56 protein-coding genes, 1 other RNA gene and 1 pseudogene (1 of these 58 running past the window's edge) are annotated in these 57,671 nt (G+C 41.8%); 25 read left to right on the top strand and 33 right to left on the bottom strand.

All coding sequences use genetic code 11. From position 1 onward, the window contains the following. From H6G97_RS16750 to H6G97_RS16730, 5 genes are all read right to left on the bottom strand, one after another. A protein-coding gene (locus H6G97_RS16750) for a dihydrolipoyl dehydrogenase family protein (RefSeq protein WP_190941866.1) crosses the window boundary here: on the bottom strand, window positions 1-693 show its beginning. It extends 762 nt beyond the left edge of the window; 693 of the gene's 1,455 nt are visible here — the first part of the coding sequence; it begins with the start codon at window positions 691-693; its stop codon lies off the left edge, out of view. 136 nt (window positions 694-829) lie between these two features. Next, on the bottom strand, window positions 830-1,933 hold the full coding sequence (gene cobD, locus H6G97_RS16745; protein WP_190941865.1) for a threonine-phosphate decarboxylase CobD: 1,104 nt from the start codon (window positions 1,931-1,933) through the stop codon (window positions 830-832). A 26-nt stretch (window positions 1,934-1,959) separates the two neighbouring features. Beyond that, window positions 1,960-2,244, bottom strand: coding sequence for an HU family DNA-binding protein (locus H6G97_RS16740; RefSeq protein ID WP_010998076.1), 285 nt, complete (start codon window positions 2,242-2,244; stop codon window positions 1,960-1,962). A 554-nt stretch (window positions 2,245-2,798) separates the two neighbouring features. Beyond that, a complete protein-coding gene (locus tag H6G97_RS16735; RefSeq protein ID WP_190941864.1) occupies window positions 2,799-3,029 on the bottom strand; it encodes a DUF433 domain-containing protein in 231 nt (76 codons plus the stop codon). Window positions 3,030-3,033: 4 nt separating this feature from the next. After that, window positions 3,034-3,678, bottom strand: a complete 645-nt coding sequence (locus H6G97_RS16730) for a Uma2 family endonuclease (RefSeq protein WP_190941863.1) — start codon at window positions 3,676-3,678, stop codon at window positions 3,034-3,036. Window positions 3,679-3,956: 278 nt separating this feature from the next. On the opposite strand from H6G97_RS16730, the gene H6G97_RS16725 reads away from it, so the two are divergent. The 3 genes from H6G97_RS16725 to H6G97_RS16715 all read left to right on the top strand — a co-directional run bounded on the left by H6G97_RS16725 (window position 3,957) and on the right by H6G97_RS16715 (window position 5,581). Beyond that, window positions 3,957-4,577 carry a Uma2 family endonuclease gene (locus tag H6G97_RS16725; protein ID WP_190941862.1) on the top strand — a complete coding sequence of 207 codons (621 nt, stop codon included), beginning with the start codon at window positions 3,957-3,959 and terminating at the stop codon, window positions 4,575-4,577. A 58-nt stretch (window positions 4,578-4,635) separates the two neighbouring features. Then, entirely contained in the window at window positions 4,636-4,926 is a 291-nt protein-coding gene (locus tag H6G97_RS16720; protein WP_190941861.1) for a DUF2281 domain-containing protein, read from the top strand. Between the two features lie 322 nt (window positions 4,927-5,248). Then, complete coding sequence (locus H6G97_RS16715; RefSeq protein WP_242054957.1) at window positions 5,249-5,581, top strand: PIN domain-containing protein; 333 nt, start codon at window positions 5,249-5,251, stop codon at window positions 5,579-5,581. A 138-nt stretch (window positions 5,582-5,719) separates the two neighbouring features. On the opposite strand, the gene H6G97_RS16710 is transcribed toward H6G97_RS16715, so the two are convergent. From H6G97_RS16710 to pilM, 4 genes are all read right to left on the bottom strand, one after another. Then, window positions 5,720-8,014: an AMIN domain-containing protein gene (locus H6G97_RS16710; protein WP_190941860.1), complete on the bottom strand. Its 2,295-nt coding sequence runs from the start codon at window positions 8,012-8,014 to the stop codon at window positions 5,720-5,722. Window positions 8,015-8,297: 283 nt separating this feature from the next. After that, window positions 8,298-9,068, bottom strand: a complete 771-nt coding sequence (locus H6G97_RS16705) for a pilus assembly protein PilO (protein ID WP_190941859.1) — start codon at window positions 9,066-9,068, stop codon at window positions 8,298-8,300. Beyond that, complete coding sequence (locus tag H6G97_RS16700) at window positions 9,065-9,841, bottom strand: PilN domain-containing protein (RefSeq protein ID WP_190941858.1); 777 nt, start codon at window positions 9,839-9,841, stop codon at window positions 9,065-9,067. Before H6G97_RS16700 ends, H6G97_RS16705 begins: the two co-directional genes overlap by 4 nt. Before the next feature lie 4 nt (window positions 9,842-9,845). Beyond that, a complete protein-coding gene (gene pilM / locus H6G97_RS16695) occupies window positions 9,846-10,952 on the bottom strand; it encodes a type IV pilus assembly protein PilM (protein ID WP_190941857.1) in 1,107 nt (368 codons plus the stop codon). 152 nt (window positions 10,953-11,104) lie between these two features. On the opposite strand from pilM, the gene H6G97_RS16690 reads away from it, so the two are divergent. From H6G97_RS16690 to H6G97_RS16680, 3 genes are all read left to right on the top strand, one after another. Next, on the top strand, window positions 11,105-12,409 hold the full coding sequence (locus H6G97_RS16690; protein ID WP_190941856.1) for an ABC transporter substrate-binding protein: 1,305 nt from the start codon (window positions 11,105-11,107) through the stop codon (window positions 12,407-12,409). Window positions 12,410-12,558: 149 nt separating this feature from the next. Next, the gene (locus tag H6G97_RS16685; RefSeq protein WP_190941855.1) at window positions 12,559-13,347 is read left to right on the top strand and encodes a hypothetical protein; all 789 of its coding nucleotides are present in this window, start codon (window positions 12,559-12,561) and stop codon (window positions 13,345-13,347) included. 7 nt (window positions 13,348-13,354) lie between these two features. Then, window positions 13,355-13,570, top strand: coding sequence for a hypothetical protein (locus H6G97_RS16680; RefSeq protein ID WP_190941854.1), 216 nt, complete (start codon window positions 13,355-13,357; stop codon window positions 13,568-13,570). A 578-nt stretch (window positions 13,571-14,148) separates the two neighbouring features. On the opposite strand, the gene H6G97_RS16675 is transcribed toward H6G97_RS16680, so the two are convergent. From H6G97_RS16675 to H6G97_RS16665, 3 genes are all read right to left on the bottom strand, one after another. Further along, window positions 14,149-15,528: a bifunctional folylpolyglutamate synthase/dihydrofolate synthase gene (locus tag H6G97_RS16675; protein WP_190941890.1), complete on the bottom strand. Its 1,380-nt coding sequence runs from the start codon at window positions 15,526-15,528 to the stop codon at window positions 14,149-14,151. A 173-nt stretch (window positions 15,529-15,701) separates the two neighbouring features. After that, a complete protein-coding gene (locus tag H6G97_RS16670) occupies window positions 15,702-15,827 on the bottom strand; it encodes a photosystem II protein Y (protein WP_012411301.1) in 126 nt (41 codons plus the stop codon). A 218-nt stretch (window positions 15,828-16,045) separates the two neighbouring features. Continuing rightward, window positions 16,046-16,573, bottom strand: a complete 528-nt coding sequence (locus tag H6G97_RS16665; RefSeq protein WP_190941853.1) for a gamma carbonic anhydrase family protein — start codon at window positions 16,571-16,573, stop codon at window positions 16,046-16,048. A 248-nt stretch (window positions 16,574-16,821) separates the two neighbouring features. Between H6G97_RS16665 and H6G97_RS16660 the strand changes: the two genes are divergently transcribed. The 5 genes from H6G97_RS16660 (at window position 16,822) to map (ending at window position 23,082) form a co-directional block, all read left to right on the top strand. Beyond that, window positions 16,822-17,331, top strand: coding sequence for a TIGR02652 family protein (locus H6G97_RS16660; protein WP_479684968.1), 510 nt, complete (start codon window positions 16,822-16,824; stop codon window positions 17,329-17,331). Between the two features lie 80 nt (window positions 17,332-17,411). Further along, complete coding sequence (locus H6G97_RS16655; RefSeq protein ID WP_190941851.1) at window positions 17,412-17,855, top strand: VOC family protein; 444 nt, start codon at window positions 17,412-17,414, stop codon at window positions 17,853-17,855. 142 nt (window positions 17,856-17,997) lie between these two features. Continuing rightward, a complete protein-coding gene (locus H6G97_RS16650; protein ID WP_190941850.1) occupies window positions 17,998-20,892 on the top strand; it encodes a M16 family metallopeptidase in 2,895 nt (964 codons plus the stop codon). Between the two features lie 557 nt (window positions 20,893-21,449). Next, window positions 21,450-21,974, top strand: a complete 525-nt coding sequence (locus tag H6G97_RS16645) for a plastocyanin/azurin family copper-binding protein (RefSeq protein ID WP_190941849.1) — start codon at window positions 21,450-21,452, stop codon at window positions 21,972-21,974. A 280-nt stretch (window positions 21,975-22,254) separates the two neighbouring features. Continuing rightward, window positions 22,255-23,082, top strand: coding sequence for a type I methionyl aminopeptidase (gene map, locus H6G97_RS16640; protein ID WP_190941848.1), 828 nt, complete (start codon window positions 22,255-22,257; stop codon window positions 23,080-23,082). A 287-nt stretch (window positions 23,083-23,369) separates the two neighbouring features. On the opposite strand, the gene H6G97_RS16635 is transcribed toward map, so the two are convergent. Beyond that, on the bottom strand, window positions 23,370-24,707 hold the full coding sequence (locus H6G97_RS16635; protein ID WP_190941847.1) for a hypothetical protein: 1,338 nt from the start codon (window positions 24,705-24,707) through the stop codon (window positions 23,370-23,372). A 208-nt stretch (window positions 24,708-24,915) separates the two neighbouring features. Here H6G97_RS16635 and H6G97_RS16630 point away from each other — a divergent pair, with 208 nt between their 5' ends. Next, entirely contained in the window at window positions 24,916-26,313 is a 1,398-nt protein-coding gene (locus tag H6G97_RS16630) for an amidase (protein WP_190941846.1), read from the top strand. A gap of 8 nt (window positions 26,314-26,321) precedes the next feature. Further along, a complete protein-coding gene (locus H6G97_RS16625; RefSeq protein WP_190941845.1) occupies window positions 26,322-27,023 on the top strand; it encodes a Crp/Fnr family transcriptional regulator in 702 nt (233 codons plus the stop codon). 72 nt (window positions 27,024-27,095) lie between these two features. On the opposite strand, the gene H6G97_RS16620 is transcribed toward H6G97_RS16625, so the two are convergent. The 5 genes from H6G97_RS16620 to H6G97_RS16600 form a co-directional block, all read right to left on the bottom strand. Further along, complete coding sequence (locus tag H6G97_RS16620) at window positions 27,096-27,587, bottom strand: hypothetical protein (protein WP_190941889.1); 492 nt, start codon at window positions 27,585-27,587, stop codon at window positions 27,096-27,098. Between the two features lie 21 nt (window positions 27,588-27,608). Continuing rightward, a complete protein-coding gene (locus H6G97_RS16615; RefSeq protein WP_190941844.1) occupies window positions 27,609-27,956 on the bottom strand; it encodes a cupin domain-containing protein in 348 nt (115 codons plus the stop codon). 92 nt (window positions 27,957-28,048) lie between these two features. Beyond that, entirely contained in the window at window positions 28,049-28,825 is a 777-nt protein-coding gene (locus tag H6G97_RS16610) for an SAM-dependent methyltransferase (protein WP_190941843.1), read from the bottom strand. A gap of 83 nt (window positions 28,826-28,908) precedes the next feature. Continuing rightward, window positions 28,909-29,448 carry a GNAT family N-acetyltransferase gene (locus tag H6G97_RS16605; RefSeq protein ID WP_190941842.1) on the bottom strand — a complete coding sequence of 180 codons (540 nt, stop codon included), beginning with the start codon at window positions 29,446-29,448 and terminating at the stop codon, window positions 28,909-28,911. A 107-nt stretch (window positions 29,449-29,555) separates the two neighbouring features. Then, a complete protein-coding gene (locus tag H6G97_RS16600) occupies window positions 29,556-30,422 on the bottom strand; it encodes an aldo/keto reductase (protein WP_190941841.1) in 867 nt (288 codons plus the stop codon). 454 nt (window positions 30,423-30,876) lie between these two features. Between H6G97_RS16600 and H6G97_RS16595 the strand changes: the two genes are divergently transcribed. Beyond that, window positions 30,877-31,140 carry a DUF3146 family protein gene (locus H6G97_RS16595; protein ID WP_190941840.1) on the top strand — a complete coding sequence of 88 codons (264 nt, stop codon included), beginning with the start codon at window positions 30,877-30,879 and terminating at the stop codon, window positions 31,138-31,140. Window positions 31,141-31,173: 33 nt separating this feature from the next. Here H6G97_RS16595 and H6G97_RS16590 read toward each other — a convergent pair whose 3' ends face one another. The 3 genes from H6G97_RS16590 to ntcA form a co-directional block, all read right to left on the bottom strand. Continuing rightward, a complete protein-coding gene (locus H6G97_RS16590) occupies window positions 31,174-31,629 on the bottom strand; it encodes a pre-16S rRNA-processing nuclease YqgF (RefSeq protein ID WP_190941839.1) in 456 nt (151 codons plus the stop codon). Window positions 31,630-31,757: 128 nt separating this feature from the next. After that, window positions 31,758-33,248, bottom strand: coding sequence for a DUF3084 domain-containing protein (locus tag H6G97_RS16585; RefSeq protein ID WP_190941838.1), 1,491 nt, complete (start codon window positions 33,246-33,248; stop codon window positions 31,758-31,760). A gap of 168 nt (window positions 33,249-33,416) precedes the next feature. Continuing rightward, window positions 33,417-34,088, bottom strand: a complete 672-nt coding sequence (ntcA, locus tag H6G97_RS16580) for a global nitrogen regulator NtcA (RefSeq protein ID WP_190941837.1) — start codon at window positions 34,086-34,088, stop codon at window positions 33,417-33,419. Window positions 34,089-34,467: 379 nt separating this feature from the next. Here ntcA and fabI point away from each other — a divergent pair, with 379 nt between their 5' ends. The 4 genes from fabI (at window position 34,468) to H6G97_RS16560 (ending at window position 38,138) form a co-directional block, all read left to right on the top strand. Then, on the top strand, window positions 34,468-35,244 hold the full coding sequence (gene fabI, locus H6G97_RS16575) for an enoyl-ACP reductase FabI (RefSeq protein WP_190941836.1): 777 nt from the start codon (window positions 34,468-34,470) through the stop codon (window positions 35,242-35,244). Between the two features lie 104 nt (window positions 35,245-35,348). Continuing rightward, on the top strand, window positions 35,349-35,990 hold the full coding sequence (gene hisB, locus H6G97_RS16570; RefSeq protein WP_190941835.1) for an imidazoleglycerol-phosphate dehydratase HisB: 642 nt from the start codon (window positions 35,349-35,351) through the stop codon (window positions 35,988-35,990). A 133-nt stretch (window positions 35,991-36,123) separates the two neighbouring features. Beyond that, window positions 36,124-37,107, top strand: a complete 984-nt coding sequence (locus H6G97_RS16565) for an ABC transporter ATP-binding protein (RefSeq protein WP_190941834.1) — start codon at window positions 36,124-36,126, stop codon at window positions 37,105-37,107. A 629-nt stretch (window positions 37,108-37,736) separates the two neighbouring features. Further along, window positions 37,737-38,138 carry a fasciclin domain-containing protein gene (locus tag H6G97_RS16560; RefSeq protein ID WP_190941833.1) on the top strand — a complete coding sequence of 134 codons (402 nt, stop codon included), beginning with the start codon at window positions 37,737-37,739 and terminating at the stop codon, window positions 38,136-38,138. A gap of 200 nt (window positions 38,139-38,338) precedes the next feature. On the opposite strand, the gene sfsA is transcribed toward H6G97_RS16560, so the two are convergent. After that, the gene (sfsA, locus tag H6G97_RS16555; RefSeq protein ID WP_190941888.1) at window positions 38,339-39,064 is read right to left on the bottom strand and encodes a DNA/RNA nuclease SfsA; all 726 of its coding nucleotides are present in this window, start codon (window positions 39,062-39,064) and stop codon (window positions 38,339-38,341) included. Window positions 39,065-39,276: 212 nt separating this feature from the next. On the opposite strand from sfsA, the gene H6G97_RS16550 reads away from it, so the two are divergent. Beyond that, window positions 39,277-39,945: a 2OG-Fe dioxygenase family protein gene (locus H6G97_RS16550; RefSeq protein ID WP_190941832.1), complete on the top strand. Its 669-nt coding sequence runs from the start codon at window positions 39,277-39,279 to the stop codon at window positions 39,943-39,945. A 2-nt stretch (window positions 39,946-39,947) separates the two neighbouring features. On the opposite strand, the pseudogene H6G97_RS16545 reads toward H6G97_RS16550, so the two are convergent. After that, window positions 39,948-40,150 (bottom strand): annotated as a pseudogene (locus H6G97_RS16545) (DUF711 family protein); the annotation flags it as partial. Between the two features lie 336 nt (window positions 40,151-40,486). Between H6G97_RS16545 and H6G97_RS16540 the strand changes: the two are divergent. Next, window positions 40,487-41,755 (top strand): tetratricopeptide repeat protein, encoded by a 1,269-nt coding sequence (locus H6G97_RS16540; RefSeq protein ID WP_190941831.1) that lies wholly within the window; start codon window positions 40,487-40,489, stop codon window positions 41,753-41,755. A gap of 123 nt (window positions 41,756-41,878) precedes the next feature. Here H6G97_RS16540 and H6G97_RS52500 read toward each other — a convergent pair whose 3' ends face one another. Then, complete coding sequence (locus H6G97_RS52500; protein ID WP_338421732.1) at window positions 41,879-42,274, bottom strand: DUF4114 domain-containing protein; 396 nt, start codon at window positions 42,272-42,274, stop codon at window positions 41,879-41,881. 803 nt (window positions 42,275-43,077) lie between these two features. Here H6G97_RS52500 and H6G97_RS16530 point away from each other — a divergent pair. From H6G97_RS16530 to H6G97_RS16510, 5 genes are all read left to right on the top strand, one after another. Next, on the top strand, window positions 43,078-43,590 hold the full coding sequence (locus tag H6G97_RS16530; protein WP_190941830.1) for a helix-turn-helix domain-containing protein: 513 nt from the start codon (window positions 43,078-43,080) through the stop codon (window positions 43,588-43,590). 150 nt (window positions 43,591-43,740) lie between these two features. Next, a complete protein-coding gene (locus H6G97_RS16525) occupies window positions 43,741-44,157 on the top strand; it encodes a transposase (protein ID WP_190941887.1) in 417 nt (138 codons plus the stop codon). 466 nt (window positions 44,158-44,623) lie between these two features. After that, entirely contained in the window at window positions 44,624-46,387 is a 1,764-nt protein-coding gene (gene argS / locus H6G97_RS16520) for an arginine--tRNA ligase (RefSeq protein WP_190941829.1), read from the top strand. Window positions 46,388-46,489: 102 nt separating this feature from the next. Beyond that, window positions 46,490-47,050 (top strand): Uma2 family endonuclease, encoded by a 561-nt coding sequence (locus H6G97_RS16515; protein ID WP_190941828.1) that lies wholly within the window; start codon window positions 46,490-46,492, stop codon window positions 47,048-47,050. A gap of 8 nt (window positions 47,051-47,058) precedes the next feature. Next, entirely contained in the window at window positions 47,059-47,565 is a 507-nt protein-coding gene (locus H6G97_RS16510) for a cobalamin biosynthesis protein (RefSeq protein WP_190941827.1), read from the top strand. 5 nt (window positions 47,566-47,570) lie between these two features. Here H6G97_RS16510 and H6G97_RS16505 read toward each other — a convergent pair whose 3' ends face one another. From H6G97_RS16505 to H6G97_RS16465, 9 genes are all read right to left on the bottom strand, one after another. Continuing rightward, window positions 47,571-47,924 carry a phage holin family protein gene (locus tag H6G97_RS16505; RefSeq protein WP_190941826.1) on the bottom strand — a complete coding sequence of 118 codons (354 nt, stop codon included), beginning with the start codon at window positions 47,922-47,924 and terminating at the stop codon, window positions 47,571-47,573. Between the two features lie 364 nt (window positions 47,925-48,288). Continuing rightward, complete coding sequence (locus H6G97_RS16500; RefSeq protein ID WP_190941825.1) at window positions 48,289-49,320, bottom strand: peptidoglycan-binding domain-containing protein; 1,032 nt, start codon at window positions 49,318-49,320, stop codon at window positions 48,289-48,291. A gap of 300 nt (window positions 49,321-49,620) precedes the next feature. Then, window positions 49,621-51,582, bottom strand: coding sequence for a bluetail domain-containing putative surface protein (locus H6G97_RS16495; RefSeq protein ID WP_190941824.1), 1,962 nt, complete (start codon window positions 51,580-51,582; stop codon window positions 49,621-49,623). 166 nt (window positions 51,583-51,748) lie between these two features. After that, window positions 51,749-53,026 carry a M16 family metallopeptidase gene (locus tag H6G97_RS16490; protein ID WP_190941886.1) on the bottom strand — a complete coding sequence of 426 codons (1,278 nt, stop codon included), beginning with the start codon at window positions 53,024-53,026 and terminating at the stop codon, window positions 51,749-51,751. Between the two features lie 70 nt (window positions 53,027-53,096). Next, the gene (locus H6G97_RS16485; protein WP_190941823.1) at window positions 53,097-54,362 is read right to left on the bottom strand and encodes a M16 family metallopeptidase; all 1,266 of its coding nucleotides are present in this window, start codon (window positions 54,360-54,362) and stop codon (window positions 53,097-53,099) included. A gap of 356 nt (window positions 54,363-54,718) precedes the next feature. Then, window positions 54,719-54,902: non-coding RNA, 6S RNA (gene ssrS / locus H6G97_RS16480), on the bottom strand. Window positions 54,903-54,962: 60 nt separating this feature from the next. Next, window positions 54,963-56,129 (bottom strand): 5-(carboxyamino)imidazole ribonucleotide synthase, encoded by a 1,167-nt coding sequence (locus H6G97_RS16475; protein ID WP_190941884.1) that lies wholly within the window; start codon window positions 56,127-56,129, stop codon window positions 54,963-54,965. After that, window positions 56,126-56,617, bottom strand: a complete 492-nt coding sequence (locus H6G97_RS16470; RefSeq protein ID WP_190941885.1) for a pentapeptide repeat-containing protein — start codon at window positions 56,615-56,617, stop codon at window positions 56,126-56,128. Before H6G97_RS16470 ends, H6G97_RS16475 begins: the two co-directional genes overlap by 4 nt. 233 nt (window positions 56,618-56,850) lie before the next feature. Then, window positions 56,851-57,186: an alpha/beta hydrolase gene (locus H6G97_RS16465; RefSeq protein ID WP_190941822.1), complete on the bottom strand. Its 336-nt coding sequence runs from the start codon at window positions 57,184-57,186 to the stop codon at window positions 56,851-56,853. Window positions 57,187-57,671 lie beyond the last annotated feature (485 nt).

Raw genomic sequence — 57,671 nt, 5'->3', positions numbered from 1 at the left:
ACCTTCGACTTCCAACTGTGCCTGAAGCAGTATGGCTATTTCAGGGTCAAGATGGGGTAGAAGATATGGATGCTTAACTACTAGCGTTACACTGCAACCAAACCGCGCTAAAGTTTGAGCGATTTCAATGCTTTGGGGAATTCCACCGATAATTACCCAATTTTTGGCTAATGTCTCTCTCTTTAAGGATTGCCAAATATTAGAAAGGGTTAAATAGCCAGTGGCTTGCAATCCTTCAATCTCTGGCATTTCTGAACGCGAACCACTAGCTAGCAAATAAGTACGGGCGCGTAGTAGGCGATTGTTAACGGCAAAAGCCAGTTGGGGTGAAGATTGAAATTGACCGCTGCCAACGATGACATCGACTCCCTGCGCGGCTAGCATGGCCGGGGAATGCTGTTCTTTAAGATTTGAGGCGACGCATTGAGCATACAGCATCGCTTCTTGCCATGCCATAGATATGTGGCATTCTTCTGAGGTATCAGTGTGTCTGGCATGAATACCAAAACCAGAGGCATCATTCAACTTCTGCGCCAGTTTACCGATTTCGGCAAGAGCATGGTGATGAGTAAACCCATAGTCTACTTTAGGTTCCACCAGGGCGACTGTAGCATGTAGTTGGGTTGCAGCAAGAGCAGCGTGGTATCCAGCGAGACTGCCGCCAATAATTACGACATCGTAGTCAATAGTCATTTGTCATTTGTCATTTGTCATTGGGCATAGGGTATTGGGCATGGGGCATGGGGCATTGGGCATGGCTGAAGAATCAATAGTTCTTCTTCCCCTGCTCCCTCTGCCTCCCCTGCCTCCTCTGCTCCCCCTGCCTCCCCTACTCCCCACTCAGCGCTGTTAGTAAGCGTTGGTTATCAGACTCTTCACGTACAGCAACCCGGAAAAAGCGATCGCCTAGTTCTTGAAAGCTGAGGCAATCGCGGATTAAAATCTGGTGATGCTTGAGTAATTGTTGCTGTAACTGCGAAGTTGATTTTTGAGACTTAACCAGTAAAAAGTTAGCAGCACTTGCATGGGGTTGCAATCCTGGTATTTCAGCCAAACCCTGAAAGAGTTGGTTTCGTGCGGGTGGTAGCCATGCCCAGGTTTGCTGTTGAAACTCTGTATCTTGGAGTGCAGCAATTGCCGCCGCTGCCGCGAGGGTGTTTACAGGCCAGGGGTCACGCCATAACTGCCATTTAGCTAGACAATCCGGGTGGGCGATCGCATATCCTAATCGCAGTCCTGGGAGACTGTAAAATTTGGTTAGCGATCGCAATATTACTAAATTCCCATATTCCTGTACCACCGGAATCAGGCTTTGTTCCTCATTGGGTGGCACAAAATCCATAAATGCTTCATCCACCACCACCAAAGCATATTGCTCCAGGTAGGGCAAAATAGACTCCCGCGAAAATAGTTTTCCGGTTGGGTTATGGGGATTATTCAGCAATAGTCCTTTGTCCTTTGTCCTATGTCCTTTGTCGTTTACTAATACTTCTCTACCAGAGGCTGTGCCAACGGCTTGGCTCAGTACAAGTGACCAATGACCAGTGACTAATGACAAAGGACACTCCAGTACTTTAGCGTTGTACGCTGCCAAGGTTCGGTAGTAGTCGCCAAAGGCTGGAGTGATTAAAATTGTCGCGGCTAATTGAGCTAATTCCCTACCTATCAAAGTGAGTAATTCTGCGGAGCCGTTACCCGGCAGAATCCACTCAGAAGGCAATTGATGGAAGTGACTGAGAGCTAGTCTCAGTTCACTATAATTTGGGTCTGGATAGTGCTTAAGATTACCGATTTGGGACTTAATAGCAGCGATCGCACTATTTGGAGGCCCCAATGGACTGATGCTAGCAGAAAAATCCAGAATAGCGTCAGGGGGACAGCCAGCCAGTGCTGCTGCCCAGGCTAAATTTCCCCCGTGTGCAGGTTGCCGCATTGAAAAAGGGTTCCCGAAGACAGAACCTATGCTTTTGGGGGTGCTACCTTTTCTCTAAATAGTTTTCCTGCCGAGAAGGCAGGAACCCTCGTGGCTGGAATTTCCATTTTTTCATTTGTTTTCGGGTTGCGACCTTCACGGGCTTTACGTTCCCGTGATTCAAATGAGCCAAATCCTACCAACGTTACCTTATCACCAGAGGAAACCGCTTCAATAATCGTTTCCAAAGCGGCAGTTAAAACTGCATCCGCTTGTTTCTTGGTAACACTAGCCTTTTCAGCTACGGCATCAACTAATTCACCTTTGTTCATGTCAAACTCCTGAAGGTTTACTTAAGATTTTTTACGGATGCACTTTAGTACATCTGTACTGAAATCTCTGTTCGCGGAAATGCAAAAATCATCCTTTGGGAGTATTTTTACTCAAAACGGCTGTACATCCCATCGGCTCGACTTTTCAATGAATCATTCTAAGGCGTTGTAGCCTGATGTGGATAGATGAAACCATTAATTTATATAGATTTCAGGATGTTTTGTAATATTAGGGTAATTATTTCACTAAAAACCACCCCAAAAGTAGGAAATAATACCTACTAAATCCCGCGTAGGCGTAGCCTGCCGCAGGCATCGCTAAGAAAACAGGGGAGTGGAGAGGTGAGAGATGGTTAGCATTTGTTGGGATTAATTACCAATGTTGAAGAGTTATTGCAATTTTTATGGAAATCAAAAGCTCAGATTCCTGATTTTTCTAAAAAGTCGGGGTTTTGTGGTTCACAAAATACGCCCTATAAATACAACACTGACTCCAAAGGTGCTGGTTAGCCAAACTGCCAAGGTTGGATGTAGTTGAGCATCAATCCAGATATTCATGCAGTCAATCGAGGAAAGTCTGTGCGCCGCGCTGCAAATAACAGACAGGCTTGGATGTCTTCTGGTTCTAAATCAGGAAAATCCTCTAAAATTTCGGCTGAACTCACATTTTCAGCCAGCATCTCTAAAATATCACTTACACAAATTCGCATTCCTCTAATACAGGGACGACCTCCGCATTGCCCAGGATTTTGCGTAATCCGACTCATTAGGCTAGCTTTAGCCATGATTTTACTGTTTCCCACCAGAAATTTTTTGTTGCACCCAAGCCCGAAAAGCACGGGTAGTAGCAATTTCCCCATTTTTCTTCGCTTCTTGGATAAATCGAGGAATTTCCTTCACTAACACAGGCGTAAAAGTAGGGCTGGTTTCGACTTCTGAATATTGCCCACCTGCAAGTGTATAAACTCGCAACACACTGCCGTTATACCGCCAAAATTCCGGGACTCCCATCGCAGCATAAAGCCTCAGCTTGTCTATTGCAGACCTGGAATATTCTACTTCCAGCACAAGGTCAGGGGGTGGGTCAATCGCTATGTCAATATTTTCTTTATCTCGAACTAGGGCTTCATTTTGAATATAGTAGCTACTATCTGGCTCTGCTCCCTTCTCTAAATCATCTCGCGTTAAAGTTAACGAACCAGCGCGTTTAATTTCCCAGCCCAACTCTTCGCACAATACACCAACAAAAGCTTCAATCACACGGTTTAAGTTTTCGTGCGGCATTTGTGGGGTCATAATTTCTATCGTTCCATTGTCATAAGCAAATCGGGAATTACGTTCTGAACCCATTTCAGCCAGCATGGTTTTAAATGTCTGCCAACTGATGTTTTGCAGTAAAACCCTATTTTCTGCGGATGTTGTTATCGCTACCATAGTTTAGTTCTCCGCAACAAACTTTTTCCAGTACTGTACCCCTTAATATTACTGTTAAGAGGATGTTTGAAAAGTCCTGTTTCTGGTAGCAAAAAGTTTTAGATCCCCCCTAACCCCCCTTAAAGAAGGGGGGAACCGGAGTCAAAGTCCCCCTTTTTAAGGGGGATTTAGGGGGATCTAAAAATACCTAAAGTCATAGCGAAATATTTCTCAAACAACCTCTAAGGCTGAACGTAAGAAAGCGATATGATCGAAACGACTACTAGGGGTAATAGATTATGACTCAAGCCATACCAAAACTAGTAACCTTTGAAGATTTTGCAGCGTGGCGACCCGAAGGTGGAAGATATGAATTACATGATGGCGTGATTGTTGAAATGGCACAACCAGTAGGAGACCATGAAGATGTTGTTGGTTTTGTAGCAAGAAAACTAACAGTAGAATTTGACCGATTAAATTTACCTTATACAATCCCCAAAACTGCGCTGATAAAACCAACTAATTCGGAATCTGCCTATTCCCCAGATGTGCTATTACTGAATCGCCCTAATTTAGTGAATGAGCCGCTATGGAAAAAAGAATCAACTGTAAGCCTTGCAGCATCAATTCCTTTAGTAGTTGAGGTAGTTAGTACCAACTGGGATGATGACTACTACACAAAACAGGGTAAGTATGAGGGTATTGGAATTCCTGAATACTGGGTTGTAGATTATCTCGGTCTAGGCGCTAAAAAGTTCACTGGCAACCCTAAACAGCCTACTATATCTATTTATCAATTAATCGATGGTGAATACCAAGTTACTCATTTTAGAGGCACTGACCGCATTATTTCACCTACTTTCCCAGAATTGAATTTAACAGCAGAACAGATTTTTCAAGCTGGAGGTCTACCAACGTAACCACGATCATGATTGTTGTTTTTCCCTACTAAAAAATGCCAGTCAAAGAGGCGTAAATATGAAAATCAAAGAACAAGTTATCGAGGAAATTCAATCAGCATCCGATGGGATTTTGACTGAAACATTTAATTTTTTACGTTTTTTGAAAACAAAGCAAAACCAAGCGCAACAAACACAACATCAAGTAGAGTTTGCTAGTCAGACTACTATTAATTCCACAGGAAGCTCACTTCTAGAACATCTGAAAACTATAGGTACTTGGGAAGGCGATGACTTAGAGGAGTGTCTGAAGCTAGTAATTGCTAGCCGTGGTCAAGCAGAGTTTAATGAAGATAATCCTTTTGAATAATGTACCTAATCGATACAAATCACTGTAGTCTAGCTATTTTAGGTAACGTCAATATATTAAGTCGCCTTGCTGAGGTTGAAAACAGTCTAGTTTCAACTTGTGTCATTGTGCAGGGAGAATTAATAGATATGGCAACACGTTCTCAAAGGCAATAAACTAATTTAGCATTAGTACAAAATTTTATCAAAACAGAATTCAGGAGTCAGGAGTCAGAATTCAGTATGAATTCTGTACGACTGGTGGATGAATCTAGGGGTTTAAGACCCCCGCTAAATCTTCTCTTTCAGAGACGCACTTGCGTTCATTTAGCGGTCTACAATGAGTGGCGGGTCTGAATCCCCCACTCATTGATTCTGACTCCTGGATTCTGGCTTCTGGGTTCTTCTTCAATAGAGGTATTTATATTTATAATATTGATCGGCAAACTGCTAATACTTATGGTCAACTAAAAGCTGCTTTATTCAATCAATTTGCACCAAAAGAAAAAAGCAAGCGCAGAAAAACTAAGATAACTGATTTAGGTTTTGGTGAAAATGACTTATGGATTACTTCTATTGCTCTGCAACAAAATCTCACCATTGTCTCAGCCGATAGCGACTTTCAGCATATTCAACAAGTCAGAACATTATCTGTTGAATCTTGGCTGACAATCTGAAAACTCATATTTTTTCAAATCTTTTTATAAATGACATTTAAACTTAATTCTACTCGTGAACAAGAAGACCCCCGACTTCTTACAGAAGTCGGGGGTCTGAGCCGTTGCCAGAGATAACTTACCTGCTCATTATCTTTATTACCTGCCAGGAGCCTTCAGCCCCCGACGTTCAAGCATTTGCCGCACTTCCGGGCTGGGAGTGTAGTTATAGCCGTAAGAGGAATTCTCAGAGTCATCCATAATTTGAGGTGTGAGCAACACAATCACCTCATTGCGCTGATTATTTCTGTTTGTACTTCTAAACAGCGAACCAATTAGCGGAAGATCACCCAAAATAGGAATCTTGGAGATAGTTGTCCGGTCTGTATCTTGAATGATGCCTGAAAGAATGAGTGTTTGACCATCTCGCAGGCGAATTGTGCCAGAATTTAGCGATCGTTCAGACACCAAAAATATTTGTTGGACATTACCTCCTCCCAAATTTAGATTAGCTGATGATTGAGGTGCTTTAACAATGGGAGCTACAGATAGAGATACAAAACCATTGTCATCAATCCGATCTACTTTGACGGCTAAGGTTAAACCCACATCTGTTTTCTCAGCTGTAATTGTTTGTGAAGCGATACCATCAGCACTAGTTAGTAAACTTGTAATGTTTCCTAGTACTTCCTGGGTCAGCTTGACATTAGCCGTTTGACCTTCTTGCACAATTAAGGTGGGGTCAGTCAAAATCTTGGCATTGCCATTTGTAACCTGAGCCTGTAAGCTAGCAAGAAAACGTTTTGGGAACTGGTATAAGCTTGGTAAGCCCAAGGTAATGGCTGTTGGGTTAATGGCTGTAATACCGGCTGCTTGAGGATTAGAGTTTGCTCCAGCAGTACCTGAAGCTGGGTTATTTGGGTCAAGAAAAATATTTGCGCTACCCAGTGGATTAGTGGTTGTAGGTGTACTAGTTACACTGCTTCTTGCTTCAGCACTAGTAGCTGGTCTAGAACCGCCAAAATTTAGAGATGCGGCACCACCATCATTGCTAAAGTAGTTGTTACCAATTCCAAAGGAAAAACTGGTGTTGTAGTCTTGGGTATTCAATAAGTTAACATCAATAATCTTGACGTTGACTACTACTTGACGACGGCGGATATCAAGCTGAGTTAGTTGAGCCATTGCAATCTCAATCAGTTTAGGAGAGCCAATTAAGGTGAGCGAATTGGTGCGCTCATCTCCTAATGCCTGTAAACCTCTAAGTAATGGGCTAGAGTCTTTAAAATCAGCGCGTTGGGTTTCCAGTCTGGTTTCCGTGGTCGTCTGAGTTTGGGTTATAGGTGCAACTCCAGTACCCACAGGTACGGCACTAACACTAGTAACTTGTCGTTCTCGGCTGACGGCACTTTCTGCTCCCAAGCCCACCAAAAAGTTCAAGGCGGTTCCCACCGTTACCTGATTAAGTCGCATGCTACGCATAATCATGTCACGGGTCGCATTGGGTAGTTTAGGCCCAACAAAAACTGTACGATTACTGCGGTTAGCTTCCAAACCACTTAGGCGCAAGACATAGTTAAACACATCTTGCACTGGCTCGTTTTCTATATCTAGGGAAATAGTTTGAGAAACTGCTGGTGCATTAGCAGCACCACCTTGCTGACCTCCAGCAGCTTGCTCACCTCCGATATAAGCCAGATTTAAATTAGCAGCACGGGCAAGCAATGACAAAACCTCACGCACCGGCGCATCTCGCAGCACTAAACGAGGTACACGTTCCTGACTTCCTAAGTCAATGGTGCTAGGAGAAGCATCAGTATTAGAAATAGCAATATCTCCTACTGGTGGGGCAACGGCTCTAGGTAAGAAAGGTGGAGCCTGACTCACAGGTTGACCTGGCCCTGCGGCTTGTGCAGGTTGCCCGTTAATGGTGATTTCCGGGTTGGGAACGAGAACCCCTGAATTTTGACCAGATTGGGCTGGAGTCGTAACAGGCGATGCTGTGGATGTTGGCGCTGTTGGCGTTGGTGCTGATGCTATAGTGCCTGACGATGGGCTAAAGCTGAGTGTAATTCCATTTTGCGATCGCACCACAGGTTGACTGCTAGGTACGTTGTTATTGCCAGTTACCGTTACTCGGATACTATTGGCATCAAGCTGATTAACCTCAACAGATGCAATTCCTGGTGCTGGGCTATCTTGCCGAAAGCTATTACCTTGTGGTAATCGTAATTGAGTATTGATAATATCTGCGACTAAAGCCTTACCTCTTTTTGTAGTGAAAACTTGGGGGCGCGACCCAGAAGAAGTTTTCAACGCAACGCTAATTCCACCATTAACTGGATTTAACTGGACATTAGTAACTTGACTAAGTTGTGCCCAAACTGGTTGAGCTGCCAGAAATACAAAAGCGGCAGTACCTAAAATAAAACTATTACCGTGAAGCTGTTTCACAGTTCATTCCTCACCTTATAAAACCTTGTTTACAAACAATTTTGAGTAGTTAAATCGCAGTTAAAAACCGCACGCCAACCAAGTGCTACCCTGCGGGAACGCTAAGAGCGAACAAGTCGGGCATTGCCCGTCCAACGCACTGGCTCGTCTACACAAACGAAACCCACCTCCGTGGGTCTCAAACCCTCTTTTTTTCTTGAATCCACGGAGACAGACTACCTTGTGGGAAGGCTTTGCCTACATTTGTGTAGCCGTGAATTCTATTGCCCTGGCTCTAAGTTCACTACTTTTTCGAGGCAGCTTTAGCGGCTGCGGCTGCGGCTATTTCTTCTGAACTAAGTGGCATCAATACCTGTAATTGGAATGATGTATTAATCGCTGCTGGGCCTACCTGCACAGGCGTTTTATCCAATGCGGATCTTGACTCTACTGGAGCCAAACTTGATTGATAATCTTTAACTATTAACAAAGGCTGCAAACGCTCAATGTTACGAATTATCGATTGTGTTTGTTCATAAGTTCCTATAATTTCGGCATTGATACTACTGCGTTGCAGCTTGCCGTCAACTAATACTCCTAGAGTTCCATCGTTAACTGGTTCTGGTTTTTGAGAAACTGGCACAAATTTCTTCAATTTGGCTCTCACTGCATTAACAGAAGTTGGAATATTGCCAGACTCAACTAAGCGGTTCATATCCAACAGCAATGTATCTAAGCTTTTTTCGTTAGCAAATAAACCTAAAACCTGAACTTTTTGCTGCTTTGCTTGCGCTAGCTCGTCTTTAACTTTGTCAATCTGTTTGATATTGGCTTTTTTTTCGTCAATTTGCCCTTGCAATTCAGAGCTTTTAGCTTGCTGCTGCTGATAGCTTTCCCAAGCTGGCATCAACAGGTTTAAAAATATATAACCTGCTCCCGCTAAACCAATTACTCCCACCAATATCCCAATGATTTTTGGTGTGAAAGCAATACCAAATAGCACGGGGGATGCGGGCGTTGCCTCATCAAATTCCCCACCATGTTCGGCAAAATTTAAATCATCACTCAGCGTCATTTTGAAATGACTCCTGTTTGTTGCATATTACGAATTCGAGTCACTAATCCCACTGTGCCTTTTTTTTCTAACTCCCGAATTAATTCTGAAGCTGGAACATCGCTCATGCCCGATTGAATAGTGTATTGAACTACTTGGGGTGGCTTAATTACTACACCATTAGTAGGTCTATCCGCACCTGGCATTAAGGGAAGATCAATTAACGTAGCTGTCACAATTCTGCTTTCTGTGGGCTTCAAAAACCGAGATTGTTGTAAACTTAATAAGAAATCATTGACATCGTTAAAAGACCGAGCCAATCCGGTAATTTCTAATCCCCCGGCGGGATTATTTGCTGGCTGACCTGCTGTTGCCACAACAGGTGGGAGTTGCTTAATATTCTCAATTTGTACTGCCGCAGGGATGCGATCGCGCAAATCTTGCAGCATTGCCGACCAAGGACGAATCTGATCGAATACAGTGACTAAAGCTTGAGTTTCCCCTTGAACTGCCTTCGTCTCGGCTTTAATTTTGTTCAAATTTCCGATTTCTGTATCTAACCTCTTGCTTTCTTGGTCTAGTTGTGCGATTTGACCATCTAATTCCACAATCTTCCCTTGCAACAACCACCAACCAATTCCCAATAAAGCTGGAAGAACTACACCTACTGCAACTCCCGCATACAGTAGTGTCAAATCCCCCGTAGGAAACTTTAGGGATATTCCTCCCGATCTCTCAGGCTTTTTCTGGTATGCTGGACGGTCTTTAAGAAAGTTAACATCTAGGCTATACATTTTTTTACACCTCCCGCATTCCTAGACCGAGTATGATCGCTAAACCAGAGCGTTGTACCTGTGGAAATTTATCAGTGTCAACTTCCAAAGCCAAAGCCCCGATTGGATCTATTTGGGTAGTTGGCAAACTCAATCGTTGGGTAAAAAACTCATCTAGCTGTTGGAGTCCACCTCCAGGCCCAGCTAATATAATCTGCGCTACCTCCAAATTTTCACTTTGATTGAGGTAAAAATCGATGGAACGGCGCAGTTCATCTGTTAGTTCTGCCAATACTCTCAATATGGCAGCCATACCAGGATCAACTTCGGTAACACCAGTTTTCCCGCCGTCTAAGGGAGTTTGGGGAATGACCATGCCGTGTAACAGTTCCATATCTCGTGATGTGGGTAAGCTCATTGCCCTTGCTAAGGCAGTTTGCATTTGATAAGTCCCGATTGGGACTGTGCGCGAAAATTGCGGCACTCCGTTAACGATGATGGCAATTTCTGTACTATCGAACTCAATATCAACGAGTACTGCTGCTTCTTGCGGCCCAAATTGTCGCAATTGTTCACGAATAGTCCGAATTAAAGCAAAACTGTTAATTTCTAAAACATCAATTTGTAATCCTGCCTGCTCGAAAGTACTTATATAGGTATCGGTTATCTCCTTGCGGGTGGCTACTAAAAGTACGTGTACCTTTTCAATGCCATCTTCATCTACAAAATACCCAAGTTTTTGATAATCTACATCAGCCTCTTCACGAGGATAAGGTAAATACAAACCTGCTTCATGGTTCAACACCATTTCTCGCAGTTCTTTGTCATCCAACTCTGCTGGCACTGGTATGATCCGAACGATGGAATCTCGCCCTGGTACACCAGTGGCAACGCGAGAAGTTTTGATTTTGCTCTCAGCTAGCGCCTGCTGGATTAATTGCGCCATTGCTGCGGGGTCGGTGATTTGACCATCGGTAACAATACCTTCTGGAACTGCTACCGATGTAAAGGTTTCTAGTTTCAAGCCTTGACGCTGTTTGCGTAGCTGAACTACATTTACCCGTTCGGGAGCAAGTTCAATGCCGACCCCTTTATTTGATTTGTCAAACAGACTTTTGAAGCTTTTTACCACAGTTGTGCCCGCTGGACTGCTAAATTGGAAATTTAATTTTGTTGTGGTGGAGACGTAATATGTTACGTCTTTACAGGTAATTTATTTAGCCTATAATCTCGACAATTCTGTCTAAGCTTTTCACACTCAGCAAGCGTAAAAATACTGGGAACATGATTCAATTACGAAAATTTAAACAACTTATTGCTTTTACACTGGTGGGCTTATTAACCAGTTGGATTGTAAGTTGCAGCACAGGGAATGTTAGTACAACTACAAAACAAGCTAATTCAGGAGCGGCAACTGTTGAATTTTGGACGATGCAACTCCAACCTCAATTTAACGACTACTTCAAAAACCTAATTACGAATTTTGAATCGGAAAATCCAGGTATAAAGATTAACTGGGTCGATGTACCTTGGGCAGCAATGGAGAACAAAATATTAACAGCTGTCTCCGCAAAAACGCCACCTGATGTGGTTAACTTGAATCCGGGTTTTGCTTCCCAACTTGCGGGGCGAAATGCCTGGTTAGATTTAGACGCAAAAATCCCAAACGATGTACGTTCCTCCTATCTACCGAATATCTGGAAAGCAAGCATACTTAATGGCAAAAGTTTTGGGATTCCCTGGTATCTCACCACACGGCTAACCATTTATAACACTGGTTTGTTAAAACAGGCAGGTATCAATAAAGTCCCTGCAACCTACGCAGAATTGGCACAAGCAGCGCAACAAATTAAAGATAAGACAGGGAAGTATGCCTTTTTTGTGACTTTTGTACCGCAAGATTCTGGTGAAGTGCTGGAATCTTTCGTGCAAATGGGAGTCACCCTAATAGATGCTGAAGGAAAAGCGGCGTTTAATTCAGCACTAGGTAAGGCAGCATTTCAATACTGGGTAGACTTGTATAAAAAAGGGTTGCTTCCGAAAGAAGCTTTAACCCAAGGACATCGCCACGCGATCGATTTATACCAATCTGGAGAGACTGCGTTTCTTGCTTCTGGACCAGAGTTTCTGAAAACGATCGCAAATAATGCCCCAAAAATTGCTCAAGCTTCAGAAATAGCACCTCAACTCACTGGTGACACAGGTAAGAAAAATGTCGCGGTGATGAACATAGTTATTCCCCGCGATAGCAAACAACCAGATGGCGCTGTGAAGTTTGCTTTATTTGTTACCAATGACAAAAATCAGTTAGCTTTTGCTAAAGCTGCAAATGTGCTACCTTCTACAATCAAAGCATTGTCTGATAGTTACTTTAAAGATGTTCCAGCTAATGCTTCAACAGTAGAAAAAGCGCGGGTTATTACTGCCGAGCAACTGCAACAAGCAGAAATATTAACCCCTACTTTGAAGGATTTTAACAAACTACAAAAGGCAGTTTACGAAAACTTGCAAGCAGCAATGTTAGACCAAAAAAACGTAGATAAAGCCGTAGAAGATGCGGCGCAGGAGTGGAACAGTACTAGGAGTTAGGAGACAAACGAAAAATAGCTAAATAAAGTATCTGTAGGGTGTGTTATCGCATAGCGTAACGCACCAAAGCCTTTGGACGGTGCGTTATGCCTTTGGCTAACGCACCCTACGTATATTTCTGGTGTAAAAAATAGAGGGCGGTATAAGTTATGGGACACAGAGCAAATCTGATTCTTGTCGAAAGCGGTAAGTACCAGTTGTTCTACAATCATTGGTGCGCTAATACAATATATCGCGATTTGTTTTGGGGCGTGGAACACGCCGTCGAGTTCATTCGAGCGCAGGAGGAAGTTGACGAATCGGGTTGGCTTGACGAGGTGTGGGCAGAAGGCGGCGCGGTGGTCGATCTTGACAAGCAAGTTTTTCTGATTTTTGCAGGAGAGGACATTGCCTCTAACGTTCAATTGCGCCGAGTGTATCTCGACGTTTTGCGCTCTGTCTGGCAGGGGTGGCAAGTGCAATGGGCTTACGAGGGAATTGCCGACATGGCGAACTACGTCGGCTTCCCGCGCGAAAATGTTTTAGTTGAAGTAGAAAGCGAAGACGTTTTGCGATTCGAGGTGTTGCAACAGCAACACCTCGACTGGATCGACACGGTGGCGAGCATTGTCACCGAAGACAAGGCGGTAAAGCTGTTTCCGCTTTACGACTATACGGAAGACTATCTCTACTATGGAAGTCCGTTGCTTGCCGCGATTCGTGAATATCAAGGCTTAGACGATCTAATAATTGCCGACGGCGACCCATTTCCCCGCGGCGGGTTTCATCTTGATATCATGGCAAGAACGCTCGAATTTTGGGTAGCGCCAAGCATACCCGACATTAAAAACCGCGTGCGGCGAAAGTGGCAAGGTTGGAGCGTGCAGTCTACATCGCGACCGATTCGAGTTTCAGGCGGAGCGAACAAGCGGGCGACTGCGGTTTCCCACCGGATTTGAACGCGACTTGAAAACGGAAATCGAAACGATGCTGTTGGGCGAGATGGCAATAAGCGAAGCCGAATTGATTTTACAAATGGTTCAAGCTCGCTTGGAGGAAGGGCAAAAGGTCAAGGTAAACCCGTGGATAATGGCGGACGTTCGCCTTGACGTGGATTTAATGCAGCGGGAAGAGATTTTGAACCGGGCGTTCGAGGCGTTGTCGCAGAAACAAAAGAACTAATGACTGGACTTTAGAGAGTCATTTTGTACTTCTTAGTCTAAAGTACAGTTATTAGACCTCTTGCATAAATCAAAAATAAGAACCTCACCCTGCATTTGAGTAAGGTAGATGTGCGTAGGCATCACCTTTACGGGGTGACAAATTCAAGCTAGGAAAAATTAAATTGTACCTCAACAGCGATGCCTGCGGCGGGCTATGCCTACGTACTCATCCTCAGCAGCGAGTAGAACTATCCGCTTCTATATAAGACGCACTCGCGTTTGCGTCTACATGAATTGCCACTACAGCTTGTAGTTTTGCCTAAATCCTGTAGGCGTATCTTCAAAAATAAATGGCGTTAGTATCTCAACTTTGAACATTTGCAGCAAATGTTATTTTATGTATAAGAAAGGCTTAAGTATTTGCAAGAAATGTATAATCATTTGCTGCAATTGCTTTAACCTTTGTAACAAATACTCTTACATATATAAGAAAGGCTTAAGTATTTGCAAGAAATGTATAATCATTTGCTGCAATTGCTTTAACCTTTGCAACAAATACTCTTACATATATAAGAAAGGCTTAAGCAATTGCAACAATCATTGTAGTGAACTTATAGATATAGCTGTTGCTAAAAAATCGCCGACTAAATAAAGGGAACCACACAAAACGATTAAATCGTCTGTGGTTGAGGTTGCGGTTTCTAGTGCGGTGAATAAATCTGGATGGATTTGACGATCGCTTAATTCGGGACAAAGGCTGTAAGCTAGGTTTGATAGGTAGTCTAAATCAGCAGAAGTTCTACCCGGCCAAGGTTCTACGGGGATTGGCACTAAAAAAAGGCGATCGCCTGGCCGCAGTAGGGCGGTAAAAATATCTGCATGATCCTTATCGGCAAACATTCCTATAACCCAATTAACGGGTTTGTGATTAACTGCATCTAAGCTATCAATATACTGGCGGAGAACTTGGGCTGCGGCGGTATTGTGAGCGCCATCAACTAATAATTTATGGTTGTTCCAAGTAGCCCATTGCATCCGCCCTGGCCATTGAGTTTTTGCCATGCCATTAATTATGGCTTCTTCAGAAATCTGCCAACCTTGTTGTTGGAGAATTTCTAAAGCGGCTATTGCCAAAGCTGAATTACTTAACTGAATTTGTCCCGCTAATGGTAATGGGTATTTAATTAATTTAGAATTTTCAATTGTTTCGTACTCTGCCCATCCTGTAGCGATTTGACGGGAGGGTTGAGGTGTAAAAATCGGGCATTGTAATTCTAAAGCACGCGATCGCACCACTTTCTCTGCCTCTGGTGGCAATGTCCCAACCACAACCGCACATCCAGGTTTGAGAATACCAGCTTTTTCTCTAGCAATATCAGCGATGGTAGGGCCAAGTTGCTGCCAGTGTTCGCGGCTAATGGAAGTGATGAGCGTCACCAAAGGTTCCAAGCAGACATTGGTAGCATCCAAGCGCCCTCCTAGTCCGACTTCTATCACAGCCACATCAACTTGCTGCTGGGCAAAATATAACCAAGCAGCTGCCGTAATTACTTCAAACTGAGTTGGGTTGCCATACTTCTGTGATAAGGCTTGATCACCCCTTAAAAAGGGGGAAACATAGCCCCTCTTTTTAAGGGGGGTTGGGGGGATCTCCTCGTCACCAGCAAGAATAGCCGTTTGTACTTTTTCTAATAATTGGCTCAATTCCTCAGAAGAAATTGGCTGTTCATTCAGACAAATACGTTCCGTCCAATCGATTAAATGGGGGGAAGTGTAGCGTCCTGTACGATAACCAGCCTCAGTAAGTACCGAGGAAATATAGGCACAAACTGAACCTTTGCCATTAGTGCCAGCAACATGAATTACTGGCACTTGGTGATGAGGATTGCCGAGATTTGCTAAAAGGTTGAGGATGCGATCGAGTCCCAGGTGGACACCAAAGCGTTGCAGGGGTTGGATTACAGAGTCGATATCCAAGGGAGGAAGAGTGGGGGATGAGGAGGCGGGGGAGGCAGGGGAGGTAGGGGGAGAAGAACTATTAATTATTGTCCAATGCCCAATGTCCCATGCCCAATTAATCATTATGAATAAAACCGACTGCCTCTGTGAAGAGAAACAGTCGGTTCAAAATTGATATTATTGAGCCGAATTTAAGCTTCTCTATCCAAAAAGCCTTGGATTTGTCTTAAAGCCGCAGCGCCAATATTAAAGACTGCCCAGCTAGCAGCAATGACAACTGGTGCTAAAACGATCGCTATACGGTAATCGATATCCATATCTAGAACCCCTCTCTTAAGTAGAAATTAAAGTTTTGTCAACTGCTCTCATTTTTATTTTTAGCTGAAGTGGGCAACTTTTCCAAGTAGATATGTAAAGAATGATTAAATTATGAGGCATTGGGCATTGGTTATTCGCCTTATCTTCCTCATTTCCCTCATCCTCCCCTACCTCCCCTACCTCCCCTGCTCCCCCTGCTCCCCCTGCTTTCCACTCCCTAAGCCTTGCTAAAACCAATATCAGTACCTTTATCAGCATGAACTAAAGCTAACTTTTGGTAACGTTTAGCGTGTTCAATCAGTTCTGCGGCTTCAACATCTGTTACTTGGCGTAACACTTTGCCAGGAATGCCCACAACTAGGGACAAAGGCGGTACATTTTTAGTTACCACTGCGCCAGCACCGATAATACTGCCAGCGCCCACTCTTACCCCGTCTAAAATCACTGCGCCAATGCCAATCAAACTTCCACGCTCAATGTAAGCGGAATGTACCACAGCACGATGCCCAACGGTAACGTGATCTTCTAAAATTGTTGGAAAACCAGGATCGCCATGTAAAATTGCACCATCCTGAATATTTGTGTATTCGCCAATTTCAATTCGTTCTACATCTCCCCTAACCACTGCTCCATACCAAATGCTCACTCCTGCTGCTATATTTACTGAACCCATAACAACAGCATTGGCTGCGATGAAGGCAGCTTGAGAAAAATCAGGAGATGTCCAGTAAGAAGCGGTAGACACGATAGAATATGAATATGGTACCCAGGAACACTGGAGAAACTCCAACCTTTGAGGCTGGTTGCACAACTAGGATATCACAGCGTCAAGCCTCTACACTGAGGAAAACACTAGTGAACAATGTTCCTGCTGCAACCTCGTGTCTGTGCAGCAGTGAGCAAGTAACCGAAAGCAAAAGTGGTGGAGCCAAAGTGTATAATAAAATACACTAATGCTGGTGAAGACAAAATTATGTTTGTACGCACTTCATGATGAATCCAGGCTTGCAGTACCCGATGTTTGGGCCGGAAATACAGTGTCCCCATTGTCGCCAGACTATTCCGGCGCTGACACTCACAGATACCTATTTGTGTCCGCGTCATGGCGCGTTTGAAGCTAATCCTAAAAATGGAGAGTTAATCCATTTGCAATCGGGGCGTCATTGGCGGAGGTGGAATAATGAATGGTATAGACAGCATACTCATCCCGATGGTATTCGGTTTGAGATTCACGAAGCATTAGACAAGCTGTATACCCAAGGTTTTCGAGCAACACGAGTAGTTATTGCTCGACGCTATCAGGAATTGATGAGTGGCTACTTGGAACGCAGCACACCTTGGCGTTCTGGACAAACAGAAGCTACTGCTACGCGTTTGTACGGCTTACCCGTGGAGTTTAGCCCCGATGCCTCAGATGATCCCTGTTGGGAAGTGATTAATTTTGACTTGGAAAAAGAGCCTGGCGTCCCTGTGCGCTACCCCTATTTCAGGTTGTTTGAGTAAATGGTCATTTGTCATTAGTCATTTGTCATTAGTGAATAACAAAGGACAAATGGCTAAGGACTAAGGACTAAGGACTAATTATGCACCACGCTTCTATTCGGACTGCGAATATTCATCGAGCGATCGCTTTCTACGAACATTTAGGGTTTACAATCTCAGAACGCTTTACCACAGGCTATACCCTAGCTTGCTGGATGGAAGGATTGGGCGGCAGAATTGAACTGATCCAAATTCCCGAACCAAAACCAGCCCCAGATGCGTTTGCTGATGAGCATTATGTGGGGTATTATCATCTCTCGTTCGATTTAACTGAGATTACACCAGATTTACCTAGCTGGTTGAGAAATTTACAAGAACGTGTGTCACTGGCGGCTGAGAGTCAACCCGAAGAATTACAACTGTTGAAAGTACTTTTAGAACCGACACAACAGCAAATAGGCGATCGCATTTACGAAGTGGCTTTCATTGCCGATACCGATGGCTTACCTCTCGAATTCATTCGGGTTTTAGCAAAACTCCCATAATTTAGCTTTTTTATTACCTTTATTGCTAATATATTGTTTTTCTGTATTGTTACTGAGGTAACAGATTTTTTGGACAGATTAAACTATCGTCACTTCTCCAAAAAACTATGTAATTTAATTTACAGATATATCTGCTAAATATATGTATGGATTTTCGAGATTTTATAAATATCCCTTGCCGTTATTATTTTTAAGCTTATGGCTAGTAGCAGTTTTTTTGTTGAGCAATAAACCTGCTCATAGCCAACATTCAGCCATATTTAATAAAGAAAAATATCAATCAACCTTGCTAGCAAAAAGAATAATGCCCTCAACACTGACACAAAATGTCCGTAAAACAGTGCTGGAGAATGGTCTAACTGTCCTGACAAAGGAAGTGCATACTGCGCCAGTAGTGACGGTGCAGGTATGGTACAAGGTTGGCTCACGCAACGAAGAACCAGGGGTGAATGGCATTGCCCACCAGTTGGAACACATGATGTTTAAAGGTACTTTAAACCGTCCAATTCAATTTGGTCGTTTGTTTAGTGCTTTGGGTAGTGATTCCAATGCTTTCACCAGCTACGATCAAACTGCATATTACGGCACTGTGGAACGAAACAAGCTGAAAGCGCTCTTAGTGCTGGAAGCAGACAGGATGCAAAATTCCCAGATTGAGCCAGAACAACTGGCGAGTGAAAAGCGGGTAGTAATTTCTGAGTTGCAGGGTTACGAAAATAGTCCAGAATATCGCCTCAATCGTGCTGTCATGCAGGCGGCGTTTCCCAATCATGCTTATGGGTTGCCTGTGGGTGGTACTAAAGCTGATGTCGAGAAATTTGAAGTTGAACAGGTACAGAAATATTACCGTAATTTTTATAGTCCCGATAATGCCGTCTTAGTATTAGTTGGAGATTTTCAAACTGCAAACACCCTCGAAACAATTAAAGAGGTATTTGGCAAACTGGCCAGGAGGCAGGAGGCAGGGGGCAGGGAGCAGGGGGCAGGAGTTATTTCTTCCTCATCTCCATTACTCAGCACTCAGGGCAGGCTAAACCTTAGCTATCCGCTAACAGCACTCAGCACTCCCATCGTATTGCGAGAACCGGGAGCAGGGCGGCTGTTACAAGTTGTGTATCCGTTACCGGATGCAAATCAACCGGATGTGCCTGCGCTGGATGTAATGGATTACATTTTGACAGAAGGGCGGAATTCTAAACTTTATCAGGCATTGGTGGAATCAGGTTTAGCTAGTGAATTAACAGCCTCCGTTACCAGTTTGCGAGAATCTGGCTGGTATGAAGTGTTGGTGACGGCTGGTTCTAAACAAGATTTGAAAAAAATTGACTCAGCGTTGAGTAACGCGATCGCTAATGTAGCAGAAAAAGGCGTGACCTCTGAAGAAGTTGAACGAGCCAAAACTCAATTAACAGCAGATGTAATTTTGAGTAACCGTGATATCACTTCTCAAGCAATGCGCTTGGGCACTGATGAGACAACTGTTGGTGATTATCGCTACACAGACCGCTATTTGGCAGCTGTTCGTTTGGTGAAGCCGAAGGATATTGTCGCTGTCATTAACAAATATCTGACAAAAGAAGTACGAGCAGTAGGCTTTTTTGAACCAACCCAGCAACTGATAACAGAAGTTGGTGATAAACCAGACTCAGCCCAAACTACAGAGAATTTCTCTCCTGGCGTACCTGTGCTTCCTTCTGAGGTAATGAAATACTTACCGCCTGTGGATGCGGCTACAGATGCTTTGTTTATCTCTCATAGAGAAGACATCCCCCAAGTCTTACCAGATGAATTTAAATTTCCCAATGGACTGCGGATATTACTGTTACCAGATCATAGTACTCCTACCGTTACCCTGAGCGGCCATATTCAAGCTGGGACGGAATTTGATCCAGAGAATAAAGCTGGATTGGCTGCTTTTGTGGCAGAAAATTTGCTAAGTGGCACTAAAAGCAAGGATGTCTTAACTATTGCCAAAGTATTGGCAGAACGAGGGGCGAGTTTAGATTTTCACGCTAACCGAGAAGGTGTGCATATTGAAGGTGATAGTTTAGCAGAGGATTTGCCCGTACTCCTGGAGATATTGGCAGATGTTGTTAAAAACAGTACCTTTCCACTCAAAGAATTGGAATTGCATCGCCAACAAACTTTAACTGATCTGCAACAGGAATTAGATGAACCATCAGAAGTAGCCAGAAGAATATTTGTTCAGTCAATTTATCCGAAAAAACATCCCTTACACGCCTTTCCTACCGAGGATAGTTTACAGCAGATTCAGCGCCGGGATGTGATTGATTTTAAAGCTAAACATTATCGTCCAGATACAACAGTGCTAGCGCTGGTGGGAGATTTTGATCTAGACAAAGTGCGATCGCTAATTAAAAATGAGTTTGGTAATTGGGAAGTTAGCGGCGAAGCACCCACATTAAAATATCCCCCGGTGTCAATGCCACAGAAAATAGTCAGTGTCAACCCAGTTTTACCAGGTAAAGCCCAAGCTGTGACATATATGGGTTACACAGGTATAAACCGTTATGATCCTCGGTTTCATGCAGCCTTAGTATTGAATCAGATTTTGGGAGGCGATACCTTATCTAGTAAACTGGGTGCAGAAGTGCGCGATCGCCAAGGTTTAAGCTATGGAATTTATAGCTCCTTCCAAGCCGGGAAGAATGCAGGCACATTTTTGATAGAAATGCAAACTAGTCCTGAAGATAGCAGTAAAGCGATCGCTAGTACCCGCGAAATCTTACAGCAAATCCATCAACAAGGTGTTACCGCACTAGAAGTAGAAACAGCTAAACGCACCCTCATCAGCAGCTACAATGTTTCTCTGGCAAACCCAGAAGAATTAACAGATAGAATTCTGATTAATGAAGTGTATGGATTAGATAAACGAGAATTGCACTCCTTCACTGATAAAATCCAGAAAGTCACTCTTGACCAAGTTAATCAAGCAGCTCGTGAGTTACTCCATCCAAATCAAATCGTAGTCGTTACTGCTGGGCCATCTGTATTGGCAGGGAGAAACATTAGGTAGTGCAATGTCCAAGCTATTGAGGGTTTGTAGTAAAGATAGGACTTACGCAAAATATCTTTCAAACTCTGATTTCTCCGTGCCGCGCCAGTTGCTACAAGTCGGGGAACCCGCCCAACGCACTGGCTTCTCTGTGCCTCTGCGGTAGCCTGCGGCAAGCCGTTCGCGTAGCGTCTCGTAGAGAAGCGTCTACGTTATTCCGTAACTCGTGTGTAAGTCCTAAAGGACTTTAGTGCTTAAAAAACAAGGACTAAAGCAAAAATACTAAGCGATTAGAAATCGCGGCTACACAAACGAACGCGAGTGCGTCTCGCAGAGAAGTCCGTCTACGCGGACTCAAAGAATTTGAAACCCACGGAAGTGGGTTTTGTTTGTATAGCTGCGAATTCCATTCGCCAGGACAGGCGTGTTTTTACACTCATTGAGATGCTCCCCTTGCTTATCCATCAATTTAAATTTGACACACTAGTAGAGATGGGTCTTAGGCATGGATAATATAAAGAATGGGTAAGTGGTTTTTACCGCTACCTATTAATAGCATTGGCTTTTGATAACTAGTAATGAAAATTTACAAACATTTTTACAAAATTGTAATTAAATATCTTACTTTCCCAAGTTCTGCTTGGCTGCAAATATTACGGTGGAACTATGTGATATTAACGTTACTGCTGGGAATTAATTTCATCGCTGCTACTCCAGTAATGGCAGCAAATTTGTCTGACGATTTGCTCAAACAACCAGCTATACAAATTACAGTTAGCTTGGGTAATGCGGTTAACGAACTCAAGTTTGAGCCAAATCATTTAGAATTTCTGGCAGGCAAACGTTATCAACTGCGGCTTACTAATCCCAGCCAACTGAAGCATTATTTTACTGCTAAAGATTTTGCCGATGGCATCTGGACACAAAAAGTCCAAGCAGGAAAAGTAGAAATCAAAGGAGCCATTCACGAACTGGAACTAAAACCAGGTGCTGAGGCAGAATGGGTATTTGTACCCCTGAAATCTGGTACTTATGGTTTGCGTTGTCCAATACCAGGACATACAGAAGCAGGTATGACGGGAGAAATTGCCATCAAGAATTAAAAATTATCCAACTCAGTATTTGACAGCGATCTAATGTTTCAATTAAAGAAAATTTATCTCAGTCACATAGTGTGCAGCGAAAAATACGTTATAGCGATTTTGATTAAAGCTCAACATATTAGGAGTAGCTGAACGTGTTATTATATATACGTTAGCGGCTCAACTGGAAGAATCCCTATCAGGGATTAAAGTAACTTAAATTATAGATATTATTTCTCAAGTAATCTAGAGAAAGCATTGATACTTCAGCCTCAAAGCCACCAGTAATTATTAATTTCCTATGAACATTTTCAGTAACTTACTTCCTCAAGCAACTCAGCCTGGAACATCAAAAAAGCAACGCCGAGGAATTGAAATTAAATCGCCGCGTGAAATTGAAATCATGCGGCAATCAGCGACAATTGTGGCAACTGTTTTAAAAGAAATTTCTGAGCTAGTAAAACCAGGAATGACCACAGCTGATTTGGATGCTTATGCAGAAAAACGCATCCGCGAAATGGGTGCAACACCAAGTTTTAAAGGATATCACGGTTTTCCTGGTTCTATCTGTTCCAGCATTAACAATGAAGCAGTGCATGGCATTCCTAGTCCCAAGAAAGTGATTCGGGTGGGAGATGTATTAAAAGTAGATACGGGTGCTTATTATCAAGGCTTTCATGGTGATTCTTGCATTTCAATTGCTGTCGGTGAAGTAACCCAAGAAGCTGCTAAACTAATTTGCGTAGCAGAAGAAGCTTTATATAAGGGCATTGAACAAGTTAAGGCGGGTGCATACTTACTTGACTTAGCTGGAGCAATTGAAGACCATGTGAAAGTTAACGGCTTTAGTATAGTCGAAGAGTTCACTGGACACGGTGTCGGTCGAAACCTACATGAAGAACCTTCAGTATTCAACTACCGTACCCGCGAAATGCCAAATGTTAAACTTCGTGCGGGGATGACGCTGGCAATTGAGCCAATTTTAAATGCGGGTTCTAGACACACCCGAACACTATCTGACCGTTGGACAGCAGTCACTGTAGATAATTCTTTGTCGGCTCAGTTTGAGCATACAGTTTTGGTGACGGAGACTGGTTATGAGATTTTGACTGACCGTTCTAAAGTCTAATTGTTAGTAGTTTCTTAAGCTTAGTTTTTAGTGTTTGTAGTAAGCACTTTAGTTCTTAGAAAATAAGGACTAAAGTTCTTACTACGAACTTACTTACATATAAATTGAAATTTGATAGACTAAAAATATTTCAGTTTCGAAAATGTACCTCATCTGATCGAGAAACGCTATATTTGGCTGATAGCCGTATAGTTAGTTTTATAAATAGGAAGCGTTTCTTTAGCTTGTATATAGACAGACGTACTCTCTGGAATTGCTTCTAATAAATTGATTGCTTGCTGCCATTTCTATTTTGCTTGCTGCCGATTTAGTAGCGGATAAGGTGAATTTGGAACAAATAAATTAGCTTCTGTTGCCAGCTTTTGCGCTGATTCTAAGTCTGCTAAGGCTTGCTTTTCAACTAAGACTCTTTGACTGATAGATTTATAGTTCATCTGATAGTAAGCCAATTTTTTCTTTGCCTGCTCAGAAACTGATGTTTCATCAGGAATACTATCTAACAGAATTATTGCCTGATGCCATTTGTTTTGTGCTTGTTGCCAGACTTTTAAAGGATGAGGTGGCTTTTGAACTAGAGAAGCAGCCGCCATACCGAGTTTTTGAGCAGATTTAAATTTAGCATTCGCACTTTCTTCTTGAGTTAAACTCAGATTTATCTGTTGCAATTGTGGACTTCGATCTTTAATTTTCCAACCACAAAAACCTAAGATTAACAAAGTTGAGGTTATAACCAAAGTCGAAGGTATTATTTTTTGTGTGGAAAGCTTTGGTACTATTTTTATTTGCTGACTAATAGTTGCGTCTTTACTACTTTTTTGTTCAATCTTTTTTAAGGCTTGTTCTGCTTCTTCCTTTAAAATGTCACTCTGAATAATTAAAGCTGCACTTTCTTCTTGGAAAAAATCACAATCATTCAGGATATCTGTCAATTCTTGAAAATTTCCGTCACTCGATATAATTAACTCGTGGTCATCATCTAACCACTCTAAAGCAAAGCTAGATTTACCATAAAAAGCGGATACTCCTAATAAAATATTTAATAAACTACGACTAGTTTTAATAGTATTAAATATATAGTTTAATTTTTCTTGAAACTGTAATAGCTCTCTTTGAGAATTGCTGATTTTTTGAATTTGACGTTGTAAAATATTAGAGTTGTCAAGGTCTAAGTTAATTTTTAAATTGTCAGCAAGTGCTTTAAAAGCATTGGGTATGCTTGGATAATTAATATCACAATTGAGTTTATTGACTAATTGAATATCACTGAGAATATCAGTGGCTATTGCTTGCAAAAAATAACCCCATTCAATCCAGGTATCAATTTTTGGTTGTAAATCAGCTAAGGTGATTTTAGTTTTAGAATTGCCAAATTTCTCTGCGATCGCTGGATCTACTAATCCCATCATCGGGATAGTTGCTAATCTAGGAAGTGTTGCGATCGCAGAACTTTTTGCGTTATTAAATCTCAATTCTTGAACAATTAATTGTTTAATATTCCGTAGTTTTTCCTGAGCATTATTAATCAGAATAATTTGTCCCATAATTTCGTTAGAATCGCCAATGATTAGTTTTAGACTCTGAATCAGTGTTGGCAATTCACTAACAAGTATTTCTAGATCAGCCATAAATACTCCTTAGGGATTTGTCGAAAGTTTATGCGAAACAATTAAAATGGCTTGAGTAAGAACTTAGCCACATCTGTTGCATCTGAGCATCCTAGTTGAGTCACAAATCTCAGGAGCTATAAAATGTATAATTCCCATAAATCCTGCTAAAGTAACAATTTAAGTTTCAAAATCCTAGAAAAAGCCAAAATTACCCATTCACTAACCTATGAATGAAGTTGATTTAGCATTTACCTCAGCACTAGAGTTGGCGCAGTTAATTCGTCGCCGGGAAGTATCACCGCTAGAGTTAGTGGAAATATATTTAGAACGAATTGGGCAATTAAATCCCCAATTAGGAAGTTATTTTACGGTGACGGCAGAACAAGCGATCGCAGATGCCAAAGCCAAAACAGAATTATTGACAACTACCTCAGAACTACCACCATTTTTTGGGGTACCAATTTCTATTAAAGACCTGAATGCTGTAGCAGATGTTACTTGTACTTTTGGAAATCCGGCATTAATAAATAATATCCCTAACTATGATGATGGGGTTGTGGCAAGGATTAAGCAAGCTGGATTTATTCTTTTGGGTAAAACAGCCACTTCCGAATTAGGTTCAACGCCTTACAGTGAACCTACGGGTTTTCCCCCAGCGAGAAATCCGTGGAATTTAGAATACACTCCTGGCGGTTCTAGTGGTGGCGCGGCGGCGGCGGTAGCAGCGGGATTGTGTGCGATCGCTCAAGGTTCTGATGGCGGTGGTTCAATTCGGGGGCCTGCGGCTTGTTGTGGTTTGGTGGGAATTAAGCCATCAAGGGGTAGGGTGAGTAAAGCACCGGTAGGTGAACGCCTTGCGGGTATTGCCGTCAACGGCCCGATCGCCCGGACTGTCGCTGATGCTGCTGCCCTTTTGGATGCTATATCTGGCTATGTTACAGGCGATCCTTACTGGTTGCCAGATCCCGAACCATCATTTCTCGCTGCTACTCAGACAAAACTCGGTGCTTTGCGAATTGCCTTTGACACTAGCATTTCTCCGTTGGGAGAAGCTGACGCTAACTGTCAACAGGGTGTCCGCCAAACCGTCCAGTTATTAGAACAACTCGGCCACCAAGTTGAACAGAAATCTCCAGATTTTAGCGGTTTAGTTGAACCATTTCAAATCGTCTGGCAAGCTGGGGTAGCTGCGGCAGGGCTTCCGGTTGAAGCCTTGCAGCCATTGAATCGCTGGCTATTTGCCCGTACAGGTTCTGTTACCCAGTACCTGCAAGCAGTTTCTCAAATGCAGATTGTGGCACGGCAGATTGTGGCGTTTTTCGATACCGTGGATGTGCTGGTATTGCCAGTTTATCTACATTCACCCATCCGCATCGGGGAATGGGCTGCACTGAGTCCAGAAGAGACATTCCAAAATATTATTGAGTGGGTTGCCCCTTGTCCGGCTGCGAATGCAACTGGACAACCTGCGATCGCAATTCCTGTAGGCTTTGATAGTAATGGTTTACCCATGAGTGTGCAGCTAATTGGTAAACCTGCGGCTGAAGCGACACTTATAAGCCTAGCAGCACAATTAGAAGCGGCTAACCCTTGGATTGGGCATCGTCCAGCCTTTGCAATATAGGGCTAATCATGCAGGCAACCTTGGAAGAACTTTCGCAAATTATTGTGTTTGCAGGTTTAGAAACAGCAGAAAAGATTAGTTTGCAACCCGACACTCAGGTGCAACGCCATAGTAAAGGAGAGATTATTCTCCATGAAGGCGATCGCTTACCAGCAAAACTCTATGCTGTTGTCAGTGGATCAATTCAAGTTACCAAAACAGCAACAACTGGTAAAGAAACGATTCTCCGCGCCTTAGCTGCTGGAGAAATTTTTGCGGCTCCTGCTTTGTTAGGAAATGGAATTTCTCCGGCAACTGTCACTGCTGAATCTGATTGTGAAATTCTCACCGTAGAGCGAGATGCTTTATTAAAAGCTATTGGGGAAAATCCAGAAATCGCATTACGAATGCTGATGGTTTTTAATAGTCGAATTCAGCAATTACATGAAACAGTTCATGGATTAGTTTCTGAAAGAGCTATTGTTCGCCTTGCCAGATTAATTCAATATTTTGCTGCTGAATCTGGAACTGAATCTACTCCAAAAGGTGAGTGTTTAAAAGTTAAATTATCTTATTATCGTATGGCTCGGAGTAGCGGCATTACTTATGAAGAATGTGTACGGTTAATTAAAAGTCTCAAATCAATAATTACCTATAGCCGTGGTGGGACAATTATGATACTTAATTCTCAGAAATTAGATGCGATTGCTTCTGGGGATATAGATTTGTAGGGGCGCACAGTTATGCATCCCTACTTAATTTTGTCCAATTGAGAACCGCTACAGAACGGGAGACGCAGCAATTCAGACTGCTACAGCAACTCTATCTTGTTCGCGTGCAGCGACAACTAAAACTAAACATAGAGCCGCGATCGCTTTTTGCCATTCCTGCCTAACTTGCGCGTCTTCAACACCTTCAAACATCCCTACTAAGCGAGGAACAGAAGCTTCTAAAGCCAGACGAGGTACTGGACGGTGTAACTCAACTAAATGAGTTAGACTTTCTTGATTATGGAGGAAACCAATTACCCATGTTGTGGTGTGATCGGGACTATCAGGAACCCGCTTGACTCCCAATTCATTTTTTAGCCAGTTGTAAAAAGGTGGTAATTCCTTAGCTAAAACTCCTCCTGCTGTGGGTAAAGTTTCCTTAAGCAAATTGGTATCTAAGCTGTGTAATTCTTGTTGCAATTCAGATGAACTGAGAACTTTAGTTAGAGGTTGTGATAGTATTTTTTCCACCTGACTTTCAGAAAAACTTAAATTTTCAGCAAAAGTTAAAAGTAGCGATCGCATTTTTTCAGACTCCATAAATAACTAATTATTCTCTGCCACTTTCTCAGAGAGGGTGAGCAGAAATGTCAGATTTTCTTCTGCTTTTAAGGCATGAGGTGCGTTAGCAGGCATAAATACAAAAACACCAGGTTTAAGTGCAATATCTTCTCCAGATAAAGTAAGTAAACCTCTACCTTCGATGACGTTGATGGTGGCATTACGAGTGGAGGTATGCTCGGAAATATCAGTGTTAGCTGCTAGGCAAAATAGAGTGTATTGACAAGCTTTATCTTTCAACAGTACTTTACTGAGAACTCCGGCGCTGGGGTATTCAATTTGTTCTCGTAGTTGAGTAATGAAAGATGGGCTGGCTGTGATTGAATTGGTCATAGTATTTTTAGATTATTAACCGTAAATAAAGGCTGATAATCATTCAAGGATTATCGGTATTTATCAAACGATGGTTTTGGGAATAAATTATCTTATTGGGCAACAGCACACAAAATGATGTAGCCTAATTCGTATTGGTATTTATGAAAAATTTGGTGAATTTCTAAAACCCGCTTGCGGATATCTCTCTGTGTCAACACATTCCAACAAATCCGAATTGTGTTAAAAATACCTTCATCTTGAAATATCCGCCTTAAATTCAATAAATTCATTGAGTCAGTTTGGCATTTCTCTACCTGCAATCCTGCTGTTAAAAAAGCCGTAATCCAGTTGCTTTCTAATAACGGTGTAGAATTAACTCGAATTACTCGTGCTAAGTCAACACGAATTTGTTCTTCTTTGTCAGTCGCTAACAGTTCATGGGAGAGAAATTTACCTCCCGGTTTGAGCAGATGATGAATTTCAGCTAAAATTTTGGCTTTTCCTAATGGAGATTGCATTGTGAGAATGGCTTCTGCTAATACATAATCAAACTTTCCTGAAATTGCCTCTAGGTTGAAAATATTACCTTCAATGATTTCGACTTGATTTTCTAACCCAGCAGCGCAAATATTAGCACGCGCACGAGCCACACTATCAGGATTTTTTTCAATGCCTACTACTTTGACATGGTAACTTTTTGCTAAAGCGATCGCATTATATCCAAAGCTAGAACCTAGCTCTAAAACTGTCTCTCCAGGCTGAAAGTTTGCCCACTGAAATAATTTCTCTGTAGCTATTCGTCCACCAGGACGAAGATATTTTTTACCTGCTGCTGCTAAAACTTCGTGTCCGGTAGCTGTTTGGAAATTGAGGATAGTGTTGGTCATTGCTGCGACCCTCTGAACTTGTCTTATCCTCAATTTCTCAAAAATTTATGATATTGTCTCTGAGGTAGCTCATAGAAGCAGTATTATTTTGCTTTCCACTGGTGGTCAAGGATAGCGTAAAGAAAATTGTCGTACCATCTGCCTTTAATTAACTCTTTTTCCCGCAGATGACCCTCACGACGCATACCAATTTTTTCTAATACCCTAACAGAAGCAAGATTCTCTGTAACACACCAAGACCAGATACGATGCATTCTCAGTTCTTCAAAGCCGAACTTTAAAATGGCTTGTGCCGCTTCTGTTGCATAACCTTGTCCCCAATACTGAGGATTTAGTTCATAGCCGATATTTGCTTCCCGCATTTCCGAGTCATTTACACGGATACCACAATTACCAATAAGCTGATTTTCTTCTTTGAGGATAATAGCTAACTGAAACTTTGTTCTTGGCTGCTCTTTTTGCTCACTAATAAACATCTGGATAAAGTCGTAAACATCCTTCTGTGTACGGTGCGTCCAATAGTTGTAACGCAAGTACAAAGGATCTGATTGATAGGCAAAAACCGCCTGCAAATCTGTCTCTATAAACTCACGCATTAGCAAGCGGTGTGTTTCTAAGATCATGTCTTTTTTTATGCGCCCAGTGCAGGCAATCAAAGAGTTTATGCAGCAAAACAAGGCACGAAAATCTTAGGAAACTTCTACCACATCGACGTTAATTAGTGGAATGATTAAGTTGCCTGATCAATTTTTTGTACTTCTTCATCAGATAGTTTCACATTGATAGCTTGTGCTGAGTCTTCAATACTAGAAACTTTGCTAGCACCAGGAATTGGCAAAATAGCAGGCGACTTGGAACGCAACCACGCTAAGACGATATTATACACCGACACGCCTTTTTCTTTAGCTAACTGAGCGATCGCCGGAATATCTTGCAAGTCTTGATGGCGACGCCTACCACCAAAGGGACTCCAAGGCAAAAAGGTCAATCCTTGCTGTTCGCAATACTTCAATACACCGTCTTTTTCTGGTTGTCGTTGCCAAGGGCTGTATTGATTCTGCACCGAGACAATATCTACCAAATCCCGCGCTTGCTTAATTTGTTCAACAGAAAAGTTAGAAACTCCCACAAACCGAATCAAACCTGCTTCCACTGCTTCTTTAACTGGCGCAAGGGATTCTGCAATGGTGTAATTAGGATCGGGCGCATGATATTGCCAAACATCGATGGGTTTAGCACCACCCAACGCCTCAAAACTAACTTGAATTGTTTGGCGCAAATGTTCTGGGTTGCCGTCGGTTGTCCAGTTACCATTGGGACGCATCAAACCGCCCTTGGTTGCCACAATTACTTGGCTAATATCGCCTTTGTAACTACTAAGTGCCTTGTAAATTAGCCGCTCATTGTGGTGCTTATCAGACTCATCTTTGCAATAAGAATCGGCAGTGTCAATAAATGTAATACCCAGATTTAGGGCACGATGAATAACTTCGATTGATTGCGATTCGTCAGGGCGATTAGAAATAGACATGGGCATACCACCCAAACCGATCGCACTTACAGATATACCAGTTTTTCCTAGCTGTTTTGTTTCCATGCTTCTAGCTATAGCTTTCTGCCCCAATTATCTACCAGTTAGCCAAAGCTTTTTTCGTGATTCATCATAAATCCTCCCTAGTACTTAGACTTGACGTTATCTGAATGGGCTATGGGGGGAATACTCTACCCAGGGCAAACTGTCCAAGCAACTTCTCTCAACTTGCGACCTATTTAAAGGTAACTTGTCAGCAAGTATCAGTTTGATGAGGCAACCCTTCAATTTTCAATTTAGATTCAGTTCTTTGTGCGCGATCGCTGACTCCTCACTTAGAATAAACCGCAGGATTTATAGCCGCAACTTCAGTATCGTAAAGTCGTTTTGCTGATTAACACAACTCATTCAACTACAAATACCCACTTTGTCAGTTTGTTTAATTAAGCTATGTTTGGTAAATAAAATAAGTAGCCAGCTTATATGAGTGGCTGTTATTCCACACTTGACATAAAGCATTGTGAGTGCAAAACGTCTGCCAGAAACCATTGCCCATGTCAGAATTACCCGCCAATCCTGGCAACAGGGCTTCCTTGAAGGCGAAGTGAATGCGGGTGAGTTTGAGTGGCATTTCCAATGGCATTTTCGCCGGGGAGAACTTGCCGTCAAGCCTTTCCAAGGTCGCGCCTTAATCAAAGAACCCCTTGGTAGATTCTTGGAGCAACAAGATTACCAGCTAGAGCCTGGAGGAGACTATGCTTTTACTATTCGGGCGGAACTTTAAAAGTTAGGAGTTAGGAATTAATAATCTAATTCCTCACTCAGAACTCCTCACTGCTGATTCGGTGAGGCGATTTAAGTATCTTTCGATTAGGAGGATGGCAACAATGTCATCTATCGGTCTTGGTGGCTGTCGTAGACCCTGTGGCAATAGCTTTGTTAACCCTTTGGGCGGGAACATTTGCCAATAGCGATCGCGTGCTTCTAAGGTTGTGTAACGCTCATCCACTAAAATAATACTCAGCGGTTCTGTTAATTCCTGATATAATTTCTCTCTCCACTGCTTGGCTGTAGTTTGGTCGCCCATCACCATTAAGGAAATGGGAAATTTTTGACGCAGTGTCTCAATGGCAGCGATCGCCTCTTTTGCTAGCACAACCTCATGGTAATATAGTTGCCGATCCAGTCCCATCACCGCCAAACCACACTTATCTCGACCTGGATCAAACCCCAAAATCACTGGTTGCGTTGGTGAAAATTCCCGGAAATTCATAAGAAATTAAAAATTAAAAATTAGAAATGTTCGCGTAGCATCTTATAGAGAATAAATGCAATTACAGCAACTATTTTGCTTGCTGCTCATTATGTTTAAATCTTACTTAACAGTGTGCAAATAATGTTTTAAGTACTAAAAATAATTTGTCCGTTGACTATTGCCACTAATTTTACTCTCAATGGCCCAGATGTATAAGTGTCCTCTGCTGCGAGCGCTTTAATCTCCAATGGTTGATTGTATCGCCTTAACTGGCTGACAAAGCGTAAGAAAGTCCCCTCTACTTGCACATCTTCGACAATTCCGGCGTTACGGGCACGAAATTGGGAAGCAGAAATCAGTATTTCTAGCCGCTGCTGTAACTGATAAGATGTCATGGTTTGAGAATCGGCAGTAGTTGTGGCCAACACTGCACCTCCCGAAAAAACCAGTTGATTCCGGGCTGTATCGGCGAAAAATTCTATCTGCTTTTCTCCCCTGACGTAATTACCAGCCGAGAAAATTCGCACCACATATTCTTGACCATCGCCAATCTGCTTGCTCAATTGCTCAACCCGATCTTGAGTCACACGCAGTAGCTCTACATTGGCTGGATTTGCACCCGGCTCACTTAATTCAACGTTGGCGTTGCGATTAGCTTCTTGCAAAAGTTGTATCACTACTTGGCGAGCAGCAGCAGGTTGGGTAACGCGAACTACACCAGCAGACAGAACTTGACCACGAACTATGGCTAGTTTACCTAGACGCAGGTCGCGGTAAGACTGATAATATTTTTCCAGCCTTGCAACTTCCAGTTCTAGTTGCTCCTGTTGTCCTTCCAATTCTTTGAGGCGCGATTCCCGTGTGGCAATCACTTGCTCTCGCGCTGCAACTTCTAAATTACGCTTTTGAATTAGTTGATCCAGTTGGGCAATTTTTTGATCGCGTTGTTTTATGGCTTCTTGACGGTTAGCGAGTTCGCGATCGCGTTTTTCAATGGCTGTTTTGGCTTCGTCAATCGCTTTTTTAGCTTCAGCATACAGCCGTTGACGTTCTGTCTTCAATAGTTCAACTGCTGCCTGTAACTCCTTTCTCTGATTGTAAACACTTTGCAATTCAGCTATAGCTTTTTGGTACTGAGTTACAACTTGTCCTAACTGACCTTGAGTCCGTTGGAGTTGAGTTTGAGTTTGGGCTTGTTGACTAATGGTGCGGTTCAACTGAGCTTGTGTTTGCCTCTGTTTGGCATTGGCCGCCTGCAATGATTGATTAATTACCTGCAAGTCTTGTTGTGCTTTTGCTTGGGCAATTCTTGCTTGGTTTAGCTCATTCTCTACCTGACTTTTCTGAGTTTCTGCGGTTTTTAGCTGTTCCCGCTTCTGTCTAAGGTCTGTTTGAATATCTTCTAACTCAAAGACTCCCTTTCGCAAGCCTTCATCGGCAGCGAATAAAATCCCTAAAGTTGATGCTGAAATCAAACCACCCGTAAAAATAGTTACCAGTACAGCAGTATTTTTCGGACGAAGCTTAAAAAGTGAGAGGCGGGCTTTGCCAACTCGTGTGCCGATGCGATCGCCCACGGTGGCAATTACGCCTCCCAGAATCAAAATTGCTGCGATGAGGATGTATCCGGTGGTCATCTTTAGCTACCGAAATCCTTCCAGATACAGCCTACTACTTTTAAGTATTGTCTGGAAAGAAGTGGAAATTGGCAATAGCTGAAATTACTCAATTTTAGATTTACCTCTAGCTATTAGTGTCATCTTTCAAAATACAACACGCGCCGATTCCCCTTTTTCCAATTGCATTTATGTGAATTGCCTACTTAAGGTAACAGGTTTGTGCACAGTAATTTTCTTTTTGTGGATAGAAATCATCTTTTTTTCACGCAAATCTCCTAGTAGCCTAGTAACGGTAACACGAGTTGAACCAATTGCTTCTGCGATCGCTTGATGAGATAACTTCAAATCAATAGTGATCCCATCTGCACAAGGAACGCCAAAATCTCGACAAAGAATTAACAAAAAACTCACCAAGCGAGAACCCATATCTCGGTGAGCAAGAGTTTCAATCATCATCTCCGTCTGTAAAATGCGCGAAGACAGACCTCGCAGCATTAACATTGATAATTCTGGATTTTCCTTGAGTGCTAGCTCAACCTGTTCAATTGGTGCTGACAGTAATTCCGCAGGCGTAAATGCAACCGCATGGTAAAACCGATCCGATTTATTTCCTGTCAGCAATGACAATACACCAAAAACACTGTTTTCCCGGAGCAACGCTACCGTTATTTCCTCTCCTGCCTCGTACACCCTGGAAAGTTTAACAGCACCTTTCAAAAGAAAATAAACTCGTTCGGCAGGATCGCCAGGAAAAAAGATCGTTTTATTGCGTTCAAACGTTTCCACAACTGGCGGAAACGCCCCGGTCGCCATCTGACGAAATACATTTGCTAGGGCTTTATCTTGTGTCACGATCATCTCCCTTCCCCTACCCAATGCCGGAAAAACAAAAACTGATTACCTAAGAATACACCCGAAAAATGAATAAAGCACCGTCAAGCTTTCTGTACTTTCCTATACTCAAACTAATCTCTTCATAACTCTTTGTTTATAATGATACATAATTGTTGATCCTTTAAGCTACTAATTGTTGATAAGTACTTCCAATAGCTATATTTAATAGGTTTTTTGAAGAACAAATAAAGATATCTTGAGAATATCTTTAGAAAAAATCAAGATTTTTGTCACAGCAAACACTCTTACCAATATTCATTTTTGCAAATCCTGTATAAAACAAAGATAAATTAGCCTCAGATTCTAGTATGCTCCTAAATGATCGATCGCATTAACAATTTATATGCTAAATCTGACTGGAAAAAATGCCCTTGTTACAGGTATTGCCAATAACCGCTCGATCGCCTGGGGCATCGCCCAACAGCTGCATAAAGCCGGAGCAAACCTAGGTATTACCTACCTGCCGGATGAACGCGGCAAGATGGAGAAAAAAGTCGCGGAGTTGGTAGAACCCCTCAACCCCAGCTTATTTCTTCCCTGTAATGTCCAAAATGAAGACCAAATTAAATCTACCTTTGAGACAATTCGCGATCAGTGGGGAAAGCTAGACATCCTTATCCATTGTCTTGCTTTTGCTAGCAAAGACGACTTGAGCGGAGATTTTAGCCAAACCTCCCGTTCTGGCTTCAACACCGCCTTAGAAATCAGTACCTACTCGCTGGTGCAGTTAAGTGGTGCAGCAAAACCTTTGATGACAGAAGGAGGTAGTATCGTCACTTTGACGTATTTAGGCGGTGTCAGAGCAATCCCTAACTATAATGTCATGGGAGTTGCCAAGGCGGGGTTAGAAATGAGTGTGCGTTACTTGGCTGCTGAACTAGGGGCGCAAAATATTCGCGTGAATGCTATCTCCGCAGGCCCAATTCGTACTTTGGCATCTTCAGCAGTGGGCGGGATTTTGGATATGATTCATCATGTAGAAGAAGTAGCTCCCCTACGACGCACCGTCACTCAGTTAGAAGTAGGCAACGCTGCGGCTTTCTTGTGTAGTGATTTGTCCAGTGGCATTACCGGACAAATTCTGTATGTAGATGCAGGATATGAAATTATGGGAATGTAATTAGGGATTGGGTACTGGGTATTGGGAAGAATTTAGTCCCTAGTCTCCAATCCCCATTCCCTAGTCTCCAGTTCCCAGCCCCCAGTCTCCACTCCTTAATACGTATGCAAACAACCAATCGCCAAGTTAATTCAAGCTACGATAATTCAACTAAAACCTCTCGGATTGCCACTGTTCACCGCACCACTGGTGAAACTGATGTGCAAGTTACAATCAACCTGGATGGTAGAGGAACTTGCACGGCAGCAACAGGCATTCCGTTTTTGGATCACATGTTGCATCAAATTGCCTCCCACGGGCTGATTGATATAGATGTCCAAGCCAAGGGAGACTGGGAAATTGATGACCATCACACCAATGAAGATGTAGGCATTACTTTAGGGCAAGCTTTTAACCAAGCACTAGGCGACAGAAAAGGCATTGTCCGCTTTGGTAATTTTCTTGCACCACTGGATGAAGCTTTAGTTCAGGTAGCGCTAGACTTTTCTGGACGTCCTCACCTCAGCTACGGCTTGCAAATTCCTACTGGGCGGGTAGGAACCTATGACACCCAACTGGTGCGAGAATTTTTTGTGGCTTTGGTGAACCATAGCCAAATGACATTGCACATTCGGCAACTGGATGGCATTAATTCCCATCACATCATTGAAGCAACATTTAAGGCGTTTGCAAGAGCAGCGCGGCTGGCGGTGGAAATCGACTCCCGTCGTGCTGCCCTAATTCCCAGTTCTAAGGGCGTTTTATGAAAGCAGTCAAATTGGGTATTGGGCATCGGGAAAACTCTACCCTTGTCTTCCCAACTCCCCAGTTTTCGATAATTGACACACTAGTTTCTGATGGTTATTATCAGCCTACCAGGTAAATAGTGATTCAACCGAGATGAAGTCTGTTGCAGATGACTCTAATTCTCAACTTAATACGGCAGACACTCCGCCAGTAGTCCTAACTTCTGAGTTGCGAAAAGTCTATCGCACTGGTTTTTGGCTAAATCAAAAAGTCGTATCTCTGAAAAACTGTTCTTTAACGGTTTACAAAGGAGAAACCTTTGGGTTGCTAGGGCCAAACGGTGCTGGTAAAACCACTCTTTTAAAATTGTTATTGGGAATTATTCATCCCACCTCTGGACGGGGATTATTATTGGGTAAGCCAATAGGCGATCGCACTATCAAGCAACATATCGGCTATCTGCCAGAAAATCCCTATTTGTATGACTATCTCACTGGCTGGGAATTCTTACAGCTAGCAGCTGGACTATTCCAAATTCCCCAAAGTGTCCAACGCCAACGCATTCCCCAACTGCTGGAATTAGTGGGTTTATCCCAAGCTGATGCTCGTAAAAAGCTCCTGCGCCGCTATTCTAAAGGAATGCTACAGCGTGTTGGTATGGCACAGGCGCTAATTAACGAGCCAGATTTAGTTTTTCTGGATGAACCGATGTCTGGTCTTGATCCTATAGGGCGCTACCAAATGCGGGAAATTATTCTGGCGTTAAAAGCCGCTGGTAAGACGATTTTTTTCAACAGCCACGTTCTTAGTGAAGTAGAACAGATTTGCGATCGCATTGCCATTCTCGCTCAAGGTGAATTAATTTGCTCTGGTTCCCTTAATGAACTCTTAGGCGGAAAAAACACATATCACGTCAAAGGTCAAGGTGGTGACTGGGAAATCCTCAAAAAATGGATATCCATTCTCAGATTTGAACCTGATGGTTCCTGGCAAGGTACATTACAAGATGATTACTATGATTTTCTTGCTAGTCTTCGCCTTATGGAGGGTAAAATTATCGCCATGAACTTGTCGCGTCAATCCTTAGAAGAATTTTTTATTCAACAAATCGAAATAAAAAATAACTCGCTTAATTAGTCTTGTAACCAAATAGCAAATTGTGGATTGGGTGCATATAAATAATACCAATTTGAAAAAAGAATGCGACAAATAGACCATCTGTAGAGACGCGATTCATCACGTCTTTACCCAAGGATGTGTTGCAATCATTAATTAAATTGGTAGAAAAATTTATTTATTCCAACAAAATACTTTTAATTATCCATTTAACTAACTTTATTGGTATAGCGAGTGATGCGCTAAGTATTTGGATGCGTAGTTTACCGCCACAGGCATCACCCTTACCGCTGTATAGAAAAAAGGGCGATGACTGTAAGGCTAGACTATGCATCCAGGAGCGGTTGTAATATCATGTTCGACTTAATACTTATGTCATTGCGAGCGTAGCGCGGCAATCCCAAACCTTTGCGATTGCTTCATTCCACTTCGTTGCATTCGCAATGACACATTATAAGTGATTTGCCGAACATGATGTAACTCATCCGCTCAGACAATGCACATATAATTCTTTAATTTTGTATAAAAATATATGTAATTTCTTATGGTATCAATAAATAAATTGATTGAGCATACGTCTTATGATAGATAGATTTTATCAAATAAATAGTTTAGATTTGTAACAGATTACACAGAACTAGGTAAAGCACATGGCCAATATAGTTGATACCGCCGTTAATAATGGTTCTTTCAACACACTAGTTGCAGCAATCCAAGCAGCCGGTTTAGTAGATACACTGAAAGGCCCCGGCCCATTTACCGTCTTCGCACCCACTGATGAAGCGTTTAACAAGCTTCCAGCAGGTACAGTAGACGCATTACTTCAAGATATTCCCAAGCTCAAGAAAATCTTGACCTATCATGTAGTCTCAGGAAAGGTATTGGCTGCTGATGTAGTTAAGTTGAAGACAGCTACAACAGTTGAAGGTTCAGATGTAAAAATTGACGCTTCTAATGGCGTTAAAATCAATGATGCAACTGTTGCAGCAGCAGATGTTGCTGCTGATAACGGCGTCATCCACGTAATTGACACAGTTTTGATTCCTGCATAAGCAAGCTTCAGAATAGCAGATGCTATTTCTGGCTGGGACGGCGACTACCTATAGTCGTTTCTTCATTACTGTCTGGTTGAATGTTTTTTACTAAACATCAATTACCAATAAATCCATCTAGATACTTTCTAGATGGATTTATTGTTTTATGCGTTTAGAGACGTTGCAAAGCAAAGTCTTTAATATTTAATTAGATGTAATCAAATTTTTAGTTTTGCCAAACCCAAATAACGGATACCTTCAGGGGAAATGTCAAAACGGCAAGGTAAGACTTCTAAACCGAGAGCGATCGCATCCCGCAATAATTTACCATATATAGGATCTGTGTGATCGCCAGGGGAAAACTCGATACAATCACCACGATTAATAAAGTAAAGCATCACCGCACGAGTTAGAGGTAATAGCGCCATTAGTTCTCGCAAGTGCTTTTGTCCTCTTGTAGTCTCCGTGTCAGGAAATAGCGCTAATCTCCCCTGAGACAAAGTTGTATTTTTTACTTCTAAATAAATCGGGCGTTCTTCATCACTCCCCGTCAAGAAAAAATCCACTCGACTTTTTTTATCTAGTCCATAAACCACCTCCCCCTTAATTTGGCTATAGTCGCCCAATTCTGAGAAAAGGTGTTTCGCCAAAGCTAGCTTTACCACCCGATTGGGCAAAAAAGTATTTATACCTACCCAAGTCGGCTCGTTGTCATGTACCTGAATTAGTTCTAAAGTGTAAGCCAATTTACGGTTAAGATTATCGCTTTTAGAAAGCTGTACCGCACTTTGGGGAGTCGATACTCCAGTCATTGGCCCTGTATTGGGACAGTGCGCTGTGACTATTTCGCCAGAAGTAAGTTGAACGTCAGCAAAAAACCGCTTGTAACGCTTGAGTAAAATACCGGGATACAAAGGCGGGTAACGGTAAAGCCAATCTATCATTATGGAACCTTGTTGCTGTTTTAGGTAAATATACGTCGATTCCTTGCCCACCGAACCCCCATCAGCAAAACTTTTCAGCACCTTCACGTATCATAAATTGTCAATTTTTGTAGTCAAAGTGACAACATATTAATAAAAAGTAGCATATACTAAGTATTATAAGGCTCCCATAAAAAATCGGGAGAATTTCAATGTGCAAGGAGGTAAATCCTATGCAAAAAGTGTGGACATCAACGGAATTAGAATATGCTTTTCTGTTTACTCTTAGAAAAGTAACTTCAATTAATCCAGAAGGTTTCAAGCCATTTTTTAGTAATATGCCTATTGACCCTTATATCAAAGGCAATTATCGTTCCAGAAGATTATCTCGGTTCACAGTTTCTGGAAATCAGTTAATCAAATTACCTCATGGCTACCTCTTTCAAAGTAAAGAGTACAATCCATTAGTGGGTGACATCAAAAGAGAGTTTGCAGAATTAGAAGATGCACTAATAGAACTTGATATTTTTAAGAATCTCCTCTTAGCATTTAGTGATTCTTGTAGACTTCATCCTGAAGCTGAAATCGGAGTTCATCAAATTAGAACTATTTGTTCGGCAGATAATTTGGGTAATCCAGCGCCTGAAGGTATCCATCAAGATGGCACTGATCTTATTGGCATATTTTCAGTAGATAGAGATAATATTCAAGGTGGAGAAACACATCTATATGCTGGCAAAAAAGAAAAGCCTGTGTTTAGCAAAGTTCTAAATCCGGGAGAACTCTTATTAGTCAACGATCATGATTTTTTCCACTTCACTACTCCTATCAAACCACAGATTGATGCTCAGGGAAGTAGGGATGTTTTTGTACTCACTTCTCCCAGCTTACTTTCGGAATAATTTTAGTCAACCGTAAATATTTTACAATCTACGAGATATGGGGAATTGAATTTAGTCATTTCCCCAGCTTTTTTATTTGTAATTGGAAATAATCGTGCTGATAGTGGTTTATCTAACTTGATGGCTAAAGTTGCCAAATATCTTCACAAACTGGAAGCATTAGCCTAGAGTAACCATAGATTTTTATTGATACATTTTTTAATATTCAAACAAAATCTGCGCTTGCTGGCTAAACTCAGCAGCTTGCTTAATTTTTTCCTAATCCTAATATTGTAGAGATTAAATTGATATACCTGTTGTAATACTTCTAAATTTTAATTGATATAAATAGTTAATCATATTTTAACTAAACTTAACTATAAAACCTGGAAGTTTACAATATTATATTGGATAAATTATACTTATAACGACTTAGGGTAGTGTGTTGATTTTACTTCCCAAAAAGTACGAAATATACTTAAAATATGAAGGTGAGTGCATAGGTTAGACTACCAAACAAGCCTGCTGGAATTCAACTAACTGAATCAACCAAACAAATGCCATGAATGACGAATTCTACAATAGAGGATTGGAAAAGGCTAGGCGAAAAGACTACGCTGGAGCAATTGAGGAATTTAACCATGCTTTACAACTGACACCTTACTTTACCGAAGCTTATTTGCAACGGGGTTTGGCACATTATGACTCAGGAGCAATTCTTAAGGCTGTTTCAGATTATACCGAAGTCCTAAAGCTGAATCCTGAGAGTGTAGAGGCATATTATTGTCGTGGATTGGCTAGGGTAGCGCTGAAAAACTTATCGGGGGCGCTGGAGGATGTTGAACGCGCTATCCGTCTCAATCTCAATTATGCTGCTGCTTATAATCTGCGGGGAATGGTGCGGCGCAAACAAGGTTATATTCAAGATGCGATCGCTAACTTTAAAAAGGCTGCACAATTATATCTAGAGCAACAGGACAAAGAGAATTGTCGTCTTTGTCTAGAACGAATTAAACAGCTACAACCCCCAGAAAAATCTCCTTTTCAGGAATCGCATTCTACCAATGCGCCCATTTTATCCACCAATGATTATTTCACGCAATTGTTAGAAAAGGCTGAGAAGGGAGATACCCAAGAGGCGCTTGCCGATTTAAACTGGGTATTAAAAGCTGATCCGCAAGATGCCCAAGCTTACTGCTGCCGTGGAGTTGTGCGTTGTAAAATGGGGGATTATCGAGAAGCGATCGCAGATTTTAATCAAGCATTGCAACTAAATTTTCAAGATGCCATTGTCTATCGTAACCGAGGCAAAGCACGTTCTGCATTGGGAGATCATCAAGGAGCGATCGCAGACCTTAACCAAGCACTCCAGATGCAACCACAAGATCCCCTAGTATATATTGCCAGAGGTAATACTTATCGGGCAATGGGCGATTATCTTGATGCAATTCAAGATTACACCCAAGCACTGCAAATCAATCCTGATGATGCTCAAGCTTACTACAATTGTGGCATTGCCTATACTTGCATAGAAGAAATACAAAATGCCGTGGAGAATTATCAACGTGCGGCGAGTATTTTTTGTGAACAAGAAGATTGGGGAAACTATCAACAAGTCTTAAGTAGCCTAGAAAAAATCCAGAAATTTAGTCCAGAATCAAAAAAGCAAAAATCTCATCTGCTACGCCAGCGAATTTTGCGAATGGTTGGGGGATATTGGGAAATTGCCGAACGATTAATTCAGCATAAGCAAGATTACCATCCTGGGATGTCAGACGAGTCGTATTTGCAAGAAGTCATTGATGATTTAGAACGCGATCGCGGTAGATAAAATATGAATACCACTACATATATAAAAAATTCACCCGTACACTTATACGGGTGAAAACTCGCTCAATCACTTGTTATTTTCTAAACAAACTAAACGTCCCTTACATTAAGCACGTTTCAAAATTTAGTTAGAAGTGCGACTTTGACGGCGACGACGCAATCCAAACATACTAACTGCTCCCATTGCAAACATTGATAGAGTAACAGATGGTTCAGGAACGCTAGCACCAATTAACGCTTTAACATTTGCCTCACCGATATCAAGAACGACGACAACATCATTAAAATCACGGTCAGAACCTTCGTTCCACTTACCAGTTTTAGAATCTACCCCTGAAGCGTGTAAACCTCCGTATAAATCCTCGAATGCTAGGAGGATGTAGTTGTTATAAGCGTAAGCAACTGCGTGCTGTAGTCCGTCAGCATTAGAACCAGTTTGAGTACCAAAGATATTGGCAGAGGTGCCACGGTTAAAACCATCAGCTCTTAACCAGAAATCAAGTTGACTACCTCCGGTAATATTACCAACTTTGACCCCATCACCTAATTTTAGTGTATTACTCCCGCCAAGAATACACCCGGCTCCTGCACAAGAAATATCATTAAAAAGCAGTCCAGACTTATTAGTAGTTCCTGTAGAATTGAAGGCTAACTGATTTCTATAACCCGCGCTTCATTGATAAAGTAAACAGAAACATCGTAGTCGTATTTTAGGTTTAATTTACTAGGATCTAATTTAAATTGTCCGCTATTTGCTAGAGCTACGCTTTCTGCTTGGACAAATTGTTGAAAAGGAGTGTCGTTAAAACCAGTTTGAGAATTGTTATATACTGTTGGCTAAGTCCATGCACTATTCCAATTAAAACCAGTAGCAGATGCAGTTTCCACTTGGGAAAATAATCCGCTTAAGGTAGCTGTAGCTGCAATTAAGGCAGTAAATAAATTATGTTTCATATTAGGAGTCATTAAGTAGGAAAAGCAATTTAGATAATGCTATTTTCAGCAGCTATCTGTTTTTGATATCTTTTATTTTTAACAAATGCAATTTTGCAAAGTCAATCTGCTTTTCAATTTTTATTAGTATATTTAAATAGCTCTTTATTTAAAGTATTTTTACTGAAAATAAACTATTCATGACCTGGAAACACACTGTTATTGACACTTAGGCTGGAAACGCTATATGTAATGAAAAATTAATGAGAAATTTATATTTTTTATAAAAATAAGATGTGCAATTTATATAGTCAAAGGCTAAAAGTTTATACCAATTTTATATGAGGCTGCATATAATAGAGAGAACAAACTCAATAACTTAAAATAACCATGAGCCGCCCTTTTAAGATTGAAATCGCAGAGAGCGAAGAAGAACTTAAAAAACGTTTACAAACAGCGAATTTAGGAACCCAGAAAGAAAAGCTTATTATGCTGTGGTGGATAAAAAGCGGGCAAGTTAAGGAGCAGCAAGAAATCGGAAAACGCTTGGCAAAAGATACTTCAACAGTCACGAGATGGTTGCAGAAGTACAGAACTGATGGACTGTCAGGCTTATTAGAAATCAAGAAAGCGCCAGGGGCAAAACGGAAAATCGATGATGCTGCGATGCCTACGGCGGTAAACTACGCAGCACTTGAGGAGGAGTTAAAAACAGGAAAGGGCTTTAGTAGCTATGGCGCAATAGTTGATTGGTTAAAACAAGAACATGGACAAGATATAGAGTATGCAACGGTTTATGCATGGGTTCGATATCGATTAGGAGCAAAACTAAAAGTGCCACGTCCTCAAGGCCACAAGCAGGATGAAAAGTTGGTATCTGAGTTTAAAAAAAACTCGGTATGATTCTGAATCGTCTAGAAGAACATCTAGCGCCCGGCAAGTGTGTTCGCTACCTGTGTCAGGATGAAACTAGGGTTGGACTGAAAACTCTCACAGGAAAAGTGATTACAGCTTCCGGAGTCAAGCCCACTGTTAAAGTGATATGGCCAAGAGATAAATGCGTGGATTTATGGTGCAATTGAACCATTAACTGGAGACCATTTTCTTTATGAGTACCCAAAACTGAATGGTGAGTGTTTTCAACAGTTTTTGGACTGGCTATCTGTGCAATTAGGTTCAGATTATGCCATTTTACAGATTGACCAAGCACCGGCTCATACAAGTTCAGCAATTAGCTGGCCGGAGAATATTATTCCTCTATTTCAACCACCATCGGCTCCTGAACTCAATCCTATAGAAAGGCTTTGGCAAGCTCTTAAGAAACCTCTCAAAAATCAACTTTTCTCTTCTTTACAAGCTTTACGCGAGCGCATCCAAGAAATCTTCGACCAACTTACATTTGAGCAGGTAATTTCTGTCTCTTCTTATAACTTTATCCTGGAAGCTCTATTCTATGCAGCTTCATATTAAATTGGTATTAATTTATAAGGATTTTTATTTGAATGAGGTTGATAAGTACTAGTACGCTGTCATGGGTATCAACTAAGTTTTAACCAAAGTTACTTGCTTCTATACAAGCAAAGTTTATCTGCGTACTTACGTTGGGAAACGTAGTAGTCTATCAAATCCATGAAACCTGGGTAAATAAGTTTATTCTTTGAAGTAAGCACTGAATTGCTTACTACGTAAACGGTTACATATACAACTTGCATTATCTGGGCGGGCAAGATGCCTATTTGATTAACTAGTAGTAGTTTGTCAAAATTCATTTCAGTATTGTCAGAATTTGGAAGTTACGCCGAGCATGGGAGACAATTTAAGGGGACTGTAATTTAGGATGACAGGCTTTGCTTGGACTTGACGAATATCTTTATAAGGTTAAAATAATCAAGCTTTTCCAGAGCTACATTTCCCCTCTCACAGATAAAATTTATATATGAACTCTACACAAGAAAAACTAAAAGATCAGCTTGAGAAGGCTTTAGTCGCGGCTTTTGGCGCTGATGTCACTGGAGTAGATCCAATTTTGGTTCCTGCTAGTAATCCTAAATTTGGCGATTATCAGGCGAATGTGGCTTTATCCCTGAGTAAAAAGAAAGGATTGCAACCAAGAGCGATCGCATCTGCGATCGTTGATAAATTAGATGTATCCGAAATCTGCGAACCGCCAGAAATCGCTGGGCCAGGATTTATCAATCTCAAATTGAAAACGGCATACTTAGAAGTACAACTAAATGCGATCCAAGCTGATCCCAGATTAGGAGTTCCAGCCGCGAAAAGGCCGAAGCGGGAAATTGTGGATTTTTCCAGTCCGAATATTGCCAAAGAAATGCACGTCGGACACTTACGTTCGACAATTATTGGTGATTCTATAGCCCGAATTTTAGAATTCCAAGGGCACGATGTCTTGCGGTTAAATCATGTAGGTGATTGGGGTACGCAGTTTGGAATGTTAATTGCCTATCTGCGGGAAGTTTACCCAGACGCACTTACCACCGCTAATGCTTTAGATATTGGAGATTTAGTTTCTTTTTATCGCAAAGCCAAACAACGCTTTGATACAGACGAAGCTTTTCAGGAAACAGCACGGCAAGAAGTCGTTAGATTACAAGCAGGTGCAGAAGATACACTGCATGCTTGGAAACTGCTGTGCGAACAATCACGGCAAGAGTTTCAAATAATTTATGACTTGCTAGATGTGCAAGTAATTGAACGCGGAGAATCTTTCTATAACCCCTTACTGTCTGGCGTTGTGGAAGATTTAGAAAAATCTGGATTACTGGTAGAAAATCAGGGAGCAAAATGCGTTTTTCTGGAAGGGTTTACAAATAGAGAAGGTGAGCCTTTGCCCTTAATTGTGCAGAAATCAGATGGCGGCTATAACTACGCCACGACAGATTTAGCATCCCTCCGCTACCGGATTCAGCAGGATAAAGCAAAACGGATAATTTATGTAACAGATGCTGGACAAGGAAACCACTTTGCTCAATTTTTCCAGGTAGCACGCAAAGCTGCATGGATTCCCGATGATGTGGAATTAGTGCATGTCCCCTTTGGGTTGGTGTTAGGAGAAGATGGCAAGAAATTTAAAACTCGTTCTGGGGATACTGTGCGGTTGCGGGATTTGTTAGATGAAGCGATCGCTCGTACTCATGCAGACCTAAAAGCTAGATTACAACAAGAAGAGCGCCAAGAAACTGAAGAATTTATTAATGAAGTTGCTAGGATCGTTGGCATCAGTGCAGTTAAATATGCAGACTTAAGCCAAAATCGCACCAGTAACTACATCTTCAGCTATGACAAAATGCTGGATCTCAAAGGTAATACTGCGCCCTATATGCTGTATGCTTATGCCCGGATTCAGGGGATTAGCCGCAAGGGTGATATTAACTTTCAAGAGTTGGGAAACAATGCCGTTCTGTTGCAGCATGAAACAGAATTAGCGTTAGCAAAATATTTACTTCAACTTGATGAAGTTATTAGTATTGTAGAGCAAGACTTGCTGCCCAATCGTTTATGTGAGTATTTGTACGAACTGAGTAAGAAGTTTAATCAGTTTTATGATCGCAATCAGGGAGTGCAAGTTTTGGATGCGGAGGAACCGCAGCGCACATCCCGTTTGGTTTTATGTGATTTGACTGCTAGAACTCTGAAGTTGGGGCTATCTTTGTTAGGAATTCAAGTATTGGAGAGGATGTAATTTTTTAAACGTGTATGTACGCAGAGGAAGAGTTAAGCTGATTTTTTCTTTGCGTCTTTGCGGTTTGTTAATTAGAATTGCTGGGCTTGGAGGCGATCGCTTATGGTAACACCATCAAAAAGCATAACTTTGGCAGAGTTTTCGAAGCTACCAGAAACTAAGCCTGCTAATGAATACATTGATGGTCAAATTATTCAAAAACCAATGGCACAGGGGAAGCACAGTACAATCCAAGGTGAAATGATTTGCACTGTCAACTTAACGATCAAGCCCAAGCGAATTGCTCGTGCTTTCCCAGAACTGCGATGTACTTTTGGTGGAAAGTCAATAGTGCCAGATGTTTCTGTGTTTACTTGGCAAAGAATTCCCCGTGATGAAAATGGTAAAGTTGCCAATGTATTCCAAGCTGCTCCCGATTGGACTATCGAGATTCTATCACCTGACCAAAGACAAACAAAAGTTACAAAAAATATTCTGCATTGCCTGAATTATGAAGCACAAATGGGTTGGCTGATTGATCCAGAAGAACAAACGGTATTTGTGTATATCCGCAATCAACAGCCAGTTATGTTGGATGAATTAGAAGCTTTACTCCCTATGCCAGATTTTGCAAGTGAGTTGAGGCTAACAGTAGGAGATTTGTTTAGTTGGCTGTTGGAGTAAACCCAATCATGTCAAACAGTGAAGAACTAAGTAAGGAAATACACCAAATACGACAAGTTTTATGGGTAGGAATCGGTTGTAAAAAGAGAACTTCATGGCAGTTGATTGATCAAGCAATTGAGCAAATATTTCGAGAAAATCAACTTTTTCAAAGTGCGATCGCAGGTATTGCTACTATTGACACTAAAGCTTCAGAATTCGGTTTAGTAGAATTTTGCCATCTCCGCAACTTGCCCCTAAAAACCTTTTCTGCCGAAATCCTTCGCTCTGTCTGTGTCCCCAACCCTGCCAGAATTACCGACCACAAAGTAGGTACACCTAGCGTAGCCGAGGCAGCTGCTATTCTTGCAGCCTCTCAACTCACATCGTTGACTGTTTTCCCCTTTACAAACATAGAGGAATTGCGGGTCAAGTTTTTAATTCCTAAACAAATTTTCCAGCTACAAGGGCAACCGGGAGCATTAACGCTAGCTGTTGCCCAAGCTTCAAATATTAGTATTACAGAACTTCACTAATTTTTCTACTCAACAACTCTCAAAAAATAGTTAATTACGCTAGAAACAATTGCTAGCACAATTGAACCTAACAAAGCAGGTAAAAAGCCATTAATCTCAAAACCAGAACCAGGAGTTAGGGCACTTGCCAGCCAAAGGGTTAAGGCGTTAATTACTAATGTAAATAAACCAAAGGTGAGTAAGGTAATCGGAAACGTTAAAATTCGCAAAATTGGTCTAATAAATGCATTAACCAGACCAATAACAAGGGCAGCGATCAAGGCAGTCACAAAATTCTTGATAAAGAATCCTGGAATAATATTAGCAGTAATGAATAACGCCACCGCAGTACCGAGCCAAGTTAATAAAAAGTGTTGCATAAGTTTTTTTAGATGAATTAGCAGTAAGTTTAATTAATTTCACTATTGCCAGTTGTGATCTGTAACACGATTAGGCGTCATTGTGCTTGACTTTTAAAGTTGCCATCATCTTTTATCAGGGCAAAAGCAATGTAATTTTTTAGTGCTAGGCATAAAGAGATATTTCTAATTGGCATATCTTTATCGTATTGCAGGATGTACCGCATGAATTGATAAAAAATGCTGTGAAGCATAAAACCCCTACGGAGGTTTCTCAAAGTTGAAAAACCTCTGTACTTTGGGGATTTCCAATAAATGCACCTTATGGTTACAGGCGCGTGACGTAATGATGCTGTATTTAGCAAGCTTGAAGGTAGGGCTAAGGTTAACGCCGTAAAAGAACCTCCCAAGTAGAGCCACCAACTACACCGTCAGCTTCTAAACCATAGCGCTTTTGTGCAGCTTTCACGGCGGCTTCGGTTGTCTCGCCAAAGTCTCCATCGGCATCGCCTTTCAAGAAACCAAGCTTTTTCAGTTGTTGTTGCAACTTAACAACTTCAGAACCACGTAATCCTATACGCAAAATTGGCATTCCTTCTGAGGTGTATTGAATACCAGGGGTTCGTTTAGTAGTTGTGTTTGGCTGAGTTCGAGTAGTTTGCCCAGTCCGTGTGTTTGACTGAGTTCGAGTAGTGGATGTAGTACGATTTGGCGTTTTCTGCGTGCTTGAAGTTGTAGTTCTTCTTGGGGTAGCCGGTCTTGGCTCAGGGTTGTTCGGAACTTGTGTTACACCTCTTCTTGGGGTAGTAGGTCTAGGTTCAGGGCTAGTCGGAACTTGTGTTACAGCTCTTCTTGGGGGGTTGGGGTTGATATTTGCAACGTTGGTGAGATTGTTAGCCTGGTTTGGAATCGGAAAATTCGTAGCCGAGTTAAATCTTGGCTGGGATGAAGGGACGTTTGATGCTCCTATCGGTTCTTTTGGGAAAAGTCTTTGCCAAGTGCTGGCATCAACAATGCCATCTGGATTCAAGCCAGCTGCTTGTTTAAACCGGGCAACAGCACTGGCCGTATTCTCACTATATGTACCATCAACAGCACCAGAGTAAAAACCCAAAAGTTTCAGAGCTGCCTGAAGTTCAGTTACGCGTTCACCTTGACTACCAACTTTAAGGGTAGGGCGATTGATGGTATCTCCAGGATTTATTTGAGCAATTTTTTGTGGTGCCGCTATTGATACTACAGCCGTTGAGGCAATAAGCAGAGGCGTAGTGGAGAACAAGAGTATTTCGATGGCTGATAAACATTTAGACCTCTTTGTCCACCAACTTTTTTGCCGTTTTTCCATTTTACAGCGATTTACAGTTGGGTTTAGTAATTTTAAGTAACTCAAAATACTTGCTGTCAGGCTGCTTTGCATGGAATTTACTCCCAGAATATTCTCATGCTAATGGTACAGCCGCTTGGTCTAAAAAACAGCTGCTGTAGAAAGTGATTGCACATAATTCAATATCCTTGGGTTCACAATTGCTCCTGCTTGTGACTTTTCAAAGTATTGAACACCTAAGCTAAATTCCTGTCACAAAACGTAATTACGAATTACGTTAGCGGAGCCTCTTCTCTACGAGAGGCTCCGCCAACTAGTCATCGAGCGTCATGACGAATTACGAATTATTTAATTCTCTATGCCCCATACCCTAGTTTTGGTCAGCAACTGAAGTTAAACAATCGCTAAGTTAGCCAAGTTGCCTTTGTAGTCACTGATCTCAATTACGGCATCTGTGAGGGCAGAAAATCCATTAATATTATCATTGAGTGCTAAAAAAGTCTGTCGATTATTGCCTGTACCAAAAGTAAAAGTTGCCGCACCTTTAGCCACAAAAGCAGTTGCAGTCAATATCTGTTGTACATCTGCGAGATTTAAACTAGCAACAGTGCCAAGTTGAATTAAATTAGCAGCGTTAACTGCATACAGCCCATCAATTTTATCTTCACAAATGTTCAAGTCAGTGATTGTATCAAAACCAGACAGCAGCGAATCACTCAGACTGTTGAACACAAATCTATCCGCGCCATGATCGCTTGTTAGAGTATCACGCCCAGTGCCACCATTAAGAATGTCATCACCGTTACCACCAACTAGTTTGTCATTTCCGGCTAATCCTAAAAGCTGATCGTTGCCGTTTTTGCCAGAAATTTTATCATTACCAGCCCCACCAGTGAGTTTATCTGCACCGTTACCACCATTTAGAGTAATGTTTAGTACATTTCCCTCTGTAGTGATCTTGCTGATTAATTGACCATTGGTATCATATAGATAAGTAGCAAAGACATTAGTAGTGCCATCACTGTTGCTATCAATATCTGCTGAAGTCAGTTTGCTATTGGCATCATAGTTGTAAGTAATAATCTCGTCAGCGATGCCATCATTATTTTTGTCAGCTACCTGTGCAGCTAGTCTGTTGTTAGCATCATAGCTGTAAAAAGTTACTTGTTCAAAGATGCCATCATGATTATTGTCAATCTTCTGTGAGGTCAGCTTGCCGCTCAAATCGTAGCTGTAAATGCCAACCGCATCAATTACACCATCATTGTTGAGGTCATAGCTGGCAGATGCACGTTCATAAGTATAGGTTACAACATAATAAGGTATGCTGTTGCCGTTGTCATAACTGCTAGAGGATGTGATCCTGCCGTTGGCATCATAAGTAAAAATTTCAATAGCATCATTGCCGTAGCCGTTAGTGCTAGAGGATGTTTTGTTGCCGTTGGCATCATAAGTAGAAGTTTGGATATAATCAACTATGCCATCGCCATTTTCGTCCTCCCTAAAGGATGTCTGGTTGCCGTTAGCATCATAAGTATAAGTTTGGATATAATCAACTATGCCGTCGCCCATGTCGTCACGGCTAAAGGATAGCTTGTTGCCGTTGGCATCATAAGTATAAGTAGAAGTTTGGACATAATCAACTATGCCGTCGCCGTTGATGTCCTCGCTCAAGGATGTTTGGTTGCCCTTGGCATCATAAGTATAAGTTTGGATATAATCAATTATGCCGTCGCCATTTTCGTCATAGCTATAGGATATCTTGTTGCCCTTGGCATCATAAGCATAAGTTTGGATACGATTAGGTATACTGCCGCCGTAGTCCTCGCTCAAGGATATCAGGTTGCCGTTGGGATCATAAGTATAAGTGTAGATAAAACTAGGTATACCGTCGCCGTTGTCGTCAAAGCTATAGGATGTCTGGTTGCCCTTGGCATCATAAGTATAAGTTCGGATCTCATCAACTATGCCGTTGCCGTTGTAGTCATAGCTAGCGGATGTCTGGTTGCCCTTGGCATCATAAGTATAAGTTTCGATAAGATTAGGTATCCCGTCGCCGTTGTCCTGCCTAAAGGATATCAACTTGCCGTTGGTATCATAAGTAGAAGTTTGGATACTATCAACTATGCCGTCGCCATTTTCGTCACGGCTCAAGGAGATCAGGTTGCCGTTGGTATCATAAGTTAAGGTTGAGACAACATCATTTATGCTATCGCTGTCATAATCAGCGATAATCAATATCGCGTTGTTGCGGTAAGTAATAACTGAGTCTATTGTCCCATCACTGTTGTTGTCTATCCTCTCAGCTATTAAGTCACCAGCAGCATCGTAAGTATAAGTTGTGGTTGAGTTCATAAACTTATATTCCTGATCTGAACAATGAAGTATAAAGGTAATATCACTATAATACTTTTTGGTTAAGGGGAAAGTCTAAGTGAATTCACCTTTAACCGTTATCCTTTAAAATCATCTCATCCCAAAATGGACATTTTTCAGAAACACTACGATCGCACGTTAAAAATCAAGCAGATGCGATCGCTCGATTAATTGCTTCTTCTTGACCAACTAAAGACAGGTAAGGCTCTTTTAAATACTTACAAGCTGAAGCGATCGCATCTTGGGCACTCACAGCCGTAATCAATTCTTGGAACTTGGTGTCAAAATCAATTCCTAAACCCAAAATTTCATACCAACCGTATATTTGAGCAATTTGACCGTTCGTTTGTTTACCCAAGGCGTACTGCCCCAGAATTTTGTTTTTAGCAGCTTTGAGTGCGCTTTCGCTTACTTCCGTAGTACACAATAAATCTACTTCTGTACGCAGTCCTTCTAGGGCGATGCTGGTGTTCTCCGGTGCTGTACCTATGTAAACCACAAAGGATGCTGGAAATAGCCTCGTGGAGTAAAATGCAGATACTTCGTAAGCTAAACCTCGTTTTTCCCGCAATTCGACAAACAAGCGGCTAGAAAGCCCATTTCCCAAGTAGGTACACAACAACTTTAGTGGGGCGTAGTCAACAGAACTTACCGATGTTCCCAAATAACCGAGCATCACGATTGATTGTTGTGTTTGTACTGGCTTAATCTTTACCTGCGGTTCCACTTTAATCTCAGGTAAATTCAGTATTGGCGGTGCTTGGGTTGGCGCTTGCCAATCAGCAAAAACTTCTTCTGCCAATGCTACGGCATCTGTGAGTGTGACTCTACCAGCAATACTAATGACTACATTATCTGGACGGAAATAAGTTTGGTGATACTCCACTAAATCCGCACGAGTTAAGCGGCTCATCGTGGTTTCATCTCCCAGCACTGACATAGAGTATGGATGATTTTGGTACATTACCTGCCGCATTTGTTCAAAGGCGACATTGAACGGTTGCTCTTTTTGGGAACGAATATCTTGGAGTGCTAAACGCCGTTCTAGTTCCACTTGAGTTTCGGGAAAAGTAGGCGATCGCAAAAGCCGCCCTGCCAATGCTAAAATTTCCGCAAAATCAGATGTTACCGTTTTCAAAGACAGCAAAAAGTAATCAGTGCCAGCATCCGCACTCAAACTCGCCCCTACAGACTCGACAATTTCAGCAATTTCCAAACTAGAAAGCCCATCACATCCCTTTGTCATCACTGCCGATAGCAAATGTGCCAACCCTGCTTGCTCCCGGTTTTCGTTACAACTACCAGCACGCACAAAGATTCGCGCCGCAACAATGTCCGCAGCAGGGTTTTCTGTAACTAGCACAACAATGCCATTATTTAATACGGTGCGATGGATAGATGATTTTTGCAGCAAGGTTGTCATTTGTCCTTTGTCCTTTGTCATTTGTCATTTGTCATTTGTCAAAAACTAATACCCCATAAATGCCCAATAACTAGCACGGTTTAAGTACAGTAACCGCGTAATTCTCCGGCGAGAGATACTGTTTAGCTAATTTTTGGAGTTCTTGGGCACTAAAAGACTGAATCTGCTGGGGATATGTCACAGCTAATTCAGCTTGGGCGATGGTATTGTAATAACCATAAAGCCCTGTTAGCTGATTTGGCGTTTCGGTAGAAAAGGCATACTCGTTACACAGCAGCCTACGTGTACGGGCAAGTTCCTGCTCACTAATTCCTATAGTTTGCAAATCATCCAAATGAGCGCAAATTAAGGACTCAACTTCTTCCAGATTTTCTGGTTCTAACCAGGCAGTAATTGTAAATAAACTTGATTCCCGTTGTAGAGAAAAACTACTGCAAATTCCCTGTACCAATTGCAAATCTTCTCGCAAATCACGCACTAAACGCGAAGTTCGCCCTTCGGCCAATAACACCGACAACAAATCTAAACCAAAGCCAGCGCGGATTTCTTCTACTCCAGGAACCAGCCACGCCATCAATAATCGTGCTTGTTCTATGCGTGGTAAACACAGTTCTTGACGATGAATACCTGTTATCACTGGCTTTGCCACTTTCTCAAATTGCGGACAATTCGAGCGTTCAACAAAATCAGTAAATGAATGATTTACCATTTCCCAAGCTGGTTGCTGCGCTATACCTCCAGCAATTACTACCGTCATGTTTTCTGGTTGATAGTGAGTGCGGTGAAAAGAACGCATTCCTTCTGGTGACTGCTGCATAAGTTCTTGCTCAGTACCCAGCACCGAACGCCCGTAAGGGTGATACTGATAGATACTTTTAATTAGAGCTTGAAATCCTATCCAGTCGGAATCGTCCTGACAAGAGCGAATTTCCTCTAGCACTACGTCCCGTTCGCGGCTAAATTCATTTTCTGGAATTGCCGCATTGAGCAGTAGTTCTCCCAAATAGGGCAGAGTATCTTTTAAATAAGGAGCAGCTGTGGTGAGTGAATAATGAGCATAATCATAGCTTGTCGCCGCATTGCTGACACCACCTCGGTTTTCAACTTTGTAATCAAACATTCCAGGGGGTAGCGTCGCCGTACCTTTAAAAATCATGTGTTCTAAAAAGTGCGCCATACCGAACCACGGTTCTGGTTCTAGGGTTGCTCCAGCACGCACCCAAACATCCGCCACAACTACAGGGGTAGTGGAAATCTCTTGATGAATAAAAGTTAAACCACTGTCTAGTCGGAAGACCGAGGCTGGAAATACTGTATTAGTTAGTTGCTGTGACAATTTTCTGTAGCTTTAACCACAATTTAAGGCAATTTTGTCATCTTAACTCTGAACGATACCTAATTTAGAATCAAGTTATACAGATTTTGTTTTTATCTCCAAGTATTACTAATTTTTAATTAAATTTGTTTGATTAATACAGCCAAAATGGTGAATCTGCGTTGCTTCAGATTTTTAGTTTATATTTTCTTATTTGTATTATAAGTAATACTTATTTAAATAATTGGCGTTGCATATTTGCGAGATGATTTAGCAACTTCCAAAATTCTCCGCCTGCCTTCCCTGCTCTCTCTGTTCTCCAATGCCAAATAATTAAAGCTCCTAAATTCTAACTGACTTTAGGAGCTAATGATTTTAAGTTCACCGCGACGCCGTTTTACCTAAGTTTATGACCTGGGTTTATCCAGGTGGGAACCTAAATTCCTCGTTTAAAGTTTCCGGGTACATGCCCGGTATACTGCCACGAGAACAGTTGACTCCCTTGTCATTAAAGGCATAGATCAAAAAACTTGATGGCAGTCACCAACGTCGTAGTGCAACTCACTCATTATAGCTTTTCAAAAGATGTTGTGTGTTCAACATCGAAAGTTTCTGAGCAATTTACCTGGGATACCAGATGGATTCTATGGTGTGGGCGATGCCGTTGGCATACACACTACCCAACTCTTGATTCTGATCATCTAGCAAAACGGTAACATGTCCCAACTTCCGCCCAGGACGTGATTGAGTTTTTCCATACCAGTGAACGTGCGCTTGGGGAATCTGGGCTATTTGTTGACGCTGACTTTGGTAGTCGCTATGAGAATTTTCATACCCCAGTAGGTTCACCATCACAGCACCAGCACACTGCAAAGCTGGATTTCCCAAAGGAAAACCACAAACGGCTCTGAGGTGTTGCTCAAACTGAGAAGTTTCGCAAGCGTCAAGAGAAAAATGCCCAGAATTGTGGGTACGAGGTGCAATTTCATTTACCAGGATTTTGCCATCAGCACTGATAAATAGCTCAATTCCAAAAATTCCTACTACTTCTAGGCTATTTAATAGAGTATGTGCGATCGCTTGGATTTCTGCTACTTGGTTAGGCGTAATCTGGGCTGGGGCAATCACCCGCCGACACACTTGTTCTTCTTGTTGGGTTTCCACTACTGGATAAGTTACAATTTCTCCCTCTACAGAACGCGCTGCAATTATTGCTAATTCTCTTTCAAAAGGGATAAATTCTTCTAACAAGAAAAGTGATGGATTGAAAGTTTTTGTTATGGTTTCATCACTTAATTTTTGCTGTAAAGTAGCAAAATTCTGAATTATGAAAGTACCTTGACCATCATAACCGTGGCGGCGGGATTTGAGGACTACTGGAAACCCTAGATATTCTATTTTTGATTTGATATTTTCCACCTCATCAAAGGGGAAAAATTGAGGAACTGGTAAGCCCAAGTCGCGTAAATAGCAACGCTGATGATATTTATCTAAAAGAGGAGCTAAAGCTTCTAATCTGGGGCGGAAATAAACACCTTGCTCGGCTAAATCAGATAAAGCTTGCAGGTTAACAAATTCGTTTTCAAAAGTGATAATATCGCATTTTTTAGCTAATATTTTCGTAGCTGTTGCATCATCAACTGGGGCGAAAACAGTTTCTTTAGCAATTGACACGGCCGGATCGTCTTGGCTAGGAGTTTGTATTACCAATTCTACTCCTAGCTTCTGTGCTGCATCCGCCATCATCCAGGCAAGTTGCCCGCCACCAATTACACCAACACGCTTCATTGACATCCTAAAGAATCACGAGTTTGCACGCCAGTTTTGGTATTCACACCACTGGCTTTTGTACACAGTTCTTTGATTTGTGCTTTATCCAAAATTGCATCTGTAAAATCTGCACCGTCTATATTCACATTATTAAATATGGCGCGGAGTAAAAGAGCTTCTTTGAAAACTGCATCGCTCAAATCTGCCTTAGTCAAGTTTACCTGATCAACCATTGCATTAGTTAAATCTGCTCCGTGGAGATTTGCTTTTGTCATCACCGAAGCGCTCATGACTGCTCCCCGCAAATCAGCGTTAGAAAAGTTAGCCAGTTCCATATTGGCGTTAGAAAACTCCGCTGCTTGCAAACTCTCACCAGAAAAATCACGTCTTGACAACTCTGCATTACTAAATGACAGTGGATGAGTCCAGTCTACTGCCAGTGCTGGATCAGCCACGCACCAGATAATAATTCCTAAAAGAAGCGCCAACCCTTGCCGCCAAAACATATCGAGAGCCAATTTGGTATCTAATCGCTGCATTTAATTACCGCATTTGAATATTAGCAAGACTAGATCATCCTAATTGGACTCGCAACCTTGCTACTGGACTTGGGTATGTATATTTCCTAGCTTAATATTTTGTAACGTAAAAAGGGCAGATTGCGTAATTCAGTCGTAAGCATCGCTTTCCACCTATTTTCTCCTTCACTGGTTATCATTGGATGTCAAATGTTGCACCATCAGCTTTTCAACTGGCTCGCAACCTCACCTGAAGCAAGAGCGAAATATTTCGAAACTCCTACTTGATTTAAATTAATAGGAGTTAGTAAACTTTGACGCAGTTGAGTTAGTTGCTTTTTGTCTATATACTGACTATATACAGCAAAATCTTCATCCATTTTGCCTGTTCTAGCATAGGTTTCAAGCGAACTAATTGAAATAGACCGTTCTAAAACACCGTAATTAAATTTTATCCGCTCTGCACTTACAGCTTGATTTGCAGCTAGTGCAGGCAGTAATCCTACGATAAAAAATCTCAAGAGCCAGACAGTTTGTTTACTTATAATATGAGCCATGATGTGCCACTCAAAATAGTACATTACGTGTAATTAGTTAACGAATCAAAGTCATTTTGCTTCTTCTAAATTTGTTAATTTTAGCCTTACCTAAGAGGTTGTTTGAAAAGTGCTTCACTATGACTTTAGGCATTTTTAGATTCCCCTAACCTCCCTTAAAAAGGAATCAAAGCCCCCCTTTTTGAGGGGAGCCACTGCGGTCTTCTCCTAATGCCTCAACATTTGTAAATTTTTACGAACTACTTAGTTAACTTGTTTGAAAACAATCTCGGCAATTGACAAGTACTCGCTACCTATTGAAGTTAAATGTAACTGTTCAACGTTAGGTATTTTCTGAACCTGCTAATACAGATACATCTGACATCTAGCGATTTATAGCAACAGACAAGGCGGTTAGGACGCTAGGCGAAGTACATATTCCATAGCATCCCTGATACAGTCAAATTGAATAAGTTGTTGACGAATTCGACTCTTCAACCATGACC

Source organism: Nostoc flagelliforme FACHB-838 (assembly GCF_014698065.1).
Taxonomy (GTDB): Bacteria; Cyanobacteriota; Cyanobacteriia; order Cyanobacteriales; family Nostocaceae; genus Nostoc; species Nostoc flagelliforme_B.
Note: the sequence above shows the minus strand (reverse complement) of the source record. Positions and strands in the feature narration are given on the sequence as shown.

Bases quoted from the DNA above. Each gene is read 5' to 3' on its own strand.
- cobD (WP_190941865.1), bottom strand. From the start codon at position 1,933: ATGCGGCAACCTGCACACGGGGGAAATTTAGCCTGGGCAGCAGCACTG.
- H6G97_RS16740 (WP_010998076.1), bottom strand. From the start codon at position 2,244: ATGAACAAAGGTGAATTAGTTGATGCCGTAGCTGAAAAGGCTAGTGTT.
- H6G97_RS16735 (WP_190941864.1), bottom strand. From the start codon at position 3,029: ATGGCTAAAGCTAGCCTAATGAGTCGGATTACGCAAAATCCTGGGCAA.
- H6G97_RS16730 (WP_190941863.1), bottom strand. From the start codon at position 3,678: ATGGTAGCGATAACAACATCCGCAGAAAATAGGGTTTTACTGCAAAAC.
- H6G97_RS16725 (WP_190941862.1), top strand. From the start codon at position 3,957: ATGACTCAAGCCATACCAAAACTAGTAACCTTTGAAGATTTTGCAGCG.
- H6G97_RS16720 (WP_190941861.1), top strand. From the start codon at position 4,636: ATGAAAATCAAAGAACAAGTTATCGAGGAAATTCAATCAGCATCCGAT.
- H6G97_RS16705 (WP_190941859.1), bottom strand. From the start codon at position 9,068: ATGACGCTGAGTGATGATTTAAATTTTGCCGAACATGGTGGGGAATTT.
- H6G97_RS16700 (WP_190941858.1), bottom strand. From the start codon at position 9,841: ATGTATAGCCTAGATGTTAACTTTCTTAAAGACCGTCCAGCATACCAG.
- H6G97_RS16690 (WP_190941856.1), top strand. From the start codon at position 11,105: ATGATTCAATTACGAAAATTTAAACAACTTATTGCTTTTACACTGGTG.
- H6G97_RS16685 (WP_190941855.1), top strand. From the start codon at position 12,559: ATGGGACACAGAGCAAATCTGATTCTTGTCGAAAGCGGTAAGTACCAG.
- H6G97_RS16670 (WP_012411301.1), bottom strand. From the start codon at position 15,827: ATGGATATCGATTACCGTATAGCGATCGTTTTAGCACCAGTTGTCATT.
- H6G97_RS16660 (WP_479684968.1), top strand. From the start codon at position 16,822: ATGAATCCAGGCTTGCAGTACCCGATGTTTGGGCCGGAAATACAGTGT.
- H6G97_RS16655 (WP_190941851.1), top strand. From the start codon at position 17,412: ATGCACCACGCTTCTATTCGGACTGCGAATATTCATCGAGCGATCGCT.
- H6G97_RS16650 (WP_190941850.1), top strand. From the start codon at position 17,998: ATGTATGGATTTTCGAGATTTTATAAATATCCCTTGCCGTTATTATTT.
- H6G97_RS16645 (WP_190941849.1), top strand. From the start codon at position 21,450: ATGAAAATTTACAAACATTTTTACAAAATTGTAATTAAATATCTTACT.
- map (WP_190941848.1), top strand. From the start codon at position 22,255: ATGAACATTTTCAGTAACTTACTTCCTCAAGCAACTCAGCCTGGAACA.
- H6G97_RS16635 (WP_190941847.1), bottom strand. From the start codon at position 24,707: ATGGCTGATCTAGAAATACTTGTTAGTGAATTGCCAACACTGATTCAG.
- H6G97_RS16630 (WP_190941846.1), top strand. From the start codon at position 24,916: ATGAATGAAGTTGATTTAGCATTTACCTCAGCACTAGAGTTGGCGCAG.
- H6G97_RS16625 (WP_190941845.1), top strand. From the start codon at position 26,322: ATGCAGGCAACCTTGGAAGAACTTTCGCAAATTATTGTGTTTGCAGGT.
- H6G97_RS16620 (WP_190941889.1), bottom strand. From the start codon at position 27,587: ATGCGATCGCTACTTTTAACTTTTGCTGAAAATTTAAGTTTTTCTGAA.
- H6G97_RS16615 (WP_190941844.1), bottom strand. From the start codon at position 27,956: ATGACCAATTCAATCACAGCCAGCCCATCTTTCATTACTCAACTACGA.
- H6G97_RS16610 (WP_190941843.1), bottom strand. From the start codon at position 28,825: ATGACCAACACTATCCTCAATTTCCAAACAGCTACCGGACACGAAGTT.
- H6G97_RS16605 (WP_190941842.1), bottom strand. From the start codon at position 29,448: ATGATCTTAGAAACACACCGCTTGCTAATGCGTGAGTTTATAGAGACA.
- H6G97_RS16600 (WP_190941841.1), bottom strand. From the start codon at position 30,422: ATGGAAACAAAACAGCTAGGAAAAACTGGTATATCTGTAAGTGCGATC.
- H6G97_RS16590 (WP_190941839.1), bottom strand. From the start codon at position 31,629: ATGAATTTCCGGGAATTTTCACCAACGCAACCAGTGATTTTGGGGTTT.
- H6G97_RS16585 (WP_190941838.1), bottom strand. From the start codon at position 33,248: ATGACCACCGGATACATCCTCATCGCAGCAATTTTGATTCTGGGAGGC.
- ntcA (WP_190941837.1), bottom strand. From the start codon at position 34,088: ATGATCGTGACACAAGATAAAGCCCTAGCAAATGTATTTCGTCAGATG.
- fabI (WP_190941836.1), top strand. From the start codon at position 34,468: ATGCTAAATCTGACTGGAAAAAATGCCCTTGTTACAGGTATTGCCAAT.
- hisB (WP_190941835.1), top strand. From the start codon at position 35,349: ATGCAAACAACCAATCGCCAAGTTAATTCAAGCTACGATAATTCAACT.
- H6G97_RS16565 (WP_190941834.1), top strand. From the start codon at position 36,124: ATGAAGTCTGTTGCAGATGACTCTAATTCTCAACTTAATACGGCAGAC.
- H6G97_RS16560 (WP_190941833.1), top strand. From the start codon at position 37,737: ATGGCCAATATAGTTGATACCGCCGTTAATAATGGTTCTTTCAACACA.
- sfsA (WP_190941888.1), bottom strand. From the start codon at position 39,064: ATGATAGATTGGCTTTACCGTTACCCGCCTTTGTATCCCGGTATTTTA.
- H6G97_RS16550 (WP_190941832.1), top strand. From the start codon at position 39,277: ATGCAAAAAGTGTGGACATCAACGGAATTAGAATATGCTTTTCTGTTT.
- H6G97_RS16540 (WP_190941831.1), top strand. From the start codon at position 40,487: ATGAATGACGAATTCTACAATAGAGGATTGGAAAAGGCTAGGCGAAAA.
- H6G97_RS16530 (WP_190941830.1), top strand. From the start codon at position 43,078: ATGAGCCGCCCTTTTAAGATTGAAATCGCAGAGAGCGAAGAAGAACTT.
- argS (WP_190941829.1), top strand. From the start codon at position 44,624: ATGAACTCTACACAAGAAAAACTAAAAGATCAGCTTGAGAAGGCTTTA.
- H6G97_RS16515 (WP_190941828.1), top strand. From the start codon at position 46,490: ATGGTAACACCATCAAAAAGCATAACTTTGGCAGAGTTTTCGAAGCTA.
- H6G97_RS16510 (WP_190941827.1), top strand. From the start codon at position 47,059: ATGTCAAACAGTGAAGAACTAAGTAAGGAAATACACCAAATACGACAA.
- H6G97_RS16505 (WP_190941826.1), bottom strand. From the start codon at position 47,924: ATGCAACACTTTTTATTAACTTGGCTCGGTACTGCGGTGGCGTTATTC.
- H6G97_RS16500 (WP_190941825.1), bottom strand. From the start codon at position 49,320: ATGCAAAGCAGCCTGACAGCAAGTATTTTGAGTTACTTAAAATTACTA.
- H6G97_RS16495 (WP_190941824.1), bottom strand. From the start codon at position 51,582: ATGAACTCAACCACAACTTATACTTACGATGCTGCTGGTGACTTAATA.
- H6G97_RS16490 (WP_190941886.1), bottom strand. From the start codon at position 53,026: ATGACAACCTTGCTGCAAAAATCATCTATCCATCGCACCGTATTAAAT.
- H6G97_RS16475 (WP_190941884.1), bottom strand. From the start codon at position 56,129: ATGAAGCGTGTTGGTGTAATTGGTGGCGGGCAACTTGCCTGGATGATG.
- H6G97_RS16470 (WP_190941885.1), bottom strand. From the start codon at position 56,617: ATGTTTTGGCGGCAAGGGTTGGCGCTTCTTTTAGGAATTATTATCTGG.
- H6G97_RS16465 (WP_190941822.1), bottom strand. From the start codon at position 57,186: ATGGCTCATATTATAAGTAAACAAACTGTCTGGCTCTTGAGATTTTTT.